This window comes from Desertivirga arenae (assembly GCF_017355785.1).
GTDB lineage: Bacteria > Bacteroidota > Bacteroidia > Sphingobacteriales > Sphingobacteriaceae > Desertivirga > Desertivirga arenae.
On record NZ_JAFEWE010000003.1, the window covers coordinates 461,371 to 519,041 of the forward strand.

The 57,671-nt window shown below is 40.4% G+C and carries 47 protein-coding genes and 1 tRNA gene (2 of these 48 only partly in view); 14 read left to right on the top strand and 34 right to left on the bottom strand.

Going from position 1 to position 57,671, the window contains the following annotated elements; translation table 11 throughout:
• Together lepA and J4N24_RS09045 are read left to right on the top strand one after the other, a co-directional pair.
• Positions 1-1,125 carry the 3' portion of a translation elongation factor 4 gene (lepA, locus tag J4N24_RS09040; protein ID WP_207533347.1) on the top strand. The gene continues 663 nt to the left of window position 1, outside the view, so 1,125 of the gene's 1,788 nt are visible here — the last part of the coding sequence; its start codon lies off the left edge, out of view; its stop codon occupies positions 1,123-1,125.
• Positions 1,126-1,132: 7 nt separating this feature from the next.
• Positions 1,133-2,014, top strand: a complete 882-nt coding sequence (locus J4N24_RS09045; RefSeq protein ID WP_207533348.1) for a bifunctional 5,10-methylenetetrahydrofolate dehydrogenase/5,10-methenyltetrahydrofolate cyclohydrolase — start codon at positions 1,133-1,135, stop codon at positions 2,012-2,014.
• A gap of 117 nt (positions 2,015-2,131) precedes the next feature.
• Here the strand turns inward: J4N24_RS09045 and J4N24_RS09050 are convergent, their stop codons facing one another.
• On the bottom strand, positions 2,132-3,361 hold the full coding sequence (locus J4N24_RS09050; protein WP_207533349.1) for a glycoside hydrolase family 88/105 protein: 1,230 nt from the start codon (positions 3,359-3,361) through the stop codon (positions 2,132-2,134).
• A 229-nt stretch (positions 3,362-3,590) separates the two neighbouring features.
• Between J4N24_RS09050 and J4N24_RS09055 the strand changes: the two genes are divergently transcribed.
• Positions 3,591-4,079, top strand: coding sequence for a DUF6252 domain-containing protein (locus tag J4N24_RS09055; RefSeq protein WP_207533350.1), 489 nt, complete (start codon positions 3,591-3,593; stop codon positions 4,077-4,079).
• Positions 4,080-4,154: 75 nt separating this feature from the next.
• Here J4N24_RS09055 and J4N24_RS09060 read toward each other — a convergent pair whose 3' ends face one another.
• Complete coding sequence (locus tag J4N24_RS09060; protein ID WP_207533351.1) at positions 4,155-4,442, bottom strand: hypothetical protein; 288 nt, start codon at positions 4,440-4,442, stop codon at positions 4,155-4,157.
• Between the two features lie 140 nt (positions 4,443-4,582).
• On the opposite strand from J4N24_RS09060, the gene J4N24_RS09065 reads away from it, so the two are divergent.
• Complete coding sequence (locus J4N24_RS09065; protein WP_207533352.1) at positions 4,583-5,818, top strand: glycoside hydrolase family 88/105 protein; 1,236 nt, start codon at positions 4,583-4,585, stop codon at positions 5,816-5,818.
• A gap of 249 nt (positions 5,819-6,067) precedes the next feature.
• Here the strand turns inward: J4N24_RS09065 and J4N24_RS09070 are convergent, their stop codons facing one another.
• Both J4N24_RS09070 and J4N24_RS09075 read right to left on the bottom strand, forming a co-directional pair.
• A complete protein-coding gene (locus tag J4N24_RS09070; protein ID WP_207533353.1) occupies positions 6,068-8,104 on the bottom strand; it encodes a RagB/SusD family nutrient uptake outer membrane protein in 2,037 nt (678 codons plus the stop codon).
• Between the two features lie 10 nt (positions 8,105-8,114).
• A complete protein-coding gene (locus tag J4N24_RS09075; protein WP_207533354.1) occupies positions 8,115-11,420 on the bottom strand; it encodes a SusC/RagA family TonB-linked outer membrane protein in 3,306 nt (1,101 codons plus the stop codon).
• A 745-nt stretch (positions 11,421-12,165) separates the two neighbouring features.
• On the opposite strand from J4N24_RS09075, the gene pelA reads away from it, so the two are divergent.
• On the top strand, positions 12,166-13,326 hold the full coding sequence (gene pelA, locus J4N24_RS09080; RefSeq protein ID WP_207533355.1) for a pectate lyase: 1,161 nt from the start codon (positions 12,166-12,168) through the stop codon (positions 13,324-13,326).
• Positions 13,327-13,392: 66 nt separating this feature from the next.
• On the opposite strand, the gene J4N24_RS09085 is transcribed toward pelA, so the two are convergent.
• The 4 genes from J4N24_RS09085 to J4N24_RS09100 form a co-directional block, all read right to left on the bottom strand.
• Positions 13,393-15,312 (bottom strand): beta-N-acetylhexosaminidase, encoded by a 1,920-nt coding sequence (locus J4N24_RS09085; RefSeq protein WP_207533356.1) that lies wholly within the window; start codon positions 15,310-15,312, stop codon positions 13,393-13,395.
• A 125-nt stretch (positions 15,313-15,437) separates the two neighbouring features.
• The gene (locus J4N24_RS09090) at positions 15,438-16,106 is read right to left on the bottom strand and encodes a hypothetical protein (RefSeq protein ID WP_207533357.1); all 669 of its coding nucleotides are present in this window, start codon (positions 16,104-16,106) and stop codon (positions 15,438-15,440) included.
• A gap of 201 nt (positions 16,107-16,307) precedes the next feature.
• The gene (locus tag J4N24_RS09095; protein WP_207533358.1) at positions 16,308-17,507 is read right to left on the bottom strand and encodes an MFS transporter; all 1,200 of its coding nucleotides are present in this window, start codon (positions 17,505-17,507) and stop codon (positions 16,308-16,310) included.
• A gap of 202 nt (positions 17,508-17,709) precedes the next feature.
• Positions 17,710-18,120: a response regulator gene (locus tag J4N24_RS09100; protein WP_207533359.1), complete on the bottom strand. Its 411-nt coding sequence runs from the start codon at positions 18,118-18,120 to the stop codon at positions 17,710-17,712.
• Positions 18,121-18,335: 215 nt separating this feature from the next.
• Between J4N24_RS09100 and J4N24_RS09105 the strand changes: the two genes are divergently transcribed.
• A complete protein-coding gene (locus J4N24_RS09105) occupies positions 18,336-19,667 on the top strand; it encodes a glycoside hydrolase family 28 protein (RefSeq protein WP_207533360.1) in 1,332 nt (443 codons plus the stop codon).
• 50 nt (positions 19,668-19,717) lie between these two features.
• Here the strand turns inward: J4N24_RS09105 and J4N24_RS09110 are convergent, their stop codons facing one another.
• The 5 genes from J4N24_RS09110 to J4N24_RS09130 all read right to left on the bottom strand — a co-directional run bounded on the left by J4N24_RS09110 (position 19,718) and on the right by J4N24_RS09130 (position 29,011).
• A complete protein-coding gene (locus J4N24_RS09110; protein WP_207533361.1) occupies positions 19,718-23,386 on the bottom strand; it encodes a DUF4450 domain-containing protein in 3,669 nt (1,222 codons plus the stop codon).
• Positions 23,387-23,701: 315 nt separating this feature from the next.
• Positions 23,702-24,805: a DNA polymerase IV gene (dinB, locus tag J4N24_RS09115; RefSeq protein ID WP_207533362.1), complete on the bottom strand. Its 1,104-nt coding sequence runs from the start codon at positions 24,803-24,805 to the stop codon at positions 23,702-23,704.
• A gap of 183 nt (positions 24,806-24,988) precedes the next feature.
• Positions 24,989-25,252, bottom strand: coding sequence for a hypothetical protein (locus tag J4N24_RS09120; protein WP_207533363.1), 264 nt, complete (start codon positions 25,250-25,252; stop codon positions 24,989-24,991).
• A gap of 206 nt (positions 25,253-25,458) precedes the next feature.
• Complete coding sequence (locus tag J4N24_RS09125) at positions 25,459-26,673, bottom strand: hypothetical protein (protein WP_207533364.1); 1,215 nt, start codon at positions 26,671-26,673, stop codon at positions 25,459-25,461.
• Entirely contained in the window at positions 26,651-29,011 is a 2,361-nt protein-coding gene (locus J4N24_RS09130; protein ID WP_207533365.1) for a DUF2339 domain-containing protein, read from the bottom strand. The genes J4N24_RS09125 and J4N24_RS09130 overlap by 23 nt, the downstream gene beginning before the upstream one ends.
• Positions 29,012-29,140: 129 nt before the next feature.
• On the opposite strand from J4N24_RS09130, the gene J4N24_RS09135 reads away from it, so the two are divergent.
• The gene (locus J4N24_RS09135) at positions 29,141-29,563 is read left to right on the top strand and encodes a GNAT family N-acetyltransferase (RefSeq protein WP_207533366.1); all 423 of its coding nucleotides are present in this window, start codon (positions 29,141-29,143) and stop codon (positions 29,561-29,563) included.
• A gap of 2 nt (positions 29,564-29,565) precedes the next feature.
• Here J4N24_RS09135 and J4N24_RS09140 read toward each other — a convergent pair whose 3' ends face one another.
• The 3 genes from J4N24_RS09140 to J4N24_RS09150 all read right to left on the bottom strand — a co-directional run bounded on the left by J4N24_RS09140 (position 29,566) and on the right by J4N24_RS09150 (position 32,774).
• Positions 29,566-30,771: a hypothetical protein gene (locus tag J4N24_RS09140; RefSeq protein WP_207533367.1), complete on the bottom strand. Its 1,206-nt coding sequence runs from the start codon at positions 30,769-30,771 to the stop codon at positions 29,566-29,568.
• A 150-nt stretch (positions 30,772-30,921) separates the two neighbouring features.
• The gene (locus J4N24_RS09145) at positions 30,922-31,683 is read right to left on the bottom strand and encodes an SDR family NAD(P)-dependent oxidoreductase (RefSeq protein WP_207533368.1); all 762 of its coding nucleotides are present in this window, start codon (positions 31,681-31,683) and stop codon (positions 30,922-30,924) included.
• A gap of 2 nt (positions 31,684-31,685) precedes the next feature.
• On the bottom strand, positions 31,686-32,774 hold the full coding sequence (locus tag J4N24_RS09150; protein ID WP_207533369.1) for a mandelate racemase/muconate lactonizing enzyme family protein: 1,089 nt from the start codon (positions 32,772-32,774) through the stop codon (positions 31,686-31,688).
• Positions 32,775-32,850: 76 nt separating this feature from the next.
• Here J4N24_RS09150 and J4N24_RS09155 point away from each other — a divergent pair, with 76 nt between their 5' ends.
• Positions 32,851-34,002, top strand: coding sequence for an AraC family transcriptional regulator (locus J4N24_RS09155; protein WP_207533370.1), 1,152 nt, complete (start codon positions 32,851-32,853; stop codon positions 34,000-34,002).
• A gap of 6 nt (positions 34,003-34,008) precedes the next feature.
• Here J4N24_RS09155 and J4N24_RS09160 read toward each other — a convergent pair whose 3' ends face one another.
• The 5 genes from J4N24_RS09160 to J4N24_RS09180 all read right to left on the bottom strand — a co-directional run bounded on the left by J4N24_RS09160 (position 34,009) and on the right by J4N24_RS09180 (position 41,818).
• Positions 34,009-35,226 carry an MFS transporter gene (locus J4N24_RS09160; protein ID WP_242691572.1) on the bottom strand — a complete coding sequence of 406 codons (1,218 nt, stop codon included), beginning with the start codon at positions 35,224-35,226 and terminating at the stop codon, positions 34,009-34,011.
• Between the two features lie 146 nt (positions 35,227-35,372).
• The gene (locus J4N24_RS09165) at positions 35,373-35,972 is read right to left on the bottom strand and encodes a Crp/Fnr family transcriptional regulator (protein WP_207533371.1); all 600 of its coding nucleotides are present in this window, start codon (positions 35,970-35,972) and stop codon (positions 35,373-35,375) included.
• Positions 35,973-36,086: 114 nt separating this feature from the next.
• Complete coding sequence (locus J4N24_RS09170; RefSeq protein ID WP_207533372.1) at positions 36,087-37,520, bottom strand: TolC family protein; 1,434 nt, start codon at positions 37,518-37,520, stop codon at positions 36,087-36,089.
• Positions 37,513-40,710 carry an efflux RND transporter permease subunit gene (locus J4N24_RS09175; protein WP_207533373.1) on the bottom strand — a complete coding sequence of 1,066 codons (3,198 nt, stop codon included), beginning with the start codon at positions 40,708-40,710 and terminating at the stop codon, positions 37,513-37,515. Before J4N24_RS09175 ends, J4N24_RS09170 begins: the two co-directional genes overlap by 8 nt.
• A gap of 25 nt (positions 40,711-40,735) precedes the next feature.
• Positions 40,736-41,818 (bottom strand): efflux RND transporter periplasmic adaptor subunit, encoded by a 1,083-nt coding sequence (locus tag J4N24_RS09180; RefSeq protein ID WP_207533374.1) that lies wholly within the window; start codon positions 41,816-41,818, stop codon positions 40,736-40,738.
• Positions 41,819-42,566: 748 nt separating this feature from the next.
• Between J4N24_RS09180 and J4N24_RS09185 the strand changes: the two genes are divergently transcribed.
• Positions 42,567-43,658: a hypothetical protein gene (locus J4N24_RS09185; RefSeq protein WP_207533375.1), complete on the top strand. Its 1,092-nt coding sequence runs from the start codon at positions 42,567-42,569 to the stop codon at positions 43,656-43,658.
• Positions 43,659-43,848: 190 nt separating this feature from the next.
• On the opposite strand, the gene rplT is transcribed toward J4N24_RS09185, so the two are convergent.
• From rplT to J4N24_RS09210, 5 genes are all read right to left on the bottom strand, one after another.
• Positions 43,849-44,193, bottom strand: a complete 345-nt coding sequence (rplT, locus tag J4N24_RS09190; protein WP_207420856.1) for a 50S ribosomal protein L20 — start codon at positions 44,191-44,193, stop codon at positions 43,849-43,851.
• A gap of 80 nt (positions 44,194-44,273) precedes the next feature.
• Positions 44,274-44,474 carry a 50S ribosomal protein L35 gene (rpmI, locus tag J4N24_RS09195; RefSeq protein ID WP_207420857.1) on the bottom strand — a complete coding sequence of 67 codons (201 nt, stop codon included), beginning with the start codon at positions 44,472-44,474 and terminating at the stop codon, positions 44,274-44,276.
• Positions 44,475-44,498: 24 nt separating this feature from the next.
• Positions 44,499-45,059 carry a translation initiation factor IF-3 gene (gene infC, locus J4N24_RS09200; protein WP_207420858.1) on the bottom strand — a complete coding sequence of 187 codons (561 nt, stop codon included), beginning with the start codon at positions 45,057-45,059 and terminating at the stop codon, positions 44,499-44,501.
• A gap of 13 nt (positions 45,060-45,072) precedes the next feature.
• Entirely contained in the window at positions 45,073-46,998 is a 1,926-nt protein-coding gene (gene thrS, locus J4N24_RS09205) for a threonine--tRNA ligase (protein ID WP_207533376.1), read from the bottom strand.
• Between the two features lie 64 nt (positions 46,999-47,062).
• A tRNA-Arg gene (locus J4N24_RS09210) sits at positions 47,063-47,136 on the bottom strand.
• A 271-nt stretch (positions 47,137-47,407) separates the two neighbouring features.
• On the opposite strand from J4N24_RS09210, the gene J4N24_RS09215 reads away from it, so the two are divergent.
• From J4N24_RS09215 to J4N24_RS09225, 3 genes are read left to right on the top strand one after another with little or no spacing between them, the layout of a single operon-like run.
• A complete protein-coding gene (locus tag J4N24_RS09215; protein WP_207533377.1) occupies positions 47,408-48,313 on the top strand; it encodes an ABC transporter ATP-binding protein in 906 nt (301 codons plus the stop codon).
• 2 nt (positions 48,314-48,315) lie between these two features.
• On the top strand, positions 48,316-49,620 hold the full coding sequence (locus tag J4N24_RS09220) for an ABC transporter permease (protein ID WP_207533378.1): 1,305 nt from the start codon (positions 48,316-48,318) through the stop codon (positions 49,618-49,620).
• Positions 49,621-49,627: 7 nt separating this feature from the next.
• Positions 49,628-50,560 carry a Ppx/GppA phosphatase family protein gene (locus J4N24_RS09225; protein ID WP_207533379.1) on the top strand — a complete coding sequence of 311 codons (933 nt, stop codon included), beginning with the start codon at positions 49,628-49,630 and terminating at the stop codon, positions 50,558-50,560.
• Here J4N24_RS09225 and J4N24_RS09230 read toward each other — a convergent pair.
• From J4N24_RS09230 to rplU, 3 genes are all read right to left on the bottom strand, one after another.
• Complete coding sequence (locus J4N24_RS09230) at positions 50,557-51,135, bottom strand: Maf family nucleotide pyrophosphatase (protein ID WP_207533380.1); 579 nt, start codon at positions 51,133-51,135, stop codon at positions 50,557-50,559. The genes J4N24_RS09225 and J4N24_RS09230 overlap by 4 nt on opposite strands.
• 275 nt (positions 51,136-51,410) lie before the next feature.
• Positions 51,411-51,674, bottom strand: coding sequence for a 50S ribosomal protein L27 (gene rpmA / locus J4N24_RS09235; RefSeq protein ID WP_207533381.1), 264 nt, complete (start codon positions 51,672-51,674; stop codon positions 51,411-51,413).
• An 86-nt stretch (positions 51,675-51,760) separates the two neighbouring features.
• Positions 51,761-52,072, bottom strand: coding sequence for a 50S ribosomal protein L21 (gene rplU / locus J4N24_RS09240; protein WP_207533382.1), 312 nt, complete (start codon positions 52,070-52,072; stop codon positions 51,761-51,763).
• A gap of 275 nt (positions 52,073-52,347) precedes the next feature.
• On the opposite strand from rplU, the gene bamE reads away from it, so the two are divergent.
• Both bamE and J4N24_RS09250 read left to right on the top strand, forming a co-directional pair.
• The gene (bamE, locus tag J4N24_RS09245; protein ID WP_207533383.1) at positions 52,348-52,728 is read left to right on the top strand and encodes an outer membrane protein assembly factor BamE domain-containing protein; all 381 of its coding nucleotides are present in this window, start codon (positions 52,348-52,350) and stop codon (positions 52,726-52,728) included.
• 3 nt (positions 52,729-52,731) lie between these two features.
• Complete coding sequence (locus J4N24_RS09250) at positions 52,732-54,099, top strand: NAD-dependent succinate-semialdehyde dehydrogenase (RefSeq protein ID WP_207533384.1); 1,368 nt, start codon at positions 52,732-52,734, stop codon at positions 54,097-54,099.
• A 2-nt stretch (positions 54,100-54,101) separates the two neighbouring features.
• Here J4N24_RS09250 and J4N24_RS09255 read toward each other — a convergent pair whose 3' ends face one another.
• From J4N24_RS09255 to J4N24_RS09275, 5 genes are all read right to left on the bottom strand, one after another.
• Positions 54,102-54,485: a DUF3037 domain-containing protein gene (locus J4N24_RS09255; RefSeq protein ID WP_207533385.1), complete on the bottom strand. Its 384-nt coding sequence runs from the start codon at positions 54,483-54,485 to the stop codon at positions 54,102-54,104.
• A complete protein-coding gene (locus J4N24_RS09260; protein ID WP_207533386.1) occupies positions 54,463-55,257 on the bottom strand; it encodes a HipA family kinase in 795 nt (264 codons plus the stop codon). The genes J4N24_RS09255 and J4N24_RS09260 overlap by 23 nt, the downstream gene beginning before the upstream one ends.
• Positions 55,258-55,337: 80 nt before the next feature.
• Complete coding sequence (locus J4N24_RS09265) at positions 55,338-55,514, bottom strand: hypothetical protein (protein WP_207533387.1); 177 nt, start codon at positions 55,512-55,514, stop codon at positions 55,338-55,340.
• Positions 55,515-55,601: 87 nt separating this feature from the next.
• On the bottom strand, positions 55,602-56,696 hold the full coding sequence (locus J4N24_RS09270; protein WP_207533388.1) for an acyltransferase family protein: 1,095 nt from the start codon (positions 56,694-56,696) through the stop codon (positions 55,602-55,604).
• A 259-nt stretch (positions 56,697-56,955) separates the two neighbouring features.
• Positions 56,956-57,671, bottom strand: the 3' portion of a protein-coding gene (locus J4N24_RS09275; protein ID WP_207533389.1) for an L-lactate dehydrogenase. 211 nt of this gene lie beyond the right edge of the window; the window shows 716 of its 927 coding nt (coding positions 212-927); its start codon lies off the right edge, out of view; its stop codon occupies positions 56,956-56,958.

Here is a 57,671-nt window from a genome sequence, read left to right on the forward strand (position 1 = left end):
GTTAAATTTATCGCTACCGGGAAAGAATATTTTGCAGATGAGGTTGGAACGCTTAAACTTCAGCAGCAACCGAAAGATGTTATTAAAACCGGAGACGTAGGTTACATTATTTCGGGTATTAAAGAAGCCCGTGAGGTTAAGGTTGGTGATACCATTACTACAGTTGACCGACCCTCAAAAGAAGCTATACAAGGTTTTGAAGAAGTTAAACCCATGGTATTTGCCGGTATTTATCCTGTAGATACTGAGGACTACGAAGAGCTTCGTGAGAGCATGCACAAGTTGCAGCTGAATGATGCCTCTATAGTATTTGAACCAGAATCGTCTGCTGCTTTAGGTTTCGGTTTCCGTTGTGGTTTCCTTGGAATGCTTCACATGGAGATCATCCAGGAGCGTCTTGAACGAGAGTTCAACATGACGGTTATTACCACTGTACCAAACGTATCGTATATAGCATACACTACTAAGGGTGAAGAAGTGCAGGTGAACAATCCCTCAGATCTTCCAGACCCTAGCAGGATTGACAAGATCGAGGAACCGTACATCAAGGCGAATATTATTACAAAAGCCGAATTTGTAGGCCCGGTAATGTCTCTTTGTATTCAAAAAAGAGGAATTATCGTAAACCAATCCTACCTTACTTCAGACCGTGTTGAACTGGTGTTTGAAATGCCGATGGGAGAAATTGTATTTGATTTCTATGACCGGTTAAAAACTATTTCGAAAGGTTATGCGTCTTTCGACTATCATCAAATTGGCTACCGCCAATCTGACCTGGTAAGATTAGATATACGCTTAAATGATGAACCTGTAGATGCCCTATCATCATTAATCCATAGAAGTAACGCTTACGACTTTGGTAAGAGGATCTGTGAGAAATTAAAAGAGCTTCTTCCACGCCAGCAATTTGAGATCAAAATTCAAGCTTCCATTGGTGCTAAAGTTATCGCGAGAGAAACCATCAGTGCACTTCGTAAAGACGTAACAGCTAAATGTTACGGTGGTGATATTTCCCGTAAGAGGAAGCTATTGGAGAAACAGAAACAAGGTAAAAAACGCATGCGCCAGGTAGGAAACGTAGAAATTCCTCAGTCGGCATTTATGGCGGTATTGAAATTGGATTAATCCTGGTATGAATTTATTAGATGGTAAATACGTTTCAGAAAAACTGAAACAAGAAATAGCGGCTGAGGCTGCAGAAGTATTAGAAACTACCGGTCGTAAACCTCACCTGGTTGCAATATTAGTTGGTAATGACGGAGGTAGTGAAACCTACGTTGCCAGCAAAATGAAAAATTGTGAGAAGGTAGGATTCAAATCCACTTTAATCAGATACGATGAGTCTGTTTCAGAAGCAGAACTGCTTGCTAAAGTTGAAGAGATCAATCAGGATGCTGAGGTAGATGGACTAATCGTTCAGCTTCCTCTTCCCAAGCATATTGACCCGGAGAAAGTAACAGAGAAAATAGAATATAGAAAAGACGTAGACGGCTTCCATCCTATTAACCTGGGTAGAATGATGCGTAACCTTCCCTGTTTTATTCCTGCTACTCCTTACGGTATCATGCTTATGCTTGAAGAGTATAAGATTGAGACTTCCGGGAAGCACTGTGTGGTAATTGGAAGAAGTAACATTGTGGGAAGCCCAATGAGTATTTTGATGGCCAGAAATGCGACTCCTGGGAATTGTACCGTGACCCTGACCCACAGCCGCACACAAAACCTTGAGAAGCTTGTTCGCTCTGCCGATATCATCGTAGCTGCTATTGGTAAGAAAAACTTTGTAACAGCAGACATGGTAAAAGATGGTGCTGTTGTGATTGATGTAGGTATCAACCGTGAGGTTTCTGAAACTACTAAATCGGGATACAAACTTTATGGCGATGTAGATTTTGAAAACGTTGCTCCTAAATCCAGCTGGATCACTCCTGTTCCCGGCGGTGTTGGATTAATGACCATTATTGGTCTTTTGAAAAATACCCTGGCCTCGGCGAAGAAAGAGATATACCAATAAATAGCAATTTGTCTTAAAGACAAGGCCGATAATTGAAAGACGGAATTCAGAGTTAGGTTTTGCAAGCGCAATAACCTTTATCTCCAAATTCCGTCTTTTTGTTTTAATTCCATTAGCCTACTTCTTAGGAAGCTTTTCGAGCCTTAATATTTCTACACCAGCATCAATTAGAGGACCTGTACCGTGCTTTTCATTCAATCCCACCGGACGATTATAATAGAAGGGTAAGTTATCCTGAATCCCTGTACCTACACAAATATCCTTCAGCTGATATTGCTCGTTGAGCTTATGTTTCTTTAAACCCTCCCATCCTGTTCTTGCAATAGAAGCATATCTTTTATCTATCCAACCTTCGTTGACCGCATGAGCTATTCCGTAAACAAACATGGCCGTACAGGAGGATTCCAGGTAAGAGTCTTCTTTATCCAATACCTGGTGCCATAAGCCCTCAGCATTCTGATAATGAGCTAATCCCAGGATCTGTTCTTCCAACAGCTTCTTAATATCTTTCTTCTGAGGATCTTTATCGTTCAATTTATCAAGTAAGCGCACTTTAGATAATAACATCCATCCGTTACATCTTCCCCAGTGCGCTACTCCATTCCTTTTCAGATCAGTATAATAGGTATGCCAATAAATACCTTTTTCTTTATCCCATAGATAGTTATGAAAGTTTTTCACTTGCTTAACCGCATCATCCAAATATTTCTTATCCCCCGTTAACGCTCCCATATTAGCAAGAAAAGGAACACTCATGTAAAGGTCGTCAGCCCATAGGGTCATCTTATGGGGAAATGCTCTCACAAAAGTTCCATCCTGCATTCTAGGTCTTTCCTTAATTAAGTGGTTGGCAGCCTTTTCTACATAAGTCTTGTATTCAGGTCTCGGATCTTTTGCATAAACTTCAATAACACTTGCACTCATAGCTCCAAAATCGTCAAGCTCCTCCATGGTGAAGAACTCACCATACGGATAGGTATAATGCTTTACGTCATTTTTAAAACGTTGTTGGAAAGTTCGGTAATTGTCAAAACCAAAGGCTACATGACGGGTGGCGTAGTTAAAATATTTCGGATCATTCAGGTAGTTTCCCAAATTGATCATTGCCAGGTTTAAAACTCCATGGGCATAATGCCAACCAGTATAGGGACTTGCGTATTTTACTTTTACATTTTCGGGGATGTCTGCAGAGGATTGATAAAACTTCTTTGTTTCGGTATCCTCAAATCCAAGGACAGTTTCTTTGATTACCTGATCGGCAATTTTTCGAACAACTTCTTCATTGGTTTGAGCTGAAACTCCTTCAACAAGTAAAAAGCAAATTAGTAATGAGGTTAAACGTTTCATGTTGGTTAAATAATAGGGCCTAAGTAAGAAACAAAAATCATATGCGCACGTGATTTTGCTTCCCTTATCAAAAATTTTACAAGGCTTGGTTTGGGGGAAATGGTAAGAGCAATCTGAAATTCAAAATGAGAAAAAAACGATTATTTCATTTTTTTTCGTCTTTGCTGTAATGTTCCTAAATAAAGTCCCGTATGGGTTATCAGAATTAATAATTAATACGTTTTATTTTATGAAAAAATTTACATCTATTCTTGTAACAATCTCTCTTGTGGCTTTAGGTTTTTCTTCTTGTAAAAAAGATAGCGCTGAAAAAGTTGACGACATAGAAGATTTGAAATCAACCAAAATGAGCTGGAAATTTGACGGAACAGCTAAGACGAGTACGCATCTGTGGGCAGTCAAAGATGAAGGGGATTTAACGGTTTACGGAGGTATCAATGATACAGAATCGCTGACCTTATACATAAGTGAATTTCATGGAACAGGTGATTATACTGTTGATGCTGAAGACATAATGATCCGTTACATCACGCCAGCCGGGATAACAAATCCTTCAGCCATTTTTTCAGCTCAAGATGGTATAATCAAAATTACATCATCGACAAATGGTGAAGTTAAAGGAACGTTTTCAGGTACCTTGGTAAATGCTTTAGATCAAACTAAGCCTATGACGGAGGGTAAATTCGAAGCTAAAATAGTCGAAGGCGACATTGACTAAATAACAAAGAGGCTATCCAAAATAAATCTCGGGATAGCCTCTTCTATTACTATAACAATTCTTCAATCAACCCTTCTAAGAGCTATAAGAAGGATCTGGATCCGCAGAAAAATTATCATACTTATTCGGATAATTTCCCTGCTGCGATGTTCCTTGCTGAGAAGTTACTTTAGCAAACTGACCTTTTACCTGATCTACATAAGGCTTTACTTTATCCGTGTAAGGCTTAGCCTTTTCCATCCACTCAGGAGCTTTAGCTTTCAAATCATCCGCAATAGAAGTTCCATCAGGACGCTTCTTTGTAATATAATGTGCACCTGCCGCCACTGCAGCTCCGGTAACTAATAATCTTAATAATCCCATAGTTATCTGTTAAAGCTTATGTAATACAAAGGTGGTGCCAATTTTAAAAATCCACATAGGGGATCAGGCGAGTTTGAATGACTACCTTTTAAACTGATCAACAGCTTTCAAAAGTAGACAAACCAATAAATCCTGATTACATGATCAAACGACTATTAATTTTCGCAGCACTTTGTACTGCCTCTCAGCCTGGTTCCTATTGCTTCGGCCAGACCAGATTATCGGAGCAGATGGCTGCAACGGCTATGACCAAATGGAAAGACTCTCTTGTAGTTGGTTCCAGCAAGGATGGTAAGGCGAGATGGGTATACCAGGAATCTCTCGTATTAAGAGGAATTGAGGAACTTTATAAATCAACTGGTGATAAAAAGTATTTCGATTTTATAAAAAATCATGTTGATTTCTACGTGCGCACTGACGGAAGCATACGAACCTATAAAGTAGACGAATATAGCATCGACAATATTCCAATGGGAAGAATTGTTCTGATGCTCTATAAAGCTACAGGGGAGGATAAATACAAAAAAGCGGCGGATCTGGTCAATCAACAGCTTGTAGGAATGCCGCGTACTAAAGAAGGTGGCTTATGGCATAAGGCTATTTATCCATGGCAAATGTGGTTGGATGGACTCTATATGGGCCAGCCGTTCAATGCTGAGTTTACGAAGGTGTTCAACCAGGATCCAAAGAGATATGAGGACCTCGTCAATCAGTTTGTATGGATGGAGAACCACTCACGCGACGAGAAGACTGGACTCCTATATCATGGTTGGGATGAGTCTAAAGGCATGAAATGGGCCGACGACGTTACGGGAAGGTCTCACCATTTTTGGAGTAGGGCGATAGGATGGTACGCAATGGCATTAGTGGATGTACGTGATTTTTTACCGAAAGAGCACCCGGGACATCAGAAGCTGAATGAGATTTTGTTACGGACAGCTGAAGGAATAAAAAATTTTCAGGATCCTAAAACAGGTGTATGGTGGCAAATTACGGATAGTATTGGTGCTAAGGGCAACTATATGGAGTCATCTGCGACGAGCATGTTTGTATATGCCCTGGCTAAAGGGGTAAGGATGGGGTATCTTCCGTCTCAATACCACGAGGTTGCAAGGAAAGGCCTGGAAGGTATGAAGAAGGAGTTTATAGAGCAGTCCAATGCGGGGATGATAAACCTGAAGAACACTTGTAGAGGAGCAGGACTAGGAAATAATCCTTACAGGGATGGTAGTTATGCATACTACCTAAGCGAACCAATTGTGACTAACGATGCTCATGGTGTTGGTGCTTTTATCCTGGCTGCTAATGAAATGGAGTTGGCAAGCTCAAAGCCGGGAACAAAAAGGAAAATGACCGAAAAGAAAGTAGGCAGATAGTATCTTAACGGTTTTCCAAAGATGAGTACTCTGTGTAGAGCACAGACGTACATCTACAGCTATTTCAGCACCTGACAGTCCGGGAAAATCTACTACTGCGGGATACCAAAAATAAAAAAGGGATAAATACTCCATGGAGTATCTATCCCTTTTTTATTTCATATTTTAACCTGAAGATAGAACACTCAAACTTATTCCTTCCATATCAGGTCCACTGAATTCTTCAAACAGAAGAAGTTTTTGAAATTTTTATGGCTGTGGCAAGCCGTAACCATTGGTTACTTTTCCTTTTGACTGTCTGATCGTTTCAGAAGGTATTGGCCAGTAATATCTTGGTGGATCACCTGCCGAAGTTATTCCTGAAAGAAGATTTCTTTTATATACACTCTCATAGGTAACTATATCTATTCCCCAATTTGTTCTTACGTAACCTTGGGCTTGTAATGCAATAGCCTCAGCACTACCAGGGGCAATATATTTAAATAATCCTTGAATAGCTAAGTTGTGATTAGTTCCAACAACCTTGCTTGCTACCGCTGGAATCTTCGTATAATCATATTGCCCCCTCCATCCAGGGAAAAGTGCGGGATTGCTAGGGTTAGGATCAAATGTTAATGGATTAGGCAAATTAACCATCTTTGTCCAGATATAGGCAGGAATTTCATTACCGTTAGCAAAACGATGATACCCTTGATTTCTGAGGTTGTTGATCATAGTGGTAAGCTCTTGTTGTGCAGCTATAGCCCTCTCAGCAAAGGTACCAGAGCGAATTAAGTCCCAACGGCGGGTCCCCTCACCAAGCAACTCCAATTTTCGCTCTTGCAAAATAGCATCTTTTAAAGGCTGACCGCTTAGAGCTGTAAGATTATTAGTGGAATTGCCATAAGCCCTTTGCCGGATCTGGTTAACAAGATCAACTGCGTCACTTTCTCCAAGTTCGGCTTTAACTTCTGCGAGCAAAAGTATAACATCTGCCATTCTAAGGATTGGCCAGTTCAAACCAGAGTTTCTTTGTGAGGTAACAAAAGGTGGATTCATACGATTGTCGTCCCACTTGTTCGTGGCTATTCCTCCGGTATTTTTATTGCCCGGAACAAAAGAAAGCATCATTTCGTTACCATCGCCTTTGCTACCTGTAACAGCCACGCTAACATCTCTCCGTTTATCATCATTACTGTAGTCGCCGTAGTATACTGTAGGAACAATACGCAGGGCTCCGAAAACCTTAGTTGGAGCAGCGTTTGCGCTGCCGCCGTCTGATGGTCGGCCAAAAGCATAAGGATACTCGCCATTAGTTAAAGTTTGTCCAACCTGATAGTTTCCAATTTCAAACACAGATTCCGGGCTCACTTGCAGGTCGTGGGCGTATTGAAAATGACGCTGGAATGGATTATTAGCAACAGTTCTGGTATCAGCAGTAATTAAGCCTGAAGTTCCTTTGTTATCAATTGCCTTTTGAAGATAGGTTTTAGCAGTTTGATAATAGGTAATGTAATCGGTCCGCCGTGCATACACCGATTTATTAACTTCATTTCCTTTTTTTGTAAAGGCTACGCTTCCATAAAGGTCAGGCATATCAGTACGAATGGTCTGATATCCGCCAGAAGCAAGAGCAACTTGACCAATCAAGGCATTACAAAATGTCCGGGAAAAACGTTCGGCGGTAATACCTCCCTCGCCTATCTTGTACATCAGAGGCTCTACTCTTTTTAGATCTTCAATTAAGTTATCATAAATAACAAAACGAGAAGTTAAGGAGTACTCATCAATAAGTGTATTTTCATACCCATAAGGTACATCCCCAAAATGCTTGACCAGTTCGTAATAGCAAAAGGATCTCATTGTTATTGCCTCGCCGTATAATTGAGTCCAGTCAGAAGTCCTGCCAGCTGCAACGTCTTCTTTATAGGCAGGTTTTTCTGCTATAAGAGACGCAGCTTTGGCCGCCCTAGCTATGGTAGCATAAAGGCCATTGAAACCGCCAGCTACAGCATCAATGGTTAACAATTCTGGCTTTAAAATAGCATTTAAATTATTGCTGGAGTTATCTTCCGGGTACGTTTCGGCATCAGATCCTATTGGATCATTCCACCGGTAAGTTCCCATAATACTATTCTGACGGTAATTAGCGTATCCCCAAGAAAGTATTTTAAATGTTTCCGCAGGTGTATTAGTTACAAACTCATCGTCCACGCTTGATGGAGACTTTGCATCCAGGAAATCCTCCTTACATTGAGTTAAAGTCAAACAGACTGCGATTCCTAGTATATATTTTAATCTTCTCATTACTTTAATTTTAGAAATTAACATTAAGACCGAAAACGAAAGACCGCGCACGAGGATAAGCTCCATAATCCATACCCAAGGTAGGATATTGTTGGTTATTGAAACCTTCGTTAGCACTAACTTCAGGATCTAAGCCGCTGTATCCGGTAATTGTAAGTAAATTATAAACGCTACCATATACGTACAGGCTACCTATTTTAGCCTTAGACACTAAAGACTTTGGAAGTCTATAACCCAGGGTAAGCGTGTTTAACCGCAGAAAAGAACCATCTTCTATCCCTAAAGTTGAGGTAGGTCCGGTTTCATTATAAGCTAAAGGCAAAGTAGCATTTGCATTGGCTGCATTTAATTGTTCAGGTGTAGTAAGTCTTACTAACTGTCCGTTTACTACATCATAAATCTTATATGCATTGTTCATAATTGCAAGTTTATTTTCGTAAACGCCCGATTCTTTACCACCATAAAGGGTAGCAAGCTTAGTAACATTATAAATGTCATTACCATAACTCCAGTTAAAATTTAGACCTAAATCAAAATTTTTATAACCTAAATCAAAGTTAAAGCCCCCGGTATGTAATGGACTCATTCTACCTATTACATCAACATCTTTGTCATCAATTTTTCCACTATTGTCTAAATCTCTGAATTTTGGCAGTCCAGGGTAAGCGTTTTGACCAGCTGGGCGATTCGATGCACTTAATCCGTGAACTATGTTAATTACCGGAGTTGTCAGATCTGCAATTCCAGACTTCAAAGTATAAAGCCCATTGTTATAGGTGAAATCTTCGGGAGTATAAAAACCTTCATAAGTTAATCCTCGAACCAAACCAACAGGCTGTCCCTCTATTAAGATATAATCAGAAGTTGGATATGTTCCCGAACTGTTCCAATTGGTGCCGTACAGACCTGTTACACCAGGAGCAAGTTTATCTATATTGCTCTTGTTGAAATTAATATTTCCACCGGCAGCCACTCTCCAATCTTTGCTTTTAAAGATAGTTCCGGTAAGAGAAAGTTCAACCCCTTTGTTACTGGTTTGACCAACGTTTTTTGTGGTTGAAGTAAATCCTGTAATTCCAGGAATAGATATTCCGGTTAATAGGTCTTTAGTCGAGTTCCAATACAAATCAACCGTACCAGATAACCGACTCCTAAAAAGTCCAAAATCAGTTCCTAAGTTCCTCGTAACTGTTGTTTCCCATTTAAGATCAGGATTTGCCTGGTTGCCACCCACTTGGTAAGCAGCTTGACGAACATGATTTATAGCGTACTGGTTTCTTTGGTCTGTAACCGATCCCCAGTTCTGAATAAATAAGCTCGGGTTAATTCTATCATTCCCAGCTTCTCCGTAAGATGCTCTAAACTTCAAATTATCCAGCCATTTAATACTTTTCATAAAAGGTTCATCAGATACTCGCCAAGCGAAAGCTGCCGCAGGGAAAAAGCCCCATTTATTTTTTGGTCCAAAAGTCGAAGAACCATCAGCACGAAAGGTTAAAGTAACTAGGTAACGGTCAAGTAAAGAATAATTTGCTCGTCCGAAATAGGATGACATCCTGTTTGGGAAGTCTACATTGGAGGAAAAAATAGCGGATCCATTTGTCTGATCATACTGATTGATCTGAGCGAAGGCAGTTTCTTTATCAAAGTTAGCGGGAAAGCGAGTAGCTTGTACCGCAAGATTAGTTCCCCCTGAGTTTGCTACCTCCTGACCTGCGAGTACAGTCAATCTATTTGACTTATTAATATTATACTCATAACTCAGAGTATTGGTCCACCTTATATTCCAACTGTCGGACTTGCGATAATCTGCTGATCCAGCATAAAGCTTTTTGCCAGTTGCATCCTCCATGTAGTTATTATAAACGGCTCCCGACCAGTACTGTCTCTGGTTCCAGGCTGAATTTACACTAAAGTCAGAATGATAAGTCAGTCCTTTAACAATTCCCCAATTCAAGGAAGTAATCGCTACAGCGTTCTGGTTTTTATTGTAAGGCTCATAGTCCCCTATGCGGGCAGCCGGACTATAAGCATCCCACATCCAGTTTTTTCCATACTGCTCTATGTTTCCTGTTCTAACTGCATTCACATCTCCCAGAACATGAGAAGTTGCAATTGGACGGAAACGATACGATGTAGACAATAACGATCCTCCCCCGCTTGATGTTCCTTCATCTCCGAGAGTAGGAGTACGGGTATAGCGCGTGTTCAAATCAAAAGTTAAATTCTCACGGATTTTTTGAGTAAGCTTGAACGCAGCATTGGCACGTTTGTAATAGGAGTTTATTTTCATCCCCTGATCGTCAGTGTAATTAACTGAAAATAAGATTCTAGTCTTATCAGTTCCTCCCGTTAAGGTAAGGGCATGATTCCAGGAAGTTGACTCATTATACACTTGTTTCTGAATATCGTCTGAAGCAAGGTTTCTGTAGCTTTCTATTCCTCCAGTATTAGCTCCGGCATTTGCTCCCAAACCGTAGTATTTCTCAAATGGTGTTTGATAGGCAACTCCATTTGCAGCTGTGTTTGCCCATACATATCTTAAATAATCATAGGGACTTAAAGACTCCAAATACTTGGTAGGCTGGTTGTTCTTTACATAGCCACTGTAGGTGACGGTTGTTTTTCCGGCCTTCGCTGATTTTGTAGTAACAAGAACTACCCCATTAGCTCCTCTGGCACCATAAATAGCTGTAGAAGAAGCATCTTTTAACACATCTATGCTTTCAATTTGGTCGCCTGAAATATCTGCTAGATTACCTGGTATTCCGTCCACAAGAATCAAAGGTTGGTTGCTTTGGGAAATAGAGCCTCCTCCGCGAACACGAATAGCAATATCAGCACCAGGACGGCCATCTTGAGCTGTAATTTTTACCCCTGGTAACTTTCCTTGCATAGCCTGAGCAGCGTTGGGTACCGGAGTTGATGCAATATCCTGTCCGCTTACAGAAGCAACAGAACCCGTTAAATCACGCCTTTTTACCGTTCCGTATCCAATAATTACTACCTCGTTCAAGGTTTTTCCCTCCTCTTCGAGAGAGACGTTAATAGAGGTCTGGTTTCCGACAGGAACCTCTTTTGACTTAAAGCCGATGTATTTGAAGACCAGGACCGTGCTGGATGAGGGAACGGACAACTTGTAATTTCCTTTAACATCGGTAGAAGTTCCTGCTGTTTTACCCTTAATAATGACGCTTACCCCAATAAGAGCTTCGCCAGTTTGATCTGTAACCTTGCCTGTTACCGTTAGTGCTTGAGCGTGTGCTTGTTGTAAGATTGCAACGAACATACTCAACAGAAATAGAGCTTTTCTCATTTTAAATTAATTCATATTGGTTATTGAAAATTTCAAGGCTTATGGGATAACCTTGATGGTTTAATTACATGGCTTCACACTAAAACTTGTACTATTTTCTCATATGATTTCTTAAGCTTAAATTAATGGTTACAAACTGCCAACGTTGGCTTGATTTAAAAAATGGTTTCTTTCCTTCTATTTTGGCGACTCGACCAAATTAGAAAACTGGAGATGCTAAATCCTCATAATGCAAATGCTGAACTTGGTTAAATTCTTGATTACACAGTAAAGTTGTTAAACTTATTCAAATGAAAAATTGGTTAAAGAAATCGTACTGGTTATAATGCTAATATAGAAAGAAAAACTAATGTTCAAAGCTTTTAAGAAGAATTTAGTTTCAACAATGTTACAAATTCATTCCGTTCTGCTACTTATATTTCGTCTGTCAATTGAATTCATTTTTTCCTGTTCTATTGTGCTTTAACCAGTTTAAACGTATTTTGTTGATGTTAATACTTTCCGGGTCTCCCTTCCCATGCAGCTGCGTAATGTCAGCATCGTTGGCTGTGGAGACAAATGGAATTAATCAAAGTGATACTATCTGGTGCAAACATTTTTGAACGCCAATGTATGCCACCTGCTCCGTCTGCAATTATGAAAGGAATTGAGCAGTTTTTTGATCTTAAAAAGGTGCCAAATACGCTACAGGAACATGACAAAAAAGACTTGTCCGAAAAAATCAATAATAACCGTTCTATATTTTATGTTAATAAAAAATTATACATATGCTCTGCTCGCCCTAGCGCTGGCTTTTGCCCCTAAGACAAATGCCCAGGATTTAACTAGGATTGACCCTGCTCCTTTTGCAGATAATTCTAATCACTGGTACGGTATAGCTGACAAAGGCAATGTTATCAATCCACGACCAGGCCGGCCAAAATATCAACCAACAGAGGTGAAAAGCATTGCAGATAATATAATTCTGTTTCAAAAAACAAATGGAGGCTGGCCTAAGAATTATGATATCTTTGCAATACTAAGCTCTGATCAGAAAGATAGCGTTCTTGCGGCTAAAAACACCTTGAATACAACCTTCGATAATGGCAGTACTTATACTCAGATTGCTGCACTTGCTATTGCATACGTTAATTCTAAAGAAGAAAAATATAAGGTTGCGGCGGAAAATGGTTTGAATTTTATTATCGGATCACAATACCCTAATGGTGGCTGGCCCCAATATTTTCCACTCGAAGAAAATTATAGCAGGCATATTACGTATAACGATGGTGCCTTCTGCGGGATAATGACCCTGTTGAAGGATATCAAAGACGATAAAAAGCAATATTATTTCATCAATAACAAGCTTCGTGAAAAAATCTTCAGATCCTATGAAAAAGGCTTGGGATGCATAGTGAAGACCCAAATTAAGGACAATGGCAAATTAACGGCCTGGTGCCAGCAACACGATGAGCGGACACTGGCTCCAGCCTGGGCAAGAAAGTTCGAACCACCAAGCATTTGCAACAAGGAAAGCGCTGACCTGGTTCTGTTTCTCATGAGTATCGATAATCCGGATAAGCAAGTAGAGAATGCAATAGTAAACGCGGTTGATTGGTTTAGGCAATCACAAATCTCGAATACAGTAGTCAAAACGGTAAAAGCTGAAGAAATGGTAACTAATTTCCGGGTTTCTCATACCGACCGGGTTGTTGCTACAGATAGTAATGCTGCTCCTATCTGGACCCGGTATTACGAACTTAGAACGCATAGGCCTTTATTCTGTAACCGTGATAGTAAAGTAGTTTATTCACTTGCAGAGGTTGATCGGGAAAGACGGGACGGCTATGCCTGGTACACCTACTCACCCCAGGAAGTGCTTAACAAATATCCGGAGTGGCAAAGAAAGCATAAACACTACCAGTAAGTTGGTAAATAAAAAACGAGGCCTGTTTTTGCAGAGCCTCGTTTAGGTAAAACCACAAAAAATTCTCTATCTCTTTCTAATTCTTGCCTTGAGATCAGCAACAGAAGCAGTGATCATACGGCCAACTTGCTTTTTATCCCGATACGTTACTATCTTTAAATTGGCAGCGTCTTTAGGAATTGAAATAGGCGCTTTATACCTGGGATAAAATGTATCGGGGAAAGAGTTGTCGAATGAATAGTAAATGTCAAGCCCTGGGATTTCCGTAGTTAATTCTACTGTTATGCTATTATTAGCACCGCCAGAAACACTAATAATAGGATCGTACATACTGGGTGCATATTTAATTTCAGCTACCTCGAAACGTTTAAATTGCTCCTCAACCTTAGTGTAAAAATTTGTCCAGTTCTTTTTGTTCAAAGGAGTCCAGACAGATTCTGCAATAGCCAAAGCTCTTGGCCAAAGCATGTACTCTGCGTGACGGGTATTGTAGATCTGTTCAGTCCACAAGTTTGCCTGCCCCCCTTTTATAAAACGGGGATCAGAAATATCGGCGGCCGGATCAAACTGATAAGCTTTATTCAATCTTAATGAGGCATACACCCTGGGTTCAATGGAAACATCGCCCTGCATATAATCAAGATAAGCGTAAGTACTAGGACTCATTACCACTTCATGACCTGCATTTGCAGCTTTGATACCTCCCTCTACTCCACGCCAGCTCATTACCGCTGTTGATTTTGAAGGTCCGCCGTCAAGTATTTCGTCCCAGCCTATAAATTTCTTTCCTTTTGATTGAACAATTGCCTCTACCCGTTTAGTGAAATACCCTTGCACTTCCTGCATCGTTTTGAGCCCCTGCTGTTGCATCAGCTGTTTAATTTCAGGAGTTTTCTCCCAGAAATTATGCGGAGCCTCATCTCCTCCCATGTGAATATATTCAAAGGGAAAGAGGGCTGCCACTTCGCTTATAACCTTATCCAGGAACTCATAAACCTTTTCATTCGCCGGACATAAAGTATTGTCAACAAGAGCTATTGGTGGAGCACCACGCGACCAGTCCATAATAGCCTCACCTGATCGTACTGAATATTTCTCAACTCCGGGAGTACAGGAAAGCTCTGGATAGGAAACGACAGTAGCAAGGCTATGGCCAGGTACATCGATCTCCGGCATAATGTTAACATACCGCTCGGCAGCGTACTGTATTAATTCTCTGATATCTTCCTGCGTATAAAAACCGCCGTAATCTTTGGGCTCATTGGCAGTGGGTGCAGAAAAAGTACCAAAGTAACCTACTTTATTTACACGCCAGGCTCCTACTTCAGTTAGTTTTGGGAAGCTCTTTATCTGGATCCTCCAGCCCTCATCATCCGTAAGGTGCAGGTGAAGTAGGTTATACTTGAACTTCACCATATTGTCGATATACCGCTTCACCTCCTCTTTAGTAAAGAAATGCCTTGACACATCGAACATCAATCCTCTCCAGCCAAATCTTGGATAGTCAGTTACAGAAACACAAGGGATCTGCCATCTGATATTCCTGACTAACTTGTCCCCCTCTATCTCCTTTGGAAATAGTTGTAGCAGGGATTGGACCCCGTAGAATAGGCCAGCCGGACGATTAGCTCTGATAGAAATATTTCTGGGTGTTACTACTAACTGATAGCCTTCATTCTTTAAAAGTGTATCCTGAATGGTATTAAGTATTAGTCGCAGTGTGGCTTGTTCTTCCCGGTTGGTCGTAGTGATCCGGCTACCGGCTACCTCGCCTATCTTCTTCCTTAGCAAGATAATAGTTTGATTTACTTCTGTAGAAGCTGGAGCCTTAAGGACTACTTCTTCAGGTAATACAAAAGATCCTTCATTCCGGACTAATTGTACTGGTTCTGGTATAATCGAAATCCTTGATAAGTCTTGCGCGCAAACACTATACGTTGCAAAAATAAAGAGATTTAAAAAGGTGGTTAGTGATCTATAATTCATTCAGAGTACAATTTATAAAACAATAACTCCTGCCCTTCGGTAGGAGTTGGAATAATATCAGAACCTGAAATTAAACAAATCCCGAAAAACTCTTGCATTTGATGCTTTAAAAGACGCAGGCTTAATTACTGAAAGTAACGATGTTCAGAACCAAATCTATATTTAAGACTAACACTAATTGTACTATACATATCTTTTGCGGACCCCTTGATGGCATATCCATCCATATTATCACCGAGGCCGAAGGCATACTGATAACGTAGCCCTGCAACAATCCGGGAATTGAAACTGGAGTTATCCAGCCCTACGCTTACTGGAATTATTAGATCACGGTCAGTGTCCCAACCGCGATACATATCATTATCTTTTTGTCTGTAGATGTCACGCTGAGTACTTTTAATCATTCCCATTCCTGCACCTGCATAAAGGCCTTCAAATAGTTGGGAAAGCTTAGTTTTATAGGCGTATGGACCGCGGAATTTATCAGTTAACCGCCCCATATATAGTTTCAGGTTCCCAGTAACAGACCGGAAGTCTGAGCGGAAATAGCGGTTCGTTTCCAAGCCATATCCTGCCATGTTACCCACCTGAAGCTCTCCATTACCTACAATATAAGGTGTGAAAAAATATTCCAGGTTTCCCATATAAACTTCTTTTCCCTCCCGGCCTCTTAAATCACCATGATTATAGGCTAGCCCTGTTCCTACGCCTACGGTAAATTTTCGATATAGCTTTTGTGCATTCGTTAATAGCGGTATAACCAATACTAAGAGTAAGGTAAATATTTTATTCATAGGTTTTGTATGTTTTGTTATACGTGTGTGGTGTACTCGATAAGGGGAAAAAAATGTGCCAAACTGTATAAAATACCTGGCATTAAACTTAAGACCCTAGTTTGCAGTGAGAAAAAAGAAAAAGCAAAAAAAGGTCTTGCAAAACGCATTATTGCATAAATAAATACTGTTCTAAAAGCGGTACGTTTTGGTTGTACCGCTTCAATGAATGTATACAGCACCGCTTAATTCTTTCTTTTCCTGGGGATCAACCGCAGTTTTTCTTCGTTTAAGAATTAGTATCCACGCAAACCCTGCTCCTCCCAGGGCCATCAGGACACCGACCATTGAGGGAGATGTATACCCTAATCCTGCAGCTACCGGAAGGCCACCTAAATAGGCTCCTAAGGCATTTCCAAGATTAAAAGCAGCTTGGGTTATTGAAGCTCCTAGCATTTCTGCTCCCTTTGAACTATCTATCATTAACAACTGAATAGGGGCGGCTAAAGCAAGGGAGCAACTTCCGGCAATAAAGGTTAATATTATTGAGGCCACCTGATTTTCTGAGAAGAAGTAGATGAGCCCCAGGGTGACTGCCATTGCGAAAAGAAGTACAATTGTTGCAGAAGCCGGTTTAAGGGAATCAGCCAGCTTTCCACCAATTAAATTACCCACTACCATACCAAACCCTGCCACTATAAGAATGTAGGGTACAGTAGAGGAATCAAACTTTGCAACATCTGTCATTAATGGAGCAATGTAGCTTATCCAGCAAAATAACCCACCGGTTCCTATTGCTGTGATCAAAAAGATCAACCAGGGATCCAATTGTTTAAAAACTTTCAGTTCAGATCCAATACTACTTCCCTTACGGGCGGGCAAAGATGGAAGCATAAAATAAATAGCGGAAAGTGTTATAAGACCTATAATCCCAATGCAGCCAAAAGTATAGCGCCAGGAGAATTCATGACCTATATAGGTACCCAGGGGGACAGTGATCAAGTTTGCTATTGTTAGTCCGCTGAACATTATTGCAATAGCCCGTGCCTGCTTCCCCTTGTCGGCCAGCTGACTTGCCACTACTGACCCTACTCCAAAAAAGGCACCATGCGGCAAGCCAGACAATAGTCGTGCAAAGAAGAGAACAGTATTGTTAGGCGCGAATGCCGATAAGGTGTTAAAAACAGTAAATAAGACCATCAATCCGAATAAGATTCGTTTTGGTGTAATCTTACTGCTGAGGGCCACTAGAGTTGGAGCTCCTATAACGACCCCTAAAGCATAAGCAGAAATCATATGGCCCGCTTCAGGAATACTAATATTAAATTCTTTTGCTACGTCGGGTAAAATTCCCATCATTACAAACTCGGTCGAACCTATTCCTAGTCCACCAAGAGCGAGGGGCAATAACTTCTTTCTCACTTATTGTACTTATTACACTAACCAGCGACAAAAATAGATCTTTAAACCCACGAAAGGTAATAGTGAATTTAATTATGACACTGACCGTATAAACAAAAAGGAATTTCGAAAGAACATCAAACCATAGCAGCGTATGACTTTAGAGCGAGGATAGCTGGAATAAAAGGGAGCGAATTCAGGATGCAGGTATCTGTAAAAATTGTTAGTCCTGATCAAAGAAGACCCCGTGAGCAGGAACAAAGTGAATCACTTTAGCAAGCAAATACTCCTCTACTGTTTGTAGTAGTACATTGATATTAAGAGGTTTCACGAGAAAATCGTCCGCACCAATATGGTGAATACTGGAGTAAGTAGTGGAAGTTTCAAGTAAAAGTATAGTAGGGATATTTGTTGCAAAATCATCCAGCTTCAGCTCTTTGGAAATGCTTGTACCTGTACGTCTTCCAACTTTATTACCTACCAATATAAGTTGAGGCTGATACTTTCTTATTTCTGCTATAAGATCATTCCCAGAAGTGTTAGTGATAATATCATATCCTTCTGCAACTAATACCATTTCGAGGAAATCTAAAGTATCTCTGTCCTGATCAATAGCGTAAATACATTTTGCCATGTCCCTATTCTAAATTGTATCATAGATTACGGATAAAATAAACAAAGGGTTACCTGGTTTAGAAATAAAATCACAAAAACTCTAAGTTGATACAGCACCGTCTGGATAAAAATTGCTACTAAAATGTTACTGCAATTTTCCGGATAACATTATGCAGCTGGACAAATGGCTGGCATATTTGTAATATAAAACATAAAAAATCTAAGAACTTAGAAATGAACATTAATAAATCAGTTGGCCTTCTTGGCTTTTCATTTATTTTGATGGCCAACTCAAATGCTGGGAACATCTCTAAAATATCCGTCACCACTCAGTCTATCGTTAATAAAGCTGACAAAACCTATAACATTGCCGAGCATGGGGCAATCGGAGATAGTAAAACCTTAAACACAAAAAGTATTCAGAATCTGATTGATAAGTGCTCGGAAAACGGAGGAGGTACAATTGTTATACCCCAAGGTGTATTCTTGAGTGGGTCTCTTTTCCTTAAACCGGGCGTCAATATTGAATTGAAGGCAGGGGCAGTGTTAAAGGGCTCTACGGATATTAACGACTATGTAAAACTTAACACCAGAATAGAAGGCCACTTCGAGCCCTGGAGGGCAGCTCTTCTTAATGGAGACAAGGTAGATCATCTTCGTATTAGTGGCCCAGGTACGCTCGACGGTAGCGGTGAGCCTTTTTACAAGGAATTTTACGGAAGGAGAGAAAAAGATAAAAAGACAACTAACCTCAGTGTAGAAAGACCAAGGTTAACCTTTATTCAAAACTCCAAAGATGTTAAGATCACTGGGGTTAAGTTTTTGAACTCTGGATTCTGGAACTTACACATCTATCGATGCCAGAATGCTTCTGTCGAGAACTGCAGCTTCATCGCTCCTTCCGGCCCAACTCCCAACCGCGGTCCCAGTTCTGATGGCATAGATGTAGACAGCAGCCAGGATATTACGATAAAGGGATGTTATTTTTCTGTGGGGGATGACTGCATTGCTCTGAAAGGATCAAAAGGGCCATTTGCAATGCAGGATATGGATAGTCCTGCTGTTGAACGCGTTCATATCTCCGATTGCGTTTACGCTGCAGGTGGAGGAATTGTAACCTTTGGAAGTGAAGCTACTATAGTTCGGGATGTAGAAGTGAAAAATTGTACTACAATGGGTCCAACAGTCTTACGACTTAAACTCCGTCCTGATACCCCTCAGCAATACGAAAATATTAGCATAAGCAATATTACCATGGAAAACGGTGGTGTGATTTTCAAAGTATCACCCTGGACCCAGTACTTCGACCTCAAAGGGCAGGAACCCCCTAAGGCATTAGTCAGGAATATAAGTATTACTAAAGTGCGTGGATCAGGAAATTCTTTTGGACAAGTTATAGGGCATGAAAGAGCAACTATCGAGAATATTGTGGTGAAAGATGTAGAGGTAAAACTCAAAAGCAATGAATTCGAGGTTGGAAATGTAACGGGACTTGAGTTTAAAAAAGTTAAAGTAAATGGTGCTAAAACGGCAAGTCCACAGGCTAATTCGAAGCAGTTAAAATAGCGATACGAAGTCAAGGGCCCCATTGGAACTTTGGGCCCTTGACCTTGTAGTTATTTAACTAGCGTTACTGCCATTAAACCTATTACAACATCATTAGTAAGCGTTTTTAGTCGCAACTCCTTAAGCTCTTTATCTGGATTTAAAGGCAGATCCAGCACTGTTCCTGCTCCTCCATCAATAGCATAATTTGAATACCCTTTTATAGTGCTAAAATTTCTAAATTCTCTTGTGATTTCCCCGGTTTTAAGATAAACACGATATGGTTTGGGAGCTCCTGTTTTAAAAGCGAAACTATCGGTAAAATAGTCCTGTTCAATTGGCCACCATGTTTCGGGATTTCTTAGTGCCAGTCTCTCGAAACTTCCATCCTTATAGATCAGCACCAACTCACCATTATCCATTTGTGTTTGCATAGGATTGGTAGAGCCGGCCATTAAAAAGTAAGCATGAGAAGATTTTCCTTTTAAAGGAATACTTATTGAATCAGGATAGTTGTCCCATTTTGAAGTGAAAACAATATTTTTGGCCCCTGTTTGAGAAGGCGTCGCAAAAGAAACACCATTTGGTAATACTACTTGACTTTTTTCTCCTGCAGCTGCTCTTAAACCAGTATCGTCGACATTAGCATCAATTAATGGATAACACCAGTTGCCAATTCCTTGCCATGGAAGTTGCAGTGTTGGCCCTTGTGGGCGGGGACTTAGGTACTTATTCTTGAAAATGTTCGTTACCTTATCATTAAAGACCTTATTTAGCTCAACGTTCCGGACCTCCTTTAGTAAAGGTTTTACTGCCCAATTACTAATCTTGGTTTGTGTTGCTTTGCCTTCATAGTCGAAGCGAACGGCATTTGTTCCAGAAGTAAGAAAATTATCACCTAATGATAACGAAATTGAGTCGCCACTACCCAAAATTAATTCTTTTTGAAAGGCCTTTTTACCATAGTTAAGGGTCAACCTCCCGTGTATAGCCTTTCCATTATTTCTCAGCTTAAGGGATATAGCTGGAGAACTTTGTTCTTGGTCTGCAATTATCTCTACCCGCTCTTTAACCCTCGCGTTGATCGGTCGATACCAGGAGAACACTCCCTGAGTGTTTTTTATAAATACCGTTTTATTACCAGACGAACTGAAAGTATATTCACCCTCATTTCCATATTTTAGAGCCTTCTGTGGGTCCTCAATTAACATACCCTTAATCCCTGCCACTTTGTTAAAAGCCTCCCCTATCACAGCGTCCACAAATAATGGCTTAACAATCTCTTTTCCCTCCCACTCTACGGTGATCTCAAACTTTGGAGCTTTTGTCGACGCAATTTCAACTTCCGGATATCCGACAGTTCCATCTATCGCCTTCCAGTCAGTTTTCACTCCGTTAATGGTAACAGACTTTATTTTATCCTTCCATGCCCTTAGTTGCAATTTCAGATTTAACATTTTAGGATAAGCCTGGCTTATTGCATAGATATCTTTATCACCTTGTCTTTTGAAATCCAAACTTGTTGTAGATACTGAGAAGGAAGCATGATCCCATTCAAAGGGGAAGCCGGGCTTTATTGTTAAGGTATCGGAAAGCACATTCGGCCTGATCCCGAATAGGCCTTCTGTCAAAGAGCGGGCAGCCATACCCACAGGATCTCCAAAATCCCGGTATAGTTCTCCGCGAATAGCATCATAAAAAGACAGCTGTTCAAAACCTCCGGGACTTGAACTGAGATACATACTTTCCAAAATATTGCTTCGCCATAGATGATAAGCTTCTTCTGGCCGTCCCCCTTGCCAGTAAGCCAACGCAGTATGAAGTACCTCTGCCAATGCAACGTTATTTAACGACCAGTCATAGGGCTGCCAGTTAGTTGTGGACAATGTGTAAAGAGTTTTTTCTTCCAGGCCATTAGCCTGGATGGGTATATGTGGTATTTCTGTGTCAATGTACCGCAGGGCCTGATAAGCTTGAAGTCGATTAGGAACGTCAGAGTCCAGTGCATGATAAATACTCCAAAGACCAGGAGAAGGATGCGTCAATTTCAACCCTAACAGATCTTTATATTCTGCATAGGTACCTTTAGCTGGCAACCAGAGATTCCTGTTAATGGCAATTAATATTTTTCCGGCTTCCTCTTTATACGGCCGGGGATCTTCTCCTACTATTGAAGCAAGCTTCGCAGCTAACTTGTTTGCCCGGTAGTTATAGGCAGATGAGTGCGTTACCCCTCCACCGCTATATTGTAATGCATCACTGGCCCAAATTGCAGCATAAGCATCATACAGCCCATCCCCATCATTATCAAAGTTTCTTTTTTCCCAGGCAAGATGGCGCTTAAGCGCAGGCCACATCTCTTTTATAAACTGAATATCGCCTGTATAGTTAAAATGAGTTAAGAGCTGATCAAAAAAGACCAGGTTCATATCATAATGATGGGGTTTAGTATTATCATTAGGATTACGCGAAATATAACCACTACTAAAAACTGAAGTTCCCATTTTCTCCTGATGTCTAGCAAGATGCAGGGCGGTATCCATAACCACAGGTCCGGTTTCAGGACTTATTACCTGAGAGTTTGCATAGCTGCTGAAGTGGGCTCTGGCACGGTCAGATAAACCGAGAACATCTGCCACATACGGACCTCTCCACGCATTTAACCGCATCCTCCAGGCTATCGCGCCATGCAAATAGGTGGGGTACTCCCAAATACCATCCTCAGCCATAGAAAGAGCAGCCCCTAAAGTATTTAGGTAAGGATCGGGAGTATTAATTTTCACACGCTCTGCTGTCTCTTTCCTCTTTCTTTCAGCTGTTTCGAAAGTCTCAGCCAGAGCTTTATACTGGTATATTTTGTTGTTAGAAGGGTTTTGAACAGAGAAGTAATAATCTTTGTCTGCGCTAACCGGAATACGTCCAACCAGCAACGGGCTCTTTTTAGCAGAGGAATTTAACAGGTCTAAAGGAGTTGAAAGATTGGTAGCATCTCCAGTTTTAAGGGTAGTCACATCTGGAAATAAACCTGTAAGTTGCTTTTTTTCGGATGTTGTTCCTTTTTCTTTCGACTTGTCGGGAAAATGATCAATTTCATATCGTTCGGTTTCCGATAACACTTTCCCCTTTCCATAGAAAAGGGTGAATGTATTCTTAGAAAGATTGAAAATGTTGTCTTCACAGTACTCCGGTTTCAGATAGAAGGATGACTCCGGATCTGCTCCGATATCACCATCCCGGGAGAATTTCTTACCTGTAGCACCTCCAAAAGCCGCTACAAGATGCAGTCCCCTGCCTATACCTTTTGCGGTTGCTTTTACTATAACACCTTCGGCATCAGCCCTTGCAATTACAGATAGTTTTAGTTCTCCTTCACCTATTAAAGGATCTTTGATAGTATACAGCATACTACCTGGCCTGTATCGTGTTTCAATCTTAGCTGCATTAATAAGCCACTTGCTTTGATTTCCATTAATGATCCCAAATTTCAGGTTGCCTCCCATGCCTGGCATATAAAGAGCAAATTCTGGTAAATCACCCGCTTCCACCCTAAAAGCTGTGTTAGTTCCGTACAAAGCTCTGTTAAAGCGTTTCTTACCATTTACTAGAACGAAATCTCCACCATCCGGACGGTAATGAACTTCCCTTTGCACGCCATGCCAAAGTCTAGGAGCGGTTTGAGCAAAAGCAACATTGCCTGTTAAAGCAATTGCGACAATTATTGAAAGACGTTTAAAAACCATGGTTACTGATACTTGCTTTCCAACTGCAGCCAGTCAGAACAGCAATGAAAATTAGTTTAATTTTTGGATAGTAGTGCACAGGTAAAACCCAAGCTTTACAGCAAAAATCGAAGAATCCGACGGTTTTCCTAACAGATATGAAGAGTGTAAAGCTTATTTTACTTAAGCTCTTTTAGATGCAAATTAAACTTCCCTTCTATTCCAGCCTATCGCAAGTAAACAGACGTTGAAAGAGCATTGGCTTTTATTTCCATATATGATGAACTCGAAATTCAAGAAATACAGAAATATTAGCCATAAAGTCTATGGTTGACCTTAGAAAAGACGTAACTGTCCGGTAAGCGGATCTTTTTCCTTGATATCAGGATTAGGAAAACCAGATATTGAAATTCCCAGAAGGCGCACTTTTTGATCCTCACTGTAGGTGGAGGCTAAAAGCTCCTTCGCAGTTGATGCAATAGTTAACAAATCGTCCATAGGAAGTACGAGCGATCTGTTCCGTGTGATCTGTTTAAAGTCGCTATATTTAATTTTGACTGTAATAGTTCTTCCCTTTAAACCCTTTTTCTTCAACCGTTCGCACACCAACCGAGCAATACGATCAATTTCAGCCTCCATTTCCTCCAGGGAGCTGAGATCATAGGGAAATGTATCTTCTGCGGCAAGAGACTTTGTTTCACGATGAGGCTGAACTTGCCGGTTATCAATTCCTCTTACAATGTCGTAATAGAATTTTCCCTGCTTGCCGAAATGTCTTTGTAGCTCAGCTTCCGACAAGGCTTTAAGATCGCTACCGTAGAACAAACCTAGCTTCATCATTTTAGCTGCAGTTACCTTCCCTACGCCATAGAACTTCTCGACAGGAAGCTTCTCCATAAATATCTCTATGGAAGACGGACCTATAAAAGTTAATCCATCCGGTTTGTTAATATCAGAAGCAATCTTTGCAACAAACTTATTGATAGAAACACCAGCAGAAGCAGTCAGCTGAAGTTCGCTTTTTATTGCTTCCTTTATCTGTTTAGCAATGTCAAGTGCTGATCCGATCCCCAGCTTATCCTTTGTGACGTCCAAATAAGCTTCATCAAGAGATAAGGGTTCAATCAGATCAGTGTAACGGTAAAAGATTTCCCGTATCTTTTGAGATACAGACTTATAGACTTCAAAACGGGGACGGACAAAAATCACGTGTGGACAAAGTCGCAAGGCCTGTTTAGAAGCCATCGCCGACCTGATTCCAAACTTTCTGGCTTCATAACTCGCCGTTGCTACCACACCTCCTCTACCTTCCGGAGATCCTCCAACCGCAATTGGCTTGCCTCGATATTCTGGATTATCCCTCTGTTCAACCGAAGCATAAAAGGCATCCATATCAATATGAATAATCTTACGATGTGGAACTTTGGGAGAGGAGGTCATCCTTACAAATATAGAGTGATTTGTAATAAATACTCTCGCAAATACTCTTCGGCTGACCGGGCCAAATTCGTCAGAGGTATTTTGATAAGAAAAAAAAGAAGATTTATCCCTATTTACTATAAAGATATATTGAAGTTTAGTAGATCGTACTCTTATGAGGTAAGGGCTACGTCTGGAAGAACTTTACTCAACTATTAATACTTGCAGACTTAATGCTTCAATCCTTTTTTTCTCGCGAACTACAAATTTCAGCTTGCGGCAAATTTCAAACTCTTCCAATTCTTCAAAACGTTTTAGATCAGCAACAATATCCTCGACCGACATATCAAACATCATGTGCAAGAAATCTTCTTTGCTAAAAAAACGAAATGCAGAAATAGCCCCGTGCGAGTATGCAAGAATTGAATGAGAGATCTTCTTAGGATGAGCATCTAGTTTAATGGCCATGTTTCAAATAGTAGATTGTTGTTTACTACGAGAATAGGAGTACAGGGTTTCAGAAAAACAAAAGAAGACTTTCTTTTAATTCATTGGTTAAAAAGTTTTCAACACCGATAACGAAAAACACAATAAATCACTGAAATACAACGGATAGCTGAGTTAACAAAGGATAGTAATCGCAACGTGGTTAATCGGACCTTGAAACTATGCAATTATGCTTTATTACTTAAATTGATCTCCTTTAGCATTTTGCCTGATAAAAATAAAAGCGCAAGACCTGCTACACCGAGAGCCCCCCACAGCATAGGTGAAAAGTCTTTACTTTTTTTAGCAGCAACTGCTTTAAAGTAAGAATTTCGTTGCAGGGGTAAGTGTTGAACATCTATTACTTTATTCAGGCTTTCCTTAGTAAAGTATTTCAAATCGTAATCGGGAATTGAAGCCGTAGGATTCCCCGTGAGAATAAGATAGTCACCCCCTTTCTCGAGATATGCAAGGATAGTTCTATTTAAACTGGAGGCTTGAACATCAGCAATTTCTAATGCAGGATTATCGCCATTATTTATAACAAGTTTTAACTCCTTAGATTTTGCGGACAGACTTATTGCATTTTCCATATCTGAACTCAATTGTCCTTCTGAAATTTCTATAAACCCTGTGCCCCTTTTCTCTAAGATCTTAAACTCTCTTTTATAAAACTTTGGACTAGTTACTTTAACTATCAATCTGTCAACTTTATATCTCTCGTTAAATGCCAGGTTAACATAAGTATTCCTATCACTACTATCCTTGCTTATCCACTTTAGTGGTAACCCAGTAAAAGAAGGAGCCTTATTATAATCCCTGAAAACACCAACACGCATCAGATTTAAAGGGCTTTTATGACTATTATAAATTTGCAACTTATAATACTTGTAACCTGAGACAGGAAAACTTAAGGTTTCGTAATGATTGTCCTTATCCAACACCTCGGTAGGCTGCAACAGTATATCCTCGTCTAAGGCAAACCACTTTTTTCCATCATCACTACCTGACAGATCTGCTTTCCGAGCCACCCTTGTGTTTTTGATATTTAACCAAAGCCTGTTAATTACCCCTGCTTCCCCGTTCTCTATAATAAGAGAAGTTGTACTATCAGTTTCTAAATTGCTTACAATACGAAAGGGTCGAAACTCTGCTCCCGTCTGGGACAAACTTGTTTCAGAAACAAAGGCGATAAATTTACTCTTCTTGTTTAGAATCCTGATATCAGAAAGATCAATTCTCGATTTTGCAATTAAAGCTGGGCTAATTGTTATTCTGTAAAAACCGTCAGAGGGTACTTGTTTTACTTTGGCACTAAACATAAAGTCTTGTTGTGCATTGGCTGCTTTAGAATTAAGGAGTACCAGCACCAAAAAAAGATTAATCCTCAACCTGTTTCTCATCAGTTACAATGATTTGTTTAAGTTTTTGATACATGAAAGAGACAATTAAAAGTAAAACACCCAGACAAAAGAAGGCTACTATTTTACCGGCGGCTGGAATATTTCTGATATCAAATAAGAATAATTTGAGCAGGGTGAGCGAAAACAAACTTAGTGAAATCACCCGTAAAGTTCTATTCTTATGATTCATTCCCAGCCACATAATAACAAAAGATGAAAGCCCCCAAAGCACTGGTAATCCTGTTTTTATATAAATATTCTGGATAGCTGCAATTGTGTGTTTACTGGAGTGGAATACAATGTTACTAATAAGGTTTACCTCCAGACTTAAAAACAGAACAGCTGCAATGCAAAACACCCAGAGGGTAGTCTTAAAGATCTCCGAACTGAGAACTGCGAAACATAATTTGATTAGCTGAACAAACAAACTGGCCATGATAATGACTGCTATCCAATGAGCAAGGAAGTGGTAAACAGAAACAGTTCGTTCCTCCAGTATCTGCCATTGGAGATAGTTAAAATTAGGTTCACAGATAAGGTAAATCACTATAGTTACGGCAATAATTATAGCTCTTACGTGATCAGTAAAAGTGTCTAACTTTAACCTAGAGCCTATTAAATTTAAAAGGAAAACGAAGGCTGGAACATATAACATCAAATAAAGAACATTAATATCGCCATCAGGAAAACGGGTATTGAATTGATGGTTAACCTCTAATATGCCCGACAGAAACAATAAAACGATAGCGGTGGCCTGGAATACGTTCCAGGGAATTTCAAATTCTTCCTCATCCTCGTGCATCCTTGCGAGAAAAGATAAGAGGAAGGTTCCAAGAGCAGAGAAAATGGTCGTTATAAATCCCTTATTAATGATCACCAAATAGATCTGCTCCGACCGATAGATCATCTTCCAATCCATTATCAGACTTATCATCATGGCCAGCCAGATGAGTTGCGAACTCCATTTGATAAGTCTTATTCCCGACTTCTGTGATAACCAATAAAGCAAAACGGATTCAGAAGCCCAGAACAAAGTAATATGATTTCCTTTGAGCTGAATTGGTGCTGTAAGTGAAACAAAGGTTAACGTAATACCAATCAGTAAGTATAGAATATTCGCATCAACTTTTTTATTTCTAAATAGAATATAGGACAAGCAAAGATTTATGAATGCCAGACCAGCAGTGAACAGGCCCCGGTATATCGTTGCGTCCATTGCAGCTAACAACCATAAACCGGCAGAAAAGTAAAGCGCAGTATTTATTAAAAGAATACTAAAATCAGATGCTATAAACGCTTTGTTTTCACGTACATTATAAGCAATATTTATTGCGAAGAACAGGAGGTAGAAAATAGTAGCATAGATAAATCCGATATAATAATTCGGTGCTGTTAAAGTGTATAATACTCCTGAAAAAACAATAACGGTTAACGCAAAGGATACAATATTGAGGATCCGCCAGGATTTAAATATCGCAATTACCAGCAACCCAGAATTCAATACAAGGAGATAAAGGAATAGTCCGTTGTAATTCGCATGACCTGTACTAAGCATGAAAGGGCTTGCCAACCCTCCAACTAAAGCAATGACTGCCAGCTCCTGCTTATCATAAAGCAAAGAAAGAGCTACAGCAAAGGCCGTAATCACAATCATTATAATAAGTCCTACAATCTGACTGAAGAGGTGGAACTGATGGAAACCCAAGGCTATGGTAAAGTAAAAAACAGCTAAACCTCCACCAACGAGTACAGAGCTAAAGGCCTTAAATGTTTGACGAAGGCGGTGAGCGACGCCTATCAGTATTGCGCCTGCCACCATACCAATAGCAACACGTCCAACCGGTCCTATCCAGTTAGCATCAATTGCATATTTTACAAAGTAACCTATAGATAGCACCAGAATAGCAATACCGATTTTATTCACCAGGTTCTCGCCGATAAATTTTTCCAGGTCAGGATATCTCTCAAAAAAAGATAGTTCTGGCTCAGGTTCTGGCAAGGGCCTTCTCCGTAAAACTTCCTGAGGTCTTTGTTCTGCCACTTGAGGAGTGGGCTTTGGAACTGGACCAGAGGGCCGAGGTTGATCTATTTGCTTTTCTAAAGCTTGAGGAATTGGAGCAGTTGGACCAGGCTTTGCAACTGGTTCCGGTGAAATAACAGGTTTCTCCGCTCCTCTTTCTGGTTGCCTTTGGTCCAGCTTAGAAGATAGCCGGTTTAGCTGGGAACCTATTTTTTCCAGCTGATTCTCCAGATCATCTATTTTCTCTGATAGAGTCGATTTCTGCCGTACCACTAACACAAGTAGAAGCAGCAAAAGCACTATGATAAAAAATTCCATATGAAGAGATAAGGTTTGATAAATTTATAGAAAGATTTGAGAAAAAAGAGCAATTTATTTTCAAGTAGCGAAAATGAGGAATTAAATAGCATTAGAATCTTACGTATCCTTAAACTTATCTTTACAACAATGAAGAAGATAACTGCAGTTCCAGCAGAAATAGTTTGGCCTATCCGTCACCAGGTTATGTATCCTGATTTAAATTTGGATGATATTAAACTAGAATCAGACCGGCTAGGGCAACACCTTGCACTGATTGAGGATGGAAAAGTAATAAGCGTGGTATCCTTGGTTAAAAGTGGCCAGGAACTACAGTTTCGCAAATTTGCTACTCTTAATGCATACCAGGGCAAAGGATATGGCTCTGCTTTACTAAAATATGTACTCGACCAGGCAGAAAAAGAACAATTCAAGAGAGTATGGTGCAATGCAAGAGAAAGTGCGTCTTCATTTTATCAGCGATTTGGCTTCAGGAAGACTGAAAAAACATTTTTTAAGGACGGGTATGACTTCGTTATAATGGAATTACTGATCCCAAAACCAAAATCTTAATATTAATTTCCCTGTATCAACTCATAGAACTTGTTCGCTGCTTCTGGGAGTTGAATTAACCTTTGCTTCAAAATTTGCTGATGCTCTGGTCCAACAATTGAATAAACTTCTTTTGGGTAAGCTTTAAAGGCTTCGGCAATGAGATCTTCTGTTAATCGGGACTGAATAAAATGGGCTTCCCGTTCAAAGTCCTCTTTGGTTAACCTTTTAAGTATGGCTGCATCCAGAGACGCAGATTGCTCCATCAAACCTTCTACGCTCTTAAATTCAGGAGTAAAGGATTGGAACATGTTAACAAAAAGACGTGATAATTTATTAATGCTACCGTTACCGAACCGGTAAAAGGCCATATCGCGGTCTATTGCCAGGGGAATAATTATAGCGCCTCCCGCCTCAGTCTTTTTCAGCCACTTCCAGTTGCCCTCATGCCGGTCCCAATCCGAGATTAACATATCGAATAGCCTGGTACGAAGGTACAATATGCTGTCGACTCGAATATTTTCAGATTTCGAAGCTGAAAGCATTTCTTGCGTGTCTAATATTCGTACAGCACTGCCAGAGTCCTTTTTGGTATCGTCCCAGCGCCTGATCAAAGTAACTAATCTACCAGCCATCCGGTCATTGTATTTTCCCAATTTCTTGTCATAGGGAAAAAAATAGAACCGGGGTGTATCGCAATGAATATTTAAAGCGGGGGCCAATTCGGCTACAACAAGGCTTCCAAACGGATTCATTGAGCAGGCTTGATCGCGAAACATAGGACGAAGGATACTCGTTCTAAGGAAAGACGGCAGGGCAGCCGACTGGTCCTTATTCACAGATCGAACAGACCAAATCTGACCAGAACTATCTCTTACTTTGATTCCTATTGTTTGATGCCTTCCTGTGAAATCAATGGGTATTAATCCCCCCTTTACTTCCCCAAGCTTCAGAACTGGTACTGTGATTTCAAGGTGCCACAACTCCCTGTAAGCAGAACCAAGTAACCACCTGACTAGGTTACCGCGACGGTAAAAGTCTCCCGGCACAACTTCTATTGAGTCGGCGATAGTATGAATATTAAACTTTAGAGCAGCCACCTTTAATCGCTCTTCATTTGAAAAAGCTTTTCTCTCCCTTGAATTTAAAATGTTGGGAAGGATAAAGAATCCAACCAGGAACAAAAATAGGAATAAGGATAGGCGCGTATACCACCGGATTCTTTTCATCAGGAAGAGCTTAATGGGAAAGGATTAACATTTCTCCTCACCTTGCTATTAGAAACCATATATAATAGCTTTAGGTTTTAATCCCTAAACAAGAAATCCAAGCAGACCATGAGGGGGCTACGCGGATTAGAATGTCGATACCTCGTAAGATTAAAAATTCACTACTGCCCCTCCGTCAACAGGCAACACCACTCCCGTTACATAACGGGCGGCTTTAGAGCTTAGAAATACGGCTGCGTTCCCAATGTCCTCAGTGGTCCCAAAACCAGGCATCGCTATCCTGTTAATGATCTTTTCCTTCCTTGCAGGGTCAGAATTAATAGCATTTAAGAACATAGGGGATTCAATCCATCCTGGAGCAATGGTATTTACACGAACATTATAAGGAGAGTATTCTGTAACTAAATTATTCATCAGGCCTGTCAACGCTGCTTTCGATGTTCCGTAAGCTGCTACTCTGTCAATCCCGAATATCCCCGCCATAGATCCGATAAAAATGATAGAGCCTTCTTTCTGTTCCATCATCTTTCGTGCGCATTCTCTAGTTAATGAAAATACGGATAGCAGGTTAGTTTGTAAAATTCCAGCGAACTCCTCGTCTGTAGTGTCCTTTGAGAACTTCTTTAGGTGGATCCCAGCATTATTAACCAGGATATCAATTGAACCGTACTTTTCATTTATCTCCGCCAATACTTGTGGGATAGCTGAGGTATTGGTAATATCAAAAACCAAATAGGAAGAATGTTCTCCTAATTCTTCGACGGCTTCCTGTAATATAGCTTCCCTCCTTCCCGTAATCACAACCTTTGCTCCTGCTTGTATTAATGCTCTACTTATTCCTAGTCCAATACCTGTGCCTCCCCCTGTTACCAGAGCAAGCTTTCCTGATAATGAAAATGCATGTTGTGCCATCGTTATAGCTTGATTTCGTTTAAAAACTTATCCACGAAATTAAATCCCCATCCTGGCCCTTCGTGTGGATAAGCAAAGCCGTCTTTTACCAGCATTGGTTTATCAATCAAAGGATCAATCCAGTCAAATGACTCAACACCAACGCCATTAGGGATGGAACAAACCAGAGGTACATCATAGTCCTTATAATAATGAGGCAATACTGGAATATGATAAGAATTGGCCAAGGCAGCGCTTTCACGCCACTCCTCAACACTGCCGATCCTTAAAAGGTCTGGTTGCCAGATATCCAATGCATTCCGCTGCAGTAACTGAAGTAAAGGAACGGTATCGTACTCGCGTTCGCCCATTGCAAGAGAAATCCCTGTCTGTTGTTTTAACATACGGTACCCTTCAAAATCCTGGTGATGTATAGGCTCCTCAAACCAGAAGATCTCCAGTTCCTGGGCTGCCCTTGCTAGCTGAACCGCTGCCGGAACTGTCATTCCCTGATTAGCATCCATCATTATGTTTACCTGGGTGCCCACAGCACCTCGCACTGCCTTGAGACGTTCAAGATCTGTCTTCCAGTCAGGTGATCCAACCTTAATCTTTACGGCTTTGAAACCTCGGGATGCATAGTCTGTCACCTCTTTGATCAATTCTTCTGTAGAGTATGAGACCCAGCCCCCGCTACCGTAGATATTACATTTTTCCTTGTATGTTCCAAGTAGTTTTCCAACAGGTTGATTCAAGTATTTGCCCCATGCATCCCACATTGCAATATTAATAGCAGCTCTGGCCCATTTACTTACACCCGAATTGCCAAAGTATTCCGAGAGGTCGTCAAGCTTTTTCAAAACTTTACCAGTTTCGTTCACTGCATAGCCTTTAACATGAGGTAGCAGGTCTTTGAATGCTCCTGAGATAGCGGATGGCGAATATTGAAAAGACAAAAGATAAGCCTCTCCTATTATCCCATTTTCTAATTGCAGCCGCAGTACAAGGAAGGATATTTCACTTAGTGTATGTGTTGCATCAGCAATAGGCTTCTTTAATTCAGCCGTTGCTTTATAAAGTTTAAAATCTTTGATATTTATTGAAGAACTCATACTTCAAAAATAATTGCTCCTGAAACTTCATCTTTAGCCTTTTTTGGCTAATTTATCGCCATTTATTACCTAAGCAATGAGGCAAAGAAAAAAGGTTTTTGTACATCTTGATTCAGGCAGAGGTTACAGTCGCGATATTCTGAGAGGAATTTATGATTACAACAACCAGCTTAGTCACTGGGACATTGTCTTTGAACCGGCGTACTTTCTAAGAGGCGATAGAAAGAGGAACGACCTCAGCATTATTAACACTATAAAACCTGATGCATGTATTCTTGAATTTTCTGACAACATTCCTGAGTTGATAAATATGGGGATACCTGTAATTCAGGTTACCTCTGTTGATCACGTGCCTGGGGTTCCATTCGTTTCGGGCAATTATGAATCAGACGGAAAACTAGCGGCAGAATATTTTAAAAGAAAAGGATTCAGACATTTGGCTTTCTTTGGTTTAAGAAACTTAAGCTGGTCTGAGACCCGTTTGGAAAGCTTCAGAAAATATGCACAATTTCCCGACCATGCCCTGCATACCTACCTTCTTGAAGGCAGCGAAGCCGATGTTTTATCGAACAATTTTGAAAAGCTCTCCCTTTGGTTAACAGAACTTCCGAAGCCAATAGGGATTTTATGTTGCAATGATAACTTTGGACAGATCCTAATCAACTCCTGTTCCGCTAGCGGCCTTAGAGTTCCTCACGAAGTTGCAGTGCTCGGGATTGATAACGATGAGCTGCTTTGCAACATCACCTATCCTAACCTTTCGAGCATTATCCGCAATCATCATAAGATAGCCTTTGATATTTGTGATCTGCTAAAGGAGATGATGGCAGGAACAGACGGTTCTTCCAAGGTGATTTCTGCTGAAGCGCTCGACGTTTTTGAACGAAGTTCGAGCGACACTATTGCATCTTCAGATCCTGACGTATCTCAGGCTATTAACTATATCTCAGAAAACCTTCGTTCCCCAATTACAGTGAATGAAGTAGCAAGTCATTGCAAGGTATCTGCACGGAAATTAAACACCAAATTCAGGAAACTTACGGGGAATTCAGTTCATCAGGAGATTCAGCTAAGAAAGCTTAACCAGTTCAAACGCATGCTAGAATCTAAAAAGACAATCAAGGAAATTGCGTTTGAACTGGGTTTTGAAGATGCAAGCCATGTAAGCCGTTGGTTTACTAACCTGGAAGGCACAGCCCCACTTGTATGGAAGAAAAAATTTCTTTAAAATGCCTTAGGCCATTAAAGCTTCTTCTTCCAATTCTTTTGGAGCCTGTCCTGTGTATAGCTTCCTATATAGTAAGTGAACAAAGGCTGCAGCAATACCAAATCCTATTCCCACTAGCAAAACGCCGTTCCATTGCCATTGCTGCCAGGCCAATCCTGCTAAATAAGTTCCTGTGGATCCGCCGACAAAGTATGTAGTCATATAAACCGTATTTAAACGATTATTAGCATGAGGATGCAGTGAGAATATAGAGGATTGATTCATGATATGAAGGGCCTGCATGGCAACATCAAGTACTACAACGCCAATGATTAAACCAAGATAGGTATTACCACCAGCCCAGAGAACGCCCCATGAGCCTAGGAATACAGCTAATAGAATCCAGGTAAGTTTATTATAAGAGATAGTTTTTGCCAGCTTACCTGTAAAAGCAGCCATTAAGGCACCGAGTATTCCAAGAAAACCAAAGGATCCGGCAACAGCGCTTCCGGCATTAAAAGGGGCCTGCTCAAGATGGAAGACTAATGAAGTCCAGAAGGCACTGAAAGAGGCAAACAAGAACGCCCCCCTAAATGATGCTGCCTGTAAGGCAGGTTCTGTTTTAGCGTAATGAAAAACAGATTTCATTAACTCCTTATATGAACCTTTGTATTGAGGATGCACTTCGGGTAATTTCCACCAAATGAAAATCCAAAGCAAGACCATTATCCCTGCTGCTATAAAGAACATACTTCTCCAACCCCAGATATTTCCAACGTATCCACTAAGGATTCGCGATCCAAGAATTCCGACTAAAAGTCCGCTCATTACCAGACCTATAGAATGGGTACGTTTTTCCGGATGGGAAAGACTAGCCGCCATTGGAATAAATAATTGAGGGACAACGGAGGTTAAGCCGGTTAGAAAACTAAAAACATATAAGAGAGATAGAGATGGACTCAATGCCATGCCCAGTACAGCGGCCAATATCAAGGCAAAGTCGATTACAATAAGCTTCTTGCGTTTTAACAGATCACCAAGAGGTACGATGATCAGTAAGCCAAGGGCATATCCCATCTGGGTGAGCATCGGTATTTTGCTTACACTTTCGTCCGAGACTTGAAATTCCTTGGCAATAAGGGTTAATAAGGGTTGGTTATAGTAATTGTTAGCAACTACCAAACCTGAGGAAATAGCCATCAGCCATAATACTGCTGGTGTTAATGTTTTTTTATGTTGATCCATGATTGACAATTTTATGCAGACCTCTAATGAAGCTTGCTCTTTGTGTAATGTTTTAAATTATCGTAGCTACAACACAAAAATGCACAGGAGGGATTTAATTACTCATGATCTGGATTAAGAAATAAAGTTGATCTGGTTCAACTTTTTTAAATGTTATTCTTTGTTTTTGTTACCCGTTTATTACGCAATCGCGAAAGGTATTCGGTGGACATTCCTAAAAAAGAAGCTAGGGCATATTGAGGAACCCGTTGGACAAAAAGCGGATAGCGATTCAGAAAGTCCTGATACCTCTCCTCGGCTGTCATCGTGAGATTGCTAATCACTCTACGCTGTTGGTAAGCCAGGCCTCTTTCAGCAATCCTACAAAAAAAGGTTTCAAACTTTGGATTCTGAATTTTCAGCTCCTGCTCTTTTGTAAAATCCAGGGCTAATACCATACTATCTTCCAGCGCTACAACGAACATTGTCGCTTTCTGTTGGTATAGATAAGCATTATAATCAGTTATCCACCAGTCATCGATAGCAAAAGAAACGGTGTGATCGTGTCCCTCTTCCGTTACTACATAGGCTCTAAAAGCACCCTGTAATACGTAGTAGCGATTGGGAACTGGAAAGTCGGGCTGAACAATGAACTGGCGTTTCTTGATAAATATTTTTTTAAATGCAGTATTGAAGACAGAAGCTTCTTCCTCATTTATATCAACAAACCTTCTAATGTAGTCAATTATTGCACTTCCTTCTGCCATAGATTTTCAGAATGCAATAATATTAATGTTTCATTAAATGATTAAAGAAATGTTTGTATAACTGAATATAAAAAAGGCCGGGCAAATTGCCCAGCCTCTCTCATTCAGATGATATTACTTCCAACCACCACCCAAATCTCTATACACGTTTACCACAGCATTTAGTTGGTCACGTTTAGTTTCAATCAACTCTAGTTTTGATTCTAATGCGTCCCTTTGTGTCATCAGCACTTCCAGGTAATCTGCACGGGCAGAAGCGAAGAGATCATTAGAGATCTGAATAGAGCGATTAAGCGCATCTACCGACTTCGACTTCAGGTCATAGCTTTTCTCCAGGTTACTGATATTTGAAAGTTGCGTAGAAACTTCAAGATAAGCATTCAACAAAGTACGTTGGTAGTTATATAAAGCTTGTAACTGCCTGGCATTCGCCATGTAAAACTCGGCTTTTATAGCATTCCTGTTAATCAGTGGCGCGGTTAGATCTCCCGCCAGAGAATAAAGCATTGATTCAGGGATCTTTGTTAGATACGAAGGTTTGAAAGCTTGCAATCCTAAACCTGCTGAAATTCCCAATGACGGATAAAACTCTGCACGGGCGACTTTTACATCCAGTTTTGCCGCAGCCAAGTCAAGTTCTGCTTGTTTTATATCCGGGCGATTAGCTAAAAGCTGTGAGGGAATACCTGCCTTAACGGCAGCAGGAACCAACGCAAGAAAATTCCCTTTCTGCCGTGGGATATCCTGTGGGTAGCGACCTAAAAGGAAGTTTATTTTATTTTCGGTTGCCTTAATCTGCTGTAGCACGTCGAACTCCATGCTTTGAGATTTTAATACCTCCGCCTGAAATTTCTGAACAGCCAGTTCTGTAACCCGCGTTGCTTCTTTCTGAACCTTCACTATCTCAAGTCCATTCTTTTGCAATTCAATGTTCTGTCGGATTATATCCAACTGATTGTCTAAGGCAAGTAATTCGTAATAAGAATTTGCCACCTCAGCAATGAGGTTAGTAAGAACGAAGTTCCGGCCTTCAATACTTGATAAATAACGGGTTAAAGCAGCCTTTTTAGCATTATGTAGCTTTTTCCAAATATCAACCTCCCAATTAGCATAAATTCCGGCAACAAAATCAGGCAAAGGGTCAGGCATCTCCTTACCTTCTTCTATCTGGGTAGAGGCATCACCAGCACCCTGGCTGGTGTACCTTCCTACCTTTTCAAGGCCCGCACCTAATTTTGCACTTACTGTAGGCAGTAAGGGGCCTCTTCTAAACAGGGCCTCGTTCTTAGCAATTTGAATCTCCTGCAAAGTGATCGCCAGCTCCTGATTGTTTTTTAAGGCTGTGTCGATCAGGTTCTGCAAGTTTGGATCTGTGAAATAGCTCCTCCACTTTAGGGTGGATATATTAACAGTATCTTGACTATTTCCGAATGTACCAGGTACTGTTTTATTTTCCGTCACCTGGATGATCGACGGCACTTTGCAGGCTGAGGCTGCCAGGATAAATCCCAGCAAGCTCATACCTGTATATCTTTTCAGATTAAACATATTCCTCAATCTTTTCTTTTTTTGCGTGGTGATGATCAACTTCTTCACTTAAGGGATTTTCATCTTCATGTTTTACAAGCGTAAAACGCTCGGCTATTTTGGCGAAAATGAAGTACAAGCCTGGAATAACAAGTACTCCAAAGACAGTTCCAAACAGCATCCCTCCAAGAGCTGCTGTACCAATGGTACGGTTTCCTAAAGCTCCCGGGCCATGAGCCACTACCAGAGGGATTAATCCTGCGATAAACGCGAACGAAGTCATCAGAATTGGACGGAAACGGATAACTGCACCTTGCATAGCCGCCTTTAAGACAGAATCACCCGCTTGATGGCGTTGAACGGCAAATTCGACAATTAACACGGCATTCTTTCCAAGCAGGCCAATAAGCATCACCAGGGCAACTTGTGCATAAATATTATTTTCAAGTCCCATTACTTTAAGCAGGAAGAACGTTCCGAAGATACCTGCAGGTAAAGAGAAGATAACTGCTAAAGGAAGTATGAAGCTCTCATACTGCGCTGAAAGGATCAAATAAACGAAACCAAGACAGATCAGGAAGATATAAATAGCTTCGTTACCACGGGCCACCTCATCAGCAGAGATACCAGCCCAATCTATACCGAAACCTCTCGGTAATGATTTTTGAGCTACCTCCTGAATAGCTTTAATAGCTGCACCACTACTGTAACCAGGAGCAGCAGTTCCACTGATCTCCGAAGCATTGTACATATTGTGACGGGTAATCTCCGATAAACCGTACACTTTCTCCATCTTCATAACGGCGGAGAATGGCACCATCTCGTCGTGATCGTTTTTCACATACAGCTTAAGAATATCTTCTGGTAATGCCCTGTATTCAGGAGATGCCTGAACCATCACCTTATACGGTCTACCAAACTTAATAAAGCTGGTCTCATAATTACTACCGATTAAGGTAGAAAGGGTATTCATGGCATTTTCAATTGTTACGCCCTTTTGCTGCGCAATATCATTATCAATTTTAAGGCGGTACTGCGGAAAGCTGGCGCTGTAAAAGGTGAACACTGAGGATAATTCCGGCCGTTTATTTAGCTCCTTTACGAAATCCTTGCTCACTTCTTCCATTTTATGGAAATCGTTGGTACCCGTCTTATCAAGCAAACGAAGCTCGAAACCTCCTGCAGCACCGTATCCGGGAACCGCGGGTGGTTGGAAAAATTCAATATTGGCTCCGCTAATATCCTTACATTTCTCTTCCAGCTCTTCGATAATTTCGCTGCACGAATGCTCACGCTCATCCCAAGGTTTTAAGTTAACTAAACAGGTACCCGCATTTGCGCCTGTACCCTCCGAAAGGATCTCATAACCTGCAAGAGACGATACAGATTGTACTCCTTCAACATCTTCTGCAATTTTTTGAAGTCTTTCTGATATTTGATTAGTCCTTTCTAATGATGAACCAGGAGGCGTTTGGATAATAGCGTAGAACATTCCCTGATCTTCATTAGGAATGAAGCCCGTAGGGAGACTATTACTCATGAAGTATGTACCGGCACAAAAGACCATTAATGTAATGAATGTTAATGCCCGCTTAGTAACCACTACACCCAGTATCCTTTGATACCTTCCCGTAAGTCTATTAAAAGCATTGTTAAAGCCGTCGAGGAATTTATCTATGATAGTCTTCTTTTTTGCTTTTCCATGGTTATTCTTCAACATCATCGCACAAAGAGCGGGCGTAAGGGTAAGTGCCACAATTCCAGATAGAATAATGGAAGTTGCCATAGTAATAGAGAACTGCCGATAGAATATACCCACAGGCCCAGACATAAAAGCAACCGGAATAAAAACCGCCGCCATAAGGAATGTAATGGCTATGATCGCACCGCCGATCTCATGCATGGCTTTCTTTGTTGCCTTATATGGCGAATAATGATGCTCTTCCATCTTCGCATGCACGGCTTCAATTACTACGATCGCATCATCCACAACAACCCCAATTGCCAGTACAAGGGCGAATAGGGTGATCAGGTTTAGCGTGATGCCGAAAAATTGCATGAATACAAACGTTCCTATAAGTGAAACGGGCACCGCAATAGCAGGAATAAGAGTGGATCTCCAGTCACCTAAGAATAGAAATACCACAATACCTACCAGAATAAAAGCTTCTACAAGTGTGTGAACAACTTTCTCGATGGATGCATCAAGGAATTTTGAAACGTCATAACTAATCTCATAATCTACTCCCTTAGGGAACGTACTGGCCTTAATCTCTTTCATTTTGGCCTTTACATTCTCAATAACCTGACTGGCGTTACTTCCATAAGATTGCTTTACTACAATCGCAGCAGATGACCGGCCATTTAATGTGGAATAAAGGTCGTACATAGAACTACCAAATTCTATGTTTGCAACGTCTTTTAGTCGCAGGATCTCACCATTAGGGCTTGACCTCAGAATAATATCTTCATATTCTTTCTTAGAGCTGAAACGCCCTGAATACTTCAGTACATATTCAAATGCCTGGGATCTTTTACCAGAGCTTTCTCCTGTTTTACCAGGCGAAGCCTCAAGACTTTGAGCATTTAAAGATTCCATTACTTCCTCTGCCGAAATCTTGTAGGCCAGCATCCGATCTGGTTTTAACCAAATACGCATGGCATATTCCCGGTTACCAAGGATTTCTGCATAACCTACACCATTTACACGTTTTAGCTCAGAAAGGATGTTGATATCACCAAAATTATAAAGGAATTTCTGGTCCATTTTAGGATCCTTGCTGAACAAGTTGATATACATCAACATATTTGATTCCTCACGGGTGATCTTAACCCCTTCCCTAATTACTAAAGGAGGAAGCTTATTTGTTACGGCAGCTACGCGGTTCTGGACAGCAACAGCAGCCAGATTTGGATCTGTTCCCAGATTAAATACTACCTGGATCGTCGCTTCTCCATCATTACCCGCGTCAGAAGCCATATATTTCATTCCCGGAACCCCATTAATAGCTCTCTCCAATGGGATGAGGACCGCTTTAGTCATCAACTCATTGTTTGCACCAGGATACTCGGCAGTAACATTCACCTTTGGAGGTGAAATAGAAGGAAATTGTGTTACAGGCAAATGCGTAATGGCAAGCACTCCCAGGAACACAATAATGAGTGATATTACTATAGACAGGACTGGCCTGTGTATAAACTTATTAAACATAATTTTCTATTTTAAGATAGAACCATTATTCAGTGTACAGCTTCAAATTTGAAACTACCTTGTTTGGTGCAACAAAAGCATATTCGATCTTCTCGTCGTCTTTTACTTTCTGAACACCTTCAAGCAAGATTTTATCGCTTTCTACCAAGCCTCCCGATACCACATAAAGGTCAGGCATTTCGTTGCTCACCACGATGTTACGCGATCTTACCACGTTATTCTTGTCTACCACAAAAACATAGATCTTATCCTGGATCTCATAAGTTGCTTTCTGAGGAATAACAACAGCGTTGGGAAGCGGAACAGTCATTTGAACCTTACCTGTTTCACCGTGTTTCAATAGCCTGTCCGGATTAGGAAACTTAGCTCTGAAAGCAATATTTCCCGTTTCATTATCGAACTCACTTTCAATTGTTTCAACAATCCCGGAATGCGGCAGCAGTTGATTGTTGGCAAGAAGCAACCTTACTTTACTGTGAACATCATCTTTGTGGTGCATTTTAAAGTTCAGGTATTCAGGCTCCGATACATTAAAATAGGCGAACATCTCACTATTATCAGATAAGCTTGTCAACAACTCTCCTTCATCTATAAGACTTCCCAGCTTCAGAGGAATGCGGTCAATAGTTCCGCTAAACGGAGCGCGGATCTCTGTAAAGGATAAGTGAAGTTTTGCTAAAGCAACTTCTGCCTTTGCCTGTTCAACTTTAGCCTGAGCCAATGCCAGTTCATTCTTAGAAACTACTTTCTTATTGAATAATGTCCTAGTGTTTTCCAATTCAATTTCAGTAGCTTTCGCTTCCGCCTGAGCTTTCAGGTACTCGGCCTGATACATCTTTGGCATAATCCGGAAAAGTACCTGTCCGGTGTGAACGAACTGGCCTTCATCTACAAAGATCTTTTCCAGAAAACCTTTCTCCTGAGCTCTGATTTCAATGTTTCTTACTGAGCGAATTTGAGACACATATTCTTTAGTGAAAGACGTGTCGATCTTAATAGGACTAGTCACAACGTACTTACTAGCTTCTTCTTTTACTTCTTTTTTAGTAGTACAGCTTGAAAAATACAATACGGCGCACACTGCCGTTAGCATGAAAACTCTCTTCATGGGCAATAAGTAATATATTAAATGATTGATGGATGGAATTCGAATGTTCCTTAATGGGCGGTTGGTATTGGTTTTAAAACACAGCGCGATCTATAGCAGGATAAAATTACTTTAAAAGCAAAATCCTGCCAGGTGGTTGGAACGCTGCAGTAAAACCAATAATGTTGTGATCAGATCCTTAAAACCCGAAGCGTGATGTATTTGAAAGAGCTTGTATGGGGTAAATATCTGCCGAACGACAGACGTTTTAGACAGCTTAGGAAATAGCTGAAGATAAAGCCATAGCCAATGACGATGAAATAGTGGGCTACAATAACATTTTTTCTGAGAAAAGAAATGTCTTCATCTTCGTCTTCTATATTAAAAAAATATTCTTTAACAGTTTCGTGTGGCCTCGAAGACTTTATGTTTGTTTGGGGTGTTTTAGCAGGTTTAGAAGATGTAAGATGCCAGACTTGATCTCGTAAACTCTCGGCACGAGCATTACTCTCCCCCTTCAGCAGGAAAAAACATAAGGAAAGGAAAAAAGCAATAAATAATCTCATACAGCTAGCACAAAAATAACAATCAAAATGAAGACTTGCCTTGTATTAACACTTTTTAACAGTCAGGATATCGTCATCTATTACAAACAAGCCGTATTTAAGTTATAAAAAACAGCTTTTTTAATAGTCAAAGGTTTTTGAGAGTAGAAAACAATTTATTGGGCTGCTTGTAATACAAGCTCTATAACACATTAAAACCACACATGATGAGATACATTTTCCTGGCATTACTATTTACCTTTAAATTTGCTCTGGCGCAACAAAAAGAACGAACTATTTCCGTTACCTGTTATGTTAATGCTGAGCTATACATGGAAGCTGGAGTTATTGCCTATGTTAGTGATAAAGCTGGAAATATCTCCTGCCAGGGACATTACGTAAACATTAGCAATAAAAGTAAAAACTTATTCTATTATCTTAACGGCAACCGTTGGATAGCTTTAAAGCCTCAGGCAAGAGCTGTATCCTATATGGGTGGCAGTTTAAAATCTGCTTCAGTTGTAAACCTGAAAGTTAAATATAGCCCTGATGCTTCTGGAGGTATAACAACTAAAATAAAAACAATTGACCTGCTTAATGCGCAAAGTGATCGCGCGAAAACCCGTGAACTTGAAGGAGATCAATCTGTAGCTGTAATAAGCAGACCAACTGCCCCTGTAACCAAGCTTGAAAGTAATCCAACAGTTGTACCTCAAAAATCCTCTCCTACTAAAGCAGAGACAAAACCTCAAAGAGAGCCTACGGTTGCAAAAACTCAAACAAAAACATCAAGCCCGGCAGCAAGAAAAGTACCGGTGGAAAAAAAGCAAGCAACCACCAGAACCGAATCTAAAACTTCCAGGCATACTGGTACTTCAAATACGTACGCATCAAAAAGAAAAGTTTCGCCCTACTCTCGCATGTCTGCGAGAAATGCTCTGGGCCTTCGTGTTGATTTCGGAACGGGTGCAACAGGCATTGGTCCTAATTATAAACGTTATTTCAGCAAAAACGTGGCACTAGATGCTTCCCTTATCTTTTTCGAGGGAAACCTAACGAGCCTTGTAGGACAGGTAGAGAAACATTTCATTATGCCATCTGACCCTGGGCTTAGTTTATACGTGGGCGCCGGTCCACAATTGCTCTTTAGCCGGAGCAATACAGCATTGGCCTTGGTTCCAGTCGGAGGTATAGAATACAATATTCCCGCTACTCCAATAAACCTTAGTTTCGATTGGCGACCCAGTCTATTTTTGTCACCCGACGCTGACGCAGAAGCTGGAAGATTTGGACTTTCACTGAGAATAAGGTTTTAGAGTAACGCATAAAAAAGCCCGCAGCTATGGGAGCTGCAGGCTTAACCTAAACCTTATCACAATTAGATACAATATTAGCGGGCAAAGATGAAGAACAAATGAATTTTTAAAAAAAATCAGAAGCTGAAAATTTGTACATAAAAAAAGGGAACAGCCTTTCGGTGTTCCCTTCTAAGTAATTTATATTGATCTATTTTACTGAATCAACGATTGCTTTGAAAGCATCAGGTTCGTTAAGTGCTAAGTCAGCTAGAACTTTACGGTTTAAAGTGATTCCTTTTGCAGATAATTTACCGATTAATTGAGAGTAAGATAAACCATTGTGACGAGCTGCAGCGTTAATACGCTGAATCCATAATGCTCTGAATTCTCTCTTTTTGGTTTTACGGTCGCGGTAAGCATATTGCAAACCTTTTTCTACCGTGTTTTTAGCAATAGTATAAACCTTGCTTCTTGATCCCCAATAGCCTTTAGCTAATTTTAAGATCTTTTTTCTTCTTCTTCTTGACGCTACTGCGTTGACCGAACGTGGCATTTTTTACTTGTTTTGGCGGACGGCGTTGCGTTTTACAGCAAACTTACTACCGAAGGCCGGGTTAAAACTTAATTAAACTTCTACTTACCAATGCAAAGCATACGTTTTACGTTACCTAAATCAGCATCAGCTACAAGGCTTGACTGACCTAAATTACGTTTACGCTTAGTTGACATCTTTGTTAAGATGTGACTCATGAACGCATTGTTCCTCTTGATTTTACCTGTTCCAGTAAGCTTGAAGCGCTTTTTAGCACTGGAATTGGTCTTCATTTTTGGCATAAACTATATATATTAACCTGTTAATTATTTTTTAGTTCCTTTTGAGCCAACGATTAAAAACATACGTTTACCCTCTAATTTAGGCAATTGCTCTACTTTACCCACTTCTTCCAGCGCTTGTGCAAATTTCAGAAGAAGGATTTCACCCTGCTCCTTATATACAATTGCACGACCTTTAAAGTGTACGTAGGCTCGTACCTTCTCACCAGCTTCAAGGAAACTGATCGCGTGTTTTAGTTTAAACTGAAAATCGTGGTCATTCGTATTCGGTCCGAAACGAATCTCTTTAATTACAGTCTGCTTCGCATTCGACTTTATCTCCTTAAGCTTTTTCTTCTGCTCGTAGATAAATTTATTGTAGTCGATTACCTTACAAACCGGAGGACTAGCATTCGGTGAAATTTCTACCAGATCTAACTCCTGCTCGTCTGCAATTTTCAAAGCATCCTGCAATGAGTAAATCCCTGTTTCAACATTATCACCTACAAGACGAACTTGTTGTGCTCTGATGAATTGGTTTATGTTATGCTCAGCCTCCTTTTTCTTCATTGGAGGCCTTGAACCGCCTGGTCTTCCTAACGCCAAATTATTAAATTTGTTAAACTGTTATTTCTTTAATTAATTGATTTCTAAATTCTTCCGCTGTCATGCTTCCTAAATCTCCCTGACCATGTTTTCTTAAAGAAACTTTACCTTCAGCCTCTTCTTTTTCACCTATGATCAGCATGTAAGGAATTTTTTTCACTTCAGCGTCTCTGATCTTTCTTCCGATTTTTTCATCTCGTAAGTCGATCATCCCGCGAATATCGGAATTATTCAGTGATTCTAAAACTTTTTTCGCATAATCTTCATATTTTTCAGAAATAGGAAGTATAATAAACTGCTCTGGTGCAAGCCATAATGGGAAGTTACCAGCGCAATGTTCAATTAATACCGCTACGAAACGTTCAAGAGATCCGAAAGGCGCCCTGTGGATCATCACCGGGCGATGTTTTTGATTGTCGCTACCTGTATATTCCAGTTCAAAACGTTCTGGCAGATTGTAATCAACCTGAATTGTTCCTAACTGCCACTTTCTTCCCAACGCATCCTTCACCATAAAGTCAAGTTTTGGACCATAGAAAGCAGCTTCGCCCAATTCAACAACTGTTGGTAAGCCTTTTTCAGCGGCTGCTTCAATGATTGCACTTTCAGCTAAAGACCAGTTTTCGTCTGTACCAATGTATTTTGTCTTGTTTGCAGGATCGCGAAGGGAAACTTGAGCTGTAAAATTATCAAATCCCAAAGCACCAAAAACATATAGTACAAGATCAATTACCTTTTTGAATTCTTCCTTAACCTGATCAGGGCGACAAAATAAATGCGCATCGTCCTGAGTAAAGCCCCGTACACGCGTTAAGCCATGCAATTCACCGCTCTGCTCGTAACGATATACAGTACCAAATTCAGCAAATCGCACAGGAAGATCTTTATACGATCTCGGCTTTGTTTTGTAAATCTCGCAATGGTGAGGACAGTTCATTGGTTTTAAGAAGAACTCCTCCCCTTCCTGTGGGGTTTTTATTGGCTGAAATGAATCAGCACCGTATTTATCGTAGTGACCAGAAGTTACATATAGATTTTTATGACCTATATGAGGGGTGATCACTTGTTCGTATCCAGCTTTAACCTGTGCTCTTTGCAAGAAGTTAACAAGCTTTTCGCGTAATGCAGTTCCTTTTGGCAACCATAAGGGTAACCCCATTCCCACTTTTTCTGAAAACGCAAACAGCTCCAACTCTTTACCTAATTTACGGTGATCGCGCTTCTTAGCTTCTTCGATCATCTTCAGGTATTCAGAAAGCTCGCTTGCTTTAGGGAAGGTTACACCATAGATACGTGTTAATTGCTTGCGACTCTCATCACCTCTCCAATAAGCACCCGCAACATTCATCAACTTTACTGCTTTTACAAAACCAGTATTTGGAATGTGAGGACCGCGGCAAAGATCAGTAAAGTTACCTTGTGTATAGAATGTGATGGAACCATCCGGAAGATCTTTTATCAGATCCAACTTGTATTCGTCGCCTTTTTCAGTAAAGTATTCTACTGCTTCGGCTTTGCTAACCGGCTGACGAACGTAATCTGATTTGGCTTTCGCCAATTCAATGATCTTATCCTCTATCTGCTTAAAATCATCAGAAGAAAATTCACGATCACCAAAGTCAACATCGTAATAAAAACCAGTCTCAATTGCCGGACCGATTCCGAATTTAGTACCAGGATATAAAGCTTCTAATGCTTCAGCCATAAGGTGAGCTGAAGAATGCCAGAAAGTTGACTTACCTGCAGTATCGTTCCAGGTAAGCAGTTTAACTGATGCATCTGCTTCGATAGGACGACTAGCATCCCAAACTTCGCCATTTACTTCGGCAGCTAATACATTCCTTGCTAAACCCTCTGAGATAGACAGGGCAATTTGATAGGCAGTTGTTCCTTTTTCGTACTGACGAACGGAACCGTCGGGGAGTGTAATATTAATCATCTACAACTATGATTTAATAAATAAAAAACCGTCAGTATTTCTACTGACGGTCCGTGTTTGTTTGTACACCCATCAGGATTCGAACCTGAGACCTGCGGTTTAGAAAACCGATGCTCTATCCAGCTGAGCTATGGGTGCCCTTTGTGGCTGCAAATATAGAAAAGCATTACATACTACGCAATAGTTTTTTCGCATCAGCACCAGAAAAAGAACCTTCCTGTTTTTATCCTCCTCACAAACAGTGAATTGTTTGATGAAAATTTTTCTAATAATTTTTATTTTTTTCTTCTTAACAATCCTGTCTTTACTTCATCTAAAGGTAAAAAGCAATGAAACAAAGGCTGCAAAACAATAATCTTAGAATTTCCTTATGTTTACCTGCTAGTAACTGTAATCAAAATCAACAATCATGCTAAGTGTACAGAACATCGTAAAGCAATATGAAGGTCACCGTGCGCTTGACGATGTAAGCATAGAGATTCCAAAAGGAAGTATTTTCGGCTTATTAGGTCCAAACGGCGCTGGAAAAACTTCACTGATCCGGATAATCAATCAGATCACCGCTCCCGACGAGGGACACGTGTATTTTAACCAGGAGAAGCTGAATTCTACCCATATAGGTAAAATCGGCTATTTACCGGAAGAACGTGGCCTATATAAGAAGATGGATATAGGCGAACAAGTGATCTATCTGTCAAGATTAAAAGGACTAAGTCGGGACGAAGCTTTAAAGCGAGCTAAATACTGGTTTGAGAAGCTGGAGATCCAAACCTGGTGGAACAAGAAGGTGGAAGATCTCAGCAAAGGGATGCAGCAGAAGGTACAGTTCATTGCTACAGTGATTCATCAGCCAGATCTGGTAATCCTGGATGAACCTTTTTCCGGTTTTGATCCTGTGAATGCCGACATTATAAAAAATGAGATACTCGAACTTAATGATAAGGGTGCAACGATCATCTTTTCAACACACCGTATGGAATCGGTTGAAGAGTTATGTGATAGCATTGCATTGCTTAACAAGTCTAAAAAGATCCTTGAAGGAAGCGTAAAAGACATTCGTAATTCTTACCGCAATAACATCTATAAGATTTGTTATTCCTCACAAGAGCCTCTCCAGCTCATTACCCCAGCCTTTGTGATTATCAAGCAGGTATTAAAAGATGATCACAACGAAATTACTATTCAATTGGAAGAGGGCGCGAAAATTAATGATGCTTTAGGTTACCTCATTTCACATACAGAGGTGCAGAGTTTGAATGAGGTAATACCGACCATTCACGAAATATTTGTAGAAAAGGTAAAAGGGATAGAATAGACATGAATAAAATTTTACTCATTATACAACGGGAATACTTAAGCAGAGTGAAAAAGAAATCCTTCATTGTGATGACCTTTGTAGTCCCCTTACTTTTTATAGGAATGTATGCAATTATTGGATATATGTTCTACAAGAAGGATGAATTAACAGATATTCAAAAAGTTCTGGTTATCGATGATTCAAAAGACTTTATTAACAAGTTTAAAAACACTCCAGCATTAGAGTTTAGATACTCACAGCAACCCTCGGAGGCTGCCAGAGGAGAGTTTGAACGGTCCACAGATGATTACTTATTACTCATCCCTAAAGACAAGAAGAACCTGCAGCTTTTAAGTCAGAAGAAGCCCGGAATCTCTGTTATCGGCGATATTGAAACACAGGTTAATGAAATAGCCCGCACCCGGCAACTTGTTGCTGCCGGTATTGATACTTCAGTTTTAAATGCCAAACAAGCGCAACTGCGCCTCAACACCCGCCAAATCACGGAAAAGGGAGAAGAAGATGCCAGTTCATGGCTTGCCTATGGGATTGGCTTTGTTGGTGCATTCCTTATTTATATGTCCCTTTTCATTTATGGAGTGCAGGTAATGCGAGGAGTTATAGAAGAAAAGACGAACCGTATAATTGAAGTAATTATCTCTTCGGTAAAACCCTTCCAGCTAATGCTCGGTAAGATTGTGGGTGTAGGTCTGGTAGGACTTACCCAATTTCTTTTATGGATTGTTCTATGCTTAACTATAGCAGGTTTTGCAGGTACCTACTTCTCCAAAGATCTGCACCTTAAAGATCAGAGCAAAGAGCAGATCATTGCAAAAGGTATTCAAAATGATTCGCCCGTAGACGAAGGTGCTGCCATTATAACTGCATTAGATTCCATTCCTCTTGGCTATACTATTGGCACCTTCCTGTTTTATTTTCTCTTTGGCTTTCTACTTTACAGCTCCATTTTCGCAGCCGTTGGATCAGCTGTTGACAGTGAAACGGAGACGCAGCAGTTCATGCTTCCCATTACCATGCCGCTGATCTTTACCTTTATCATTTCCATAAACTTTGTAATTAATAGTCCTGATAGTCCTCTAGCGTTCTGGCTCTCCATAATTCCATTCACCTCTCCTATTGCCATGATGATCAGAATTCCATTTGGTGTTCCTGTGTGGGAGTTAATTCTTTCGATGGTCCTGCTTGTTGGCGGATTCTTACTGATCACCCTGATTGCAGCGAGGATCTATCGTGTAGGGATATTAATGTACGGAAAGAAGGCAAGTTATAGGGAATTGATCAAGTGGTTCAGCTATAAAGAGTAGTCCTTATATGAGCAAAATAATAGCAGCACTTGACCTCGGCACTAATACCTTCCATTTACTGATTGCTTCGGTTGAAAATGGGAAAATCCACAAGTATGTAGAAGAACAGCGCCATGTAAAATTAGGTGAAGGTGGAATAAATAAAGGGCTGATTGCAGAACAAGCATATGAAAGAGGACTTGAAGCTCTAAGATTTTTTAAATCAATTATTGATTCTTATCCTGTTGATCTTATCCGGGCTAACGGAACAGCTGCCTTAAGAACTGCCGCGAATGGGGATGAGTTTATCACTCAGGTTAAAAATGAAACCGGTATTGAAATCGGGATAATCCCAGGTGATCGCGAAGCAGAATTAATTTACAAAGGTGTCAGGGCTGCAGTAGAGCTGGATGAATCGTCTTTAATAATGGATATTGGAGGAGGCAGCGTAGAATTCATCTTTTGCAATCAAGCTGAGATCTTTTGGAAAAGGAGCTATCCTGTAGGTGCTGCTAAATTAATGGCTACTTTTCATCATTCAGATCCAATTAATAAAAATGATAAGGAGCTGATCCATCTTCATCTGATAAGGGAACTAAAGGAGTTGAAGGAAATAGCCGGGAAGTTCAGGCCCCTAAAACTTGTTGGCTCGGCGGGAGCTTTTGAAACCTTCGCAGCCTTGGAAGTCGATCAATTTGGAGAAGGCAAAAATTTACAAAAACAACCCCATTGTCACGTATTTACCTCTCATCACCTTCAAACAGTCATTCAAAATTTGATTACTTCCACACATATTGACCGGGCTAATAATTCCCTTATTCTCCCGGTAAGAACAGACATGATCGTAGTCGCTTCACTTCTTGCTCAATTTATAATAGAGGAGCTGCAACTATCAAGGGTAGAAATGTCGACCTTCAGTTTAAAAGAAGGCCTGCTGATAGAATCAGCAGAATCTTATTAGTTCTTCACCAACTTCTGGAGTTCTTCATAAACCCTGTGTGTAGGCAAACCAACAACATTTGAATAAGAACCATTAATTCTTTCTATCCCAGCCAAGCCTATCCATTCCTGAATACCGTAGGCTCCTGCTTTATCAAAAGGTTGATAGGTTTGAATGTAATAACTTATTTCTTCTTTGCTTAAGGGCAGGAAATAAACTTCTGTGGTTTCCGCAAATGAATAGATCTGATGGTTCTGAAGTAAGGCTACACCAGTTATCACATCGTGTTTTCTTCCTGACAACAATGATAACATCTCAAATGCATGCTCTTCATTTTCCGGCTTACCCAGAATCTGATGGTCTATAGCTACAATTGTATCTGCAGTTAGAACGATATCATTCTCCTCCAGCGTTTCATCAAATGCTTTTGCTTTTTTTTCTGCAATAAAAACCGCAACTTGTTCAGGTGATAATCCTTCGGGATAAGACTCATCAACATCCTTTAGCACAACATCGAATTCAATTCCGGTTTTCGAAAGTAATTCCTGTCTTCTTGGTGATTTAGATGCAAGTATGATACCTGGGAGCGTTTTCATACTTACAAAGGTAATAAAACAAAACCTGTATAGGGAGGCCGCTAAAATTTAAAAAAACCAACTTGACTTGTATTAGCAGGGGCATAGCAAGTTCTCCTCCAGTGCACTTTGACTCTATTGTAAGTCTGTAGTAAGTCCGTGAATTGCCGGTTAAATACGGACTCAGTATGGACTTACTATGGACTCACTATAGAGTCAGTACGAATCAGGTATAGTTAAGTCCATAAAAAAAGCCCCACTAAAAGTGGGGCTTTTCTATATCTTATTCTTATTTCTTATTCAGCTACTACTGGAAGTACAGAAACGTAAGACTTATTATCTGCTTTCTTTTTGAAAACTACTTTTCCATCAACTAAAGCAAATAAAGTGTGGTCTCTACCGATACCTACGTTTTTATCAGCATGGTGTCTGGTACCACGTTGACGAACGATGATATTTCCTGCGATTGCATCCTGACCACCGAAAATTTTAATACCTAAGCGTTTGCTATGCGACTCGCGACCGTTCTTGGAACTACCGGCTCCTTTTTTGTGTGCCATTTTCTTTTATATTTTTAACTGGATCTTAATCCAATAAGGTTCAACAATTAATTATTGTAAGGACTAACGTCCCCGATATCGAAAAATTATAGAGTAATATCTGTAATTTGGATTTTAGTAAAGAATTGACGGTGACCGTTTTTCTTTTTGTATCCCTTACGACGTTTTTTCTTGAAAACTAATACTTTGTCACCTTTTAAATGAGACACGATTTTAGCTGAAACTTTAGCACCTTGAAGAGCAGGAACTCCTACTTTGATATCACTTCCGTCTGCAGCTAACAATACATTGTCAAATTCAATACTAGCGCCTTCTTCTCCTTGTAGCCTGTGTACAAAGATTTGTTGGTCTTTTGCAACCTTGAACTGTTGTCCGGCTATATTTACTATTGCGTACATTGTTAGAAAATTTTTATGAGCCGCAAAGATAGATATTAAACTTATTAATGGAAACTATTTTTCAATTATTAAGCAGTGCATTATTCTGACAACCCATGGAGTTTAAAAACACAGGTCTGATCTTCATCTTCCTAAGGAAGACGAAGATTGCTACTGATGCCAAGAATATTTCAGCAAGTTCGAATTCCAATGCCTTTTAAATCCAGGACCTAAGTCGAGGCACAGACTAAACAAAAGCTTTTTTAGAAGTGTTAAGCCTGAAATATTTAATTCTTATGAAAACCCAACTTATAACACTCATCTCAATATCTGCCATCTTTGCCTGCTCAAGACCAGCGAAGGATCTTGCAAGCGTAGAGATTGGCATGACGAAAGCTCAAGTAAAGGCCATTGTTGGAGAACCTGAAAAGAAAGATGTAATTAATAAAACCGAAGTCTGGAACTTTACAGATTCAAGCCGGGCTGTAGTTTTTAGAGCTGACACCGTTTATGCTATCATGACTTCTCCTCAGGCCCGATTGGATTCCATGGCGTCCTGGGTGGGCAAAACAAACGAAAAAGTAAAAAAAGGTTTCGGTAATATTGGCGACAAAATTGAAAATGCTGCTGACAAAGTTGAAGATAAACTGAAGAAAGACAGCACGAAATCGAAATAATAAATGGCAATAGAATCCATCAATCCGGCAAACGGAGAACTTATAAAATCATATACTCCTGATACTGGGGAACAGGTAGATTCCAAGATCAGGGAGACTCAGCAAGCCTGGTTAACATGGAAGGAAACTTCTTTTTCTGAAAGAGCCAGTTTGATGAAGAATATGGCAGCAGTTCTGAGATCGAAAAAAACAGAATTGGGCCGTTTGATGGCATTGGAAATGGGGAAACCACAAAAAGCGGGTGAAGGTGAAATTGAGAAATGTGCCGGTTGTTGTGAATACTATGCTGAAAATGCTGAAAAAATCCTGCGACCTGAAATTATCGAAACAGAAGCTCGAAAGAGTTACGCAATCTTTAAACCGATTGGTATTGTGCTAGCCATTATGCCCTGGAATTTTCCTTTCTGGCAAGTGTTCCGCTTTGTTGCTCCTGCCCTGATGGCTGGTAATGCAGGGGTCCTTAAACATTCATCTAACGTGGGTGGTTGCGCTCTTGCAATAGAGGAAATTGTTAGAGAGTCTGGATTTCCTGAAAATCTTTTCCAAACATTAATGATTGGAAGTGATGCTGTTGATCAGGTAATTGAAAATCCCTTAGTAAAAGCAGTTACATTAACAGGAAGTACAGGAGCAGGTATAAAAGTTGCCACAAAAGCAGGGTCACTTCTTAAGAAAACAGTACTTGAACTTGGAGGAAGTGATCCTTACATTATATTGAAAGATGCAGATCTTGAACTTGCGGCTAAAGTTTGCACTGAAAGCAGATTAATTAACAGCGGCCAAAGCTGTATTGCAGCCAAACGTTTTATCGTTGTGAAGGAAGTAGCTGAAGAGTTCACCCGGCTATTTAAAGAAAAGATGTCAAGCAAAGTAATGGGAGATCCGTTAGACCCCAATGTAGATGTTGGCCCGCAAGCACGTGTAGACCTCCGGGATGAGCTTCATCAACAGGTTGAGAAGAGCATTGCAAAAGGAGCGCAATGTATTTTGGGAGGCATTATACCTGAAGGCAGTAACGCCTTCTACCCTCCTACTATCTTAACAGGAGTAAAGAAAGGAATGCCTGCTTATGAAGAAGAACTTTTCGGTCCTGTCGCGGCTGTAATTATAGCCGAAGACGAGCAAGAAGCAATAAATATAGCTAACGATAGTGTATTCGGACTCGGCTCCGCTGTATTTAGCAGAGACATTGAAAGGGCCGAGGATATCGCTGCCAATTATTTAAATGCTGGTAATAGCTTTGTAAATGACAATGTAAAGTCCGATCCCCGGTTGCCTTTTGGCGGGGTAAATCAATCTGGGTATGGCCGCGAATTAAGCAGTTATGGTATAAAGGAATTTGTTAATATCAAAACTGTGTATATTAAATAAGGCTAGAGAACTTGTTCCTGGAATAATTTTTCAAGGGTATCAGCGGCATTGCAACATAAGCCTGGGTGCACTTTTGATGTTTGGATAACGGTACTGCGTGTAGCAGTAAGCCAGCGGAAACGTGAGGGTGCATCCAGTTTAGCAATAGATCCCCCGTGGCCGCTGCCCTGACAAATTCTCTCGAACGAAGAGAGGTTTTGCTTCACAACTTCCAAATCCAGTCCAGGATACAAGTGTTTCAAACGATCCTCATTCAGGTAAAACTTTACCTGAAGATACTTCTCCTTCTTACAATAGATCACCACACCTACATTGATGAATTCTTCGCGTTCAACTCTCGGTACAACACGAACTACAGCGTACTCAAATAAACTTTTGTCTTGCATTTTGTACTTCCGTTACAAAGTTTAAAGAGTTAGCAATTCGTATCAGTAAAAATTCTATGTAAGCTTCCCGATGCTCTTCCTTGGTTGCAAAAAAGTCGCCTTCCAGCCATTCGTCAGGAATCAGTGCGACAATACCGCGAATTATGTGTTCGCTTAAAGCTGGCACAAATTCTTTGTCGATCTTTTCGATCTCAGCTGCCTTTGAAAGCAGGACATGATCTTTCACAAAGGCAAAAGGACGTTTGGCTGCTTCTCGCCAATTATCCCAGGAGTGGTGGAAGTATAAGGAAGCTCCATGATCAATGAGCCATAACTCCTTATGCCACATCAGCATATTTGTATTTCTCGCGGTGCGATCCACATTCATTAACAGGCAGTCCAGCCACACTATTTTTGAAGCGAGAATTGGATCAACCTGGGTTACGGTTGCGTCGAAAGTGATTGCCCCTGAGAGATAATGTAAAGCTAAGTTAAGACCCTCACTAAACTTCAACAGATCCTGAATTTCCTCATCGGGTTCGGTACGGCCGAAAGCCTCATCAAGATTAGCAAAGACTAATTCAGGTATTCTAAAACCTAATACCCGTGCAATCTCTCCTCCGATCAGCTCTGCGATCAAGGCTCTCGGTCCCTGCCCCGCCCCGCGAAATTTCAGGACATATAAAAAGTCATCGTCGGCCTCTGCTATTGCTGGTAAAGATCCCCCCTCTCGTAAAGGTGTGATATAGCGGGTGACATTTACTGTTCTTAATGTTAAATGTGTATTAGACATATTTTGCGTGACAGCTTTCGGAATCAAACTAGTGATTCCGAAAACTGTGGCTAAAATAAATGTAATTAGGAATTGAAAGACTATTTATGCTGAAAAAGGTAATAGTGCTGACGAGTGCGAGTCTGACCATAAGATGGACCATTGCACTGTCCTAACAGCCAATAAAGAAGAACGAATATAAGGATTGTAGAAAAACAACCTCCTCCTAGTTTTTTTGCGCCGTAACCGGCAATTAATGCTCTGAATAACTTATTCATAGGTTGAACGATTAAGTGTATAGCATTACAACGGCGAAAAAAACAAATAGTTCGACAGATAGGTGGTCTTAAATCAGAAGATCTGGATTATTTGTCGGCATAGTCGGCAACAGCGACCTTACCAGCTACCTTTACTCGTCCCTTCTCGGGAAACTTTTTTCCGAGTCCGGTAAAGAAGGTCTCGAAATTCAGATATACAAAATAACTAAAACTAACCGTAGCGGCAGACGCAATAAAGATCACTGCCGGAACAGGAACTTCGAAGAATTTATTATTAATAATAGAACATACTTTACTAATTACGCGATACACTAAAGGATGTAGCAAATAAATTGAATAACTGGCGTGCCCGAGCATGACCAGGAACCTGTTAACAAGCGAAGGAAGCCTGAAATTACTTTTATAAATACCGGCACAAATCCCTACAGAGGCGATAGCGAAGACTAATCTATTGACACCTACAACAAGCTGAACCCTGTCTCCGGATGTGGGGTATAAGCTAAAAACAAGCAATGAAATTACCAGTACTACTTTTGCCTGAATACTTAGGATATCCATCTTTTTAAGTAATGCGCCTAAACCGACCCCAGAAATAAAAAGGAAGAACTGATTTAAAGGGTTTGTGTACAGGTCCCACTGTTGAATAAATTCCACACTTGGGCTAATTACGTTGAATGCAAAGTACACCATAATTAGAAAAGAAAGAACAAGTAAGGCGTAATACAACTTATTCCAACGCTTCAAAAAGAGGATTAAGAATGGAAATGCAAGGTAAAAAGAAAGCTCGTTACCTACAGACCAGGCACCATAAGTAATTGTATTTGCCCAGTTGTAAAAGGCAAATAAACCACTGAGGTTCGAGAACAAAAGTGAGGTATCAGGAAAGCGTTTTTCTATAAGAATGGTAAGGATTGAAGAAAGCCACATTAAAGGAAAGATCCTTAAAATGCGCTTTCCATAGAAACTTAGAATAGACTCTAAACTACTATTAAGCTTCTCATTATAAACATGATATAACGTTAAACCGCTAAGCACATAGAAAATTGAAACACCGTACATGCCAATTCTTGTAAAGACACTTTCTGATGGTTCAATTCCATAGTTCCATAATTTGAAGTGGAACAACATAATCCCTAGCGCACTGATCCCCCTAAGATAATCCAATCCGGATAAACGCTGCATATTTTAGTAAGAGAGCTTTTAAAAATAATTTAGAAATGCCAAGCTCATTAGTATTTAGCTTGTCCCCTATTCTCACATTTCTATCCCATTAAAAGCAAATATGCGACCAAAGCACCAATTTCCCTTTTACCTCCAATGATTACAAAAGGTTTCGACTGGCTAAAGATTTTGAAAATTTTGAAAAAAGCCTGTAATGCAGTATTCTAGCTGGATCTGCCACAAGCTTTTTTCATTTAAATAGGTTTGTGAATTTTAATCCTTATAATTCTACCGACTTAATTATTTCTTTCAGTTTATCTGCTGATGCAGTAAGTTGTTGTTTTTCTTGCTCATTTAGGGTAACATGAAGCACTTCGCGAACTCCGGTTCTGTCAACAATACAAGGAACACCTAAAAACACATCCGAAATTCCGTGATAATCCTGCAATAATGTAGAAACGTTTAATACCGCTCCCTCATTCCTCAGTATTGCCACGCAGATCCGATCAAGTGCAAGAGCAATAGCATAGTATGTAGCACCTTTTGAATTTATAATTTGATAAGCAGCATTTTTGGTATCCTCAAAAATTTCTGATTTATCCTCTTCTGATAGAGAAAGTTGGCTACCCGCAATATTTGACAGGCTCCATAATGGAAGTTCAGAATCGCCATGCTCCCCAACGATATGAGCGTGTACACTTCTTGCATCTACATTTAATTTCTCGCCTATTAAATATCTGAAACGAGCACTATCAAGTAAAGTACCTGAACCTATTACCCGGTTTACAGGCCAGTTTGACTTTTTCAAGGTAAAATAACTCATTACGTCAACAGGGTTAGAAGCAATCAGTAAAATACCATGTTCGTTATATTTAAGAACCTCAGTAGTTATACTCTCGTATATCGCAACATTTCGCTTTAAAAGATCGGTCCTTGACTCTCCAGGCTTTTGAGCGGCTCCTGCAGTAATAATTACAATGTCAGCCTCCCTACAAT

Excerpts from the sequence above, each read along its gene's own strand:
- J4N24_RS09045 (WP_207533348.1), top strand. The coding sequence starts at position 1,133 with ATGAATTTATTAGATGGTAAATACGTTTCAGAAAAACTGAAACAAGAA.
- J4N24_RS09050 (WP_207533349.1), bottom strand. The coding sequence starts at position 3,361 with ATGAAACGTTTAACCTCATTACTAATTTGCTTTTTACTTGTTGAAGGA.
- J4N24_RS09055 (WP_207533350.1), top strand. The coding sequence starts at position 3,591 with ATGAAAAAATTTACATCTATTCTTGTAACAATCTCTCTTGTGGCTTTA.
- J4N24_RS09060 (WP_207533351.1), bottom strand. The coding sequence starts at position 4,442 with ATGGGATTATTAAGATTATTAGTTACCGGAGCTGCAGTGGCGGCAGGT.
- J4N24_RS09065 (WP_207533352.1), top strand. The coding sequence starts at position 4,583 with ATGATCAAACGACTATTAATTTTCGCAGCACTTTGTACTGCCTCTCAG.
- J4N24_RS09070 (WP_207533353.1), bottom strand. The coding sequence starts at position 8,104 with ATGAGAAGATTAAAATATATACTAGGAATCGCAGTCTGTTTGACTTTA.
- J4N24_RS09075 (WP_207533354.1), bottom strand. The coding sequence starts at position 11,420 with ATGAGAAAAGCTCTATTTCTGTTGAGTATGTTCGTTGCAATCTTACAA.
- pelA (WP_207533355.1), top strand. The coding sequence starts at position 12,166 with ATGTTAATAAAAAATTATACATATGCTCTGCTCGCCCTAGCGCTGGCT.
- J4N24_RS09085 (WP_207533356.1), bottom strand. The coding sequence starts at position 15,312 with ATGAATTATAGATCACTAACCACCTTTTTAAATCTCTTTATTTTTGCA.
- J4N24_RS09090 (WP_207533357.1), bottom strand. The coding sequence starts at position 16,106 with ATGAATAAAATATTTACCTTACTCTTAGTATTGGTTATACCGCTATTA.
- J4N24_RS09100 (WP_207533359.1), bottom strand. The coding sequence starts at position 18,120 with ATGGCAAAATGTATTTACGCTATTGATCAGGACAGAGATACTTTAGAT.
- J4N24_RS09105 (WP_207533360.1), top strand. The coding sequence starts at position 18,336 with ATGAACATTAATAAATCAGTTGGCCTTCTTGGCTTTTCATTTATTTTG.
- J4N24_RS09110 (WP_207533361.1), bottom strand. The coding sequence starts at position 23,386 with ATGGTTTTTAAACGTCTTTCAATAATTGTCGCAATTGCTTTAACAGGC.
- dinB (WP_207533362.1), bottom strand. The coding sequence starts at position 24,805 with ATGACCTCCTCTCCCAAAGTTCCACATCGTAAGATTATTCATATTGAT.
- J4N24_RS09120 (WP_207533363.1), bottom strand. The coding sequence starts at position 25,252 with ATGGCCATTAAACTAGATGCTCATCCTAAGAAGATCTCTCATTCAATT.
- J4N24_RS09125 (WP_207533364.1), bottom strand. The coding sequence starts at position 26,673 with ATGAGAAACAGGTTGAGGATTAATCTTTTTTTGGTGCTGGTACTCCTT.
- J4N24_RS09130 (WP_207533365.1), bottom strand. The coding sequence starts at position 29,011 with ATGGAATTTTTTATCATAGTGCTTTTGCTGCTTCTACTTGTGTTAGTG.
- J4N24_RS09135 (WP_207533366.1), top strand. The coding sequence starts at position 29,141 with ATGAAGAAGATAACTGCAGTTCCAGCAGAAATAGTTTGGCCTATCCGT.
- J4N24_RS09140 (WP_207533367.1), bottom strand. The coding sequence starts at position 30,771 with ATGAAAAGAATCCGGTGGTATACGCGCCTATCCTTATTCCTATTTTTG.
- J4N24_RS09145 (WP_207533368.1), bottom strand. The coding sequence starts at position 31,683 with ATGGCACAACATGCATTTTCATTATCAGGAAAGCTTGCTCTGGTAACA.
- J4N24_RS09150 (WP_207533369.1), bottom strand. The coding sequence starts at position 32,774 with ATGAGTTCTTCAATAAATATCAAAGATTTTAAACTTTATAAAGCAACG.
- J4N24_RS09155 (WP_207533370.1), top strand. The coding sequence starts at position 32,851 with ATGAGGCAAAGAAAAAAGGTTTTTGTACATCTTGATTCAGGCAGAGGT.
- J4N24_RS09160 (WP_242691572.1), bottom strand. The coding sequence starts at position 35,226 with ATGGATCAACATAAAAAAACATTAACACCAGCAGTATTATGGCTGATG.
- J4N24_RS09165 (WP_207533371.1), bottom strand. The coding sequence starts at position 35,972 with ATGGCAGAAGGAAGTGCAATAATTGACTACATTAGAAGGTTTGTTGAT.
- J4N24_RS09170 (WP_207533372.1), bottom strand. The coding sequence starts at position 37,520 with ATGTTTAATCTGAAAAGATATACAGGTATGAGCTTGCTGGGATTTATC.
- J4N24_RS09175 (WP_207533373.1), bottom strand. The coding sequence starts at position 40,710 with ATGTTTAATAAGTTTATACACAGGCCAGTCCTGTCTATAGTAATATCA.
- J4N24_RS09180 (WP_207533374.1), bottom strand. The coding sequence starts at position 41,818 with ATGAAGAGAGTTTTCATGCTAACGGCAGTGTGCGCCGTATTGTATTTT.
- J4N24_RS09185 (WP_207533375.1), top strand. The coding sequence starts at position 42,567 with ATGATGAGATACATTTTCCTGGCATTACTATTTACCTTTAAATTTGCT.
- rplT (WP_207420856.1), bottom strand. The coding sequence starts at position 44,193 with ATGCCACGTTCGGTCAACGCAGTAGCGTCAAGAAGAAGAAGAAAAAAG.
- rpmI (WP_207420857.1), bottom strand. The coding sequence starts at position 44,474 with ATGCCAAAAATGAAGACCAATTCCAGTGCTAAAAAGCGCTTCAAGCTT.
- thrS (WP_207533376.1), bottom strand. The coding sequence starts at position 46,998 with ATGATTAATATTACACTCCCCGACGGTTCCGTTCGTCAGTACGAAAAA.
- J4N24_RS09215 (WP_207533377.1), top strand. The coding sequence starts at position 47,408 with ATGCTAAGTGTACAGAACATCGTAAAGCAATATGAAGGTCACCGTGCG.
- J4N24_RS09220 (WP_207533378.1), top strand. The coding sequence starts at position 48,316 with ATGAATAAAATTTTACTCATTATACAACGGGAATACTTAAGCAGAGTG.
- J4N24_RS09225 (WP_207533379.1), top strand. The coding sequence starts at position 49,628 with ATGAGCAAAATAATAGCAGCACTTGACCTCGGCACTAATACCTTCCAT.
- J4N24_RS09230 (WP_207533380.1), bottom strand. The coding sequence starts at position 51,135 with ATGAAAACGCTCCCAGGTATCATACTTGCATCTAAATCACCAAGAAGA.
- rpmA (WP_207533381.1), bottom strand. The coding sequence starts at position 51,674 with ATGGCACACAAAAAAGGAGCCGGTAGTTCCAAGAACGGTCGCGAGTCG.
- rplU (WP_207533382.1), bottom strand. The coding sequence starts at position 52,072 with ATGTACGCAATAGTAAATATAGCCGGACAACAGTTCAAGGTTGCAAAA.
- bamE (WP_207533383.1), top strand. The coding sequence starts at position 52,348 with ATGAAAACCCAACTTATAACACTCATCTCAATATCTGCCATCTTTGCC.
- J4N24_RS09250 (WP_207533384.1), top strand. The coding sequence starts at position 52,732 with ATGGCAATAGAATCCATCAATCCGGCAAACGGAGAACTTATAAAATCA.
- J4N24_RS09255 (WP_207533385.1), bottom strand. The coding sequence starts at position 54,485 with ATGCAAGACAAAAGTTTATTTGAGTACGCTGTAGTTCGTGTTGTACCG.
- J4N24_RS09260 (WP_207533386.1), bottom strand. The coding sequence starts at position 55,257 with ATGTCTAATACACATTTAACATTAAGAACAGTAAATGTCACCCGCTAT.
- J4N24_RS09265 (WP_207533387.1), bottom strand. The coding sequence starts at position 55,514 with ATGAATAAGTTATTCAGAGCATTAATTGCCGGTTACGGCGCAAAAAAA.
- J4N24_RS09270 (WP_207533388.1), bottom strand. The coding sequence starts at position 56,696 with ATGCAGCGTTTATCCGGATTGGATTATCTTAGGGGGATCAGTGCGCTA.